This is a genomic window from Micromonospora sp. DT228 (assembly GCF_049841595.1).
In the GTDB taxonomy this organism is placed as follows: Bacteria; Actinomycetota; Actinomycetes; order Mycobacteriales; family Micromonosporaceae; genus Micromonospora.
Window position 1 is genome coordinate 126724 of sequence record NZ_JBNCKO010000014.1, and the last position, 56285, is coordinate 183008.

Here is a 56285-nt window from a genome sequence, read left to right on the forward strand (position 1 = left end):
AGCGCGTCGAGCACCGTGTATTCGACGACGGACAGGTCGTGGTCGGCCTGCAACGCCCGTTCCAGAGAGGTCTCGATCAGCCCGTGCAGGGCGGCGAGGGTGCGCCAGCCCTGCGCGCGGATCTCGACCGCGTCGTCGGCGATGCCCATGCCGGCCCTCCTCGGGGGTGATCTCGACGGCCCCAGGCTACACGCTTGCGCCGGTATCCAGCGCGTGCAACTATCTCGTTGCTGGCGCGTGTAGTTGCACACGCCGCATATCTGCCCCCTCCCCGATGGGAACACCATGTCCGTACGCCAGAAGTCCCTGCCACCCGGCCTGATCGCGCTGGCGATCGGCGCCTTCGGCATCGGGCTCACCGAGTTCGTGATCATGGGGCTGCTGCCCGAGGTGGCCGCCGACTTCGCCGTCACCGAACCGGTCGCCGGCTGGCTGATCTCCGGCTACGCGCTCAGCGTGGCCGTCGGCGGAGTGGCCCTGACCGCGGCGGTCACCCGGCTGCCGCGCAAACCGGTGCTGCTGGGCCTGATGGTGCTCTTCATCGTCGGCAACCTGCTCTCGGCGGTCGCCGGCGACTACGCCGTGATGATGGCCGGCCGGATCGTCGCCGCGCTCTGCCACGGCGCGTTCTTCGGCATCGGCGCCGTGGTCGCCGCCGGCCTGGTGGCACCGGCCCGCCGGGCGGGCGCCATCGCCATGATGTTCGCCGGCCTGACCATCGCGAACGTGCTCGGCGTTCCCTTCGGCACCTTCCTCGGGCAGCACTTCGGCTGGCGGTCGACGTTCTGGGCGATCACCGCCATCGGGGTGGTCGCGCTGATCGGGCTGGCCCTGCTCGTTCCGGCCAGCGACACCGCGAACGCCGACCGGCCGGCCGGTGGGCTGCGTGGCGAGTTGCGAGCCTTCACCCACTCGCAGGTCTGGCTGTCGCTGGTGATCACGGTCCTGGGCTTCGGCGGCATGTTCGGCGCGTTCACCTACATCGCCTACACGCTCACCGAGGTCAGCGGCTTCGCCAGCAGCACCGTGCCATGGCTGCTCGTCCTCTTCGGCGTGGGGCTCTTCGCCGGCAACCTGCTCGGCGGCCGGGCAGCGGACCTGTCGCTGTCGCGCACCCTGGTCACCGTCCTGGCGGTGCTCACCGTGGTGCTCGTCGGTTTCGCGCTGACGGCGTCGAGCCCGGTGCTGACCGTCGTCTCGCTGGTGCTGATGGGCGGGTTCGGGTTCGCCACCGTGCCGCCGCTGCAGATGCGGATCATGCGCTACGCCAGCGAGGCGCCGACCCTGGCGTCCGGGGCGAACATCGCGGCGTTCAACCTCGGCAACGCGCTGGGCGCCTGGATCGGCGGGGTGACCATCGCCGCCGGACTCGGCTACACCTCGCCGATCTGGGCCGGCGCGGCGCTCACCCTGGCCGGCCTGGGTGTCCTGCTGGCAGCGCTGCGGCTGGCCCGCCGTCGGGAGCCGGCGACGGCCGACGCGGCCCTGGTGGACACGGCGGCCTGACCTGCCGGAGACGGACGCCGGGCCGGGCGGAGGCCCGACCCGGCGTCACTCTGATCATCGCTCTGCCATCTTCCCGCAATTGCAAGTTATGTGCAACAAGGTCTGGACAACGCGTCCGGCATGTAACTAGCCTGCTCGCTATGAGTCCTTACCTTTTGGAGCCCTGGGCCTGGCAGGAGAGCTGGGATCGCCAGCAGGAGGCGTACCTGCCGGACCGGGAACAGCGGTTCACCACAATGCTGGACACCGTCGACGCGGTGCGCGACGGTCGGCCGCCACGCGTGCTCGACCTGGCCGGCGGCACCGGCACCATCTCGCTGCGGACACTGGCGCGCTTCCCCGACGCCGAGGTGACCCTGCTGGACCTCGACCCGGCACTGCTGGCCATCGCCGGGGCCACCCTCGCCGACCGGGCCACAATCGTCCCGGCCGACCTCGGCGCCCCCGAGTGGCGCGCCGCGCTCCCCCACCGCGACTACGACGCCGTCCTCACCGCCACCGCCCTGCACTGGCTGCCGGCCGACCGGCTCGGGCGGCTCTACGCCGAACTGCGCGACGTGTTGCGGCCGGGCGGGGTCTTCGTCAACGCCGACCACATGCCCGACGACACCCTGCCGGAGCTGACCAAGCGGCTGCTGGACCGGGCCCGGGACCGGCGCAACGCCCGGTACGCCGCCGGCGCGGTGCTGTCCTGGTCGGACTGGTGGGAGCGGGCCGGGGCCGACCCGGCGCTGGCCCCGCTGGTCACCCAGCGGCAGGACATCTACCCGACCGGGCACAGCCCGGAGTGGAACCCGCCGGTCTCCTGGCACCTGACCGCCCTCACCGCGGCCGGGTTCAGCGAGGTCGGCACGGTGTGGCGCGGCGGCCCGGACGCCGCCGTCGCGGCGGTGCGCTGACGCGACCGTCAACGGCAATGCTGACGCGGCCGTCGCCGCCAGTGCTGACGCGGCCGTCGCCGGCACTACGCTGAGGACCCGTGCCAGAGCCATCCGAGCAGCGTGGCGACCCCGACGTCGACCTGCGCGTCCCCGCCGACCGCCGCGAGCTGACCGCGCGCCCCGCGACGATTCTCGCCACGATCGCGGCCGGCGGGGTGCTCGGCGCGCTGGCCCGAGCCGGCCTGCAGCACGCCGCCCCGCACTCGCCGACCAGCTTTCCCTGGGCGACATTCGGCATCAACCTGTCCGGCTGCCTGCTGATCGGGGTGCTGATGGCGGTGCTCGCCCACCGCGACGGTGGGCACCCCCTGGCCCGCCCGTTCCTCGGGGTCGGGGTGCTCGGCGGGTTCACCACGTTCTCCGCCTACGCGGTCGACATCCAGCAGGCGCTCGTCGCGGGCGCGCCGGGCACCGCGCTGGCGTACCTGGCGGCGACGCTGCTCGGGGCACTCGTCGCGGTCGGGCTGGGCGACGCCGTCACGGCCGCGTTGCTGCGCCGGCGGGCGGCCCGATGACCGTGCTGCTCATCGCCCTGGGGGCGGCCGTCGGCGCGCCGTTGCGGTACCTCACCGACCGCGCGGTCCAGTCCCGGCACGACTCGGCGTTCCCCTGGGGCACGCTCACCGTCAACGTGGTCGGCTCGCTGCTGCTCGGCGCGCTCGTCGGGTGGCCGACCGGCCCGGCGCTCACCGCGCTGCTCGGCACCGGGTTCTGCGGGGCGCTGACCACCTACTCCACCTTCAGCTACGAGACGCTGCGGCTGACGCGGGGCGGTCACCGCCTCCTCGCGCTGGCCAACGTCGTGGGCAGTGTCGCCGCCGGGCTCGCCGCGGCCGCCGCCGGCTACGCCCTGACCCGCGCCCTGCTCGGCTGACCTGCGGAAACCGCGCCCGGATCGGGGAGCACACCGGGGGTATATACGCGAGGTATACCCCCGGTGTAGTCTCCTCTCATGAGCGTGCCACTGACCCTTCTCGGCCTCCTCGAACGAGAGCCCAGCCACGGCTACGACCTGAAGCGCGACTACGACGCCTTCTTCGGCCGGGGCAAGCCACTGCCGTTCGGCCAGGTCTACTCCACCCTCAGCCGCCTGGCCCGGGACGGCAAGGTGGTGATCAGCGACGTCGCTCCCGGCGCCGGCCCGGACCGCAAGCGCTACATCATCACCGACGTCGGCGCGACCGAGGTGGAGCAGTGGCTGACCCAGCCGGTCGACCCGGAGCCACACCTGCAGACGGTGCTCTTCGCCAAGGTCGTGCTCGCGCTGATGCTGGACCGGCCGGCCGACGAATATCTCGACACCCAGCGCAGCGCGCACCTGCACCGGATGCGCGAGCTCACCGAGATCAAGCGCGCCGGCAGCCTCGTCGACGCGCTGCTGGCCGACCACGGCCTCTACCACCTGGAGGCGGACCTCCGGTGGATCGAGATGACAAGCGCCCGGCTGGACGCCCTGCGCAAGGAGGTACGGCCGTGAGCGTCATGATCGAAGCACGTGACGTGCGCTTCTCCTTCGGCCAGACCCCCGCCCTGCGCGGCGCCAGCGTCGCCGTGGAGGCGGGCGAGATCCTCGCCGTCATGGGCCCCAGCGGCTCGGGCAAGTCCACCCTGTTGCACTGCCTGGCCGGCATCCTCGTGCCCGACTCCGGCGAGATCCTCCTCGACGGGGCCCGGATCGACACCATGGCCGAGACCGGGCGCAGCGGCCTGCGCCGGGACCGCTTCGGCTTCGTGTTCCAGTTCGGCCAGCTCGTCCCCGAGCTCACCGCCGTGGAGAACGTCGCCCTGCCGCTCCTGCTCAGCGGCGTACACCGCAAGCAGGCGCTGCCGAAGGCGCAGGCCTGGTTCGCGCGCCTCGGCCTGGACGGTCTGGAGCAGCGCCGCTCCGGTGAGCTGTCCGGCGGGCAGGCGCAACGCGTCGCCCTCGCCCGGGGCCTGGTCGCCGAGCCGCAGGTCCTCTTCGCCGACGAGCCGACCGGCGCGCTCGACTCGCTCACCGGCGAACAGGTGATGGACCTGTTGGTGGGCGCCGCCCGCGAGCAGGGCACCACCGTCATCCTGGTGACCCACGAGCCGAGGATCGCCGCGTACGCCGACCGCGAGGTCATGGTCCGCGACGGGCGCGTCAACGCGCCGGACCGGATCGCCTCGTGATCCGCTTCGGGCTCCGCCTCGCCGTGGCCGGCGGCCGGGAGGCGCTCACCCGCCTGCTCGTCATCGCCGCCGCCGTCGCGATCGGCAGTGGACTGCTGCTGACCACCCTGGCCGGGGTCAACGCGGTCAACGCCCAGCTCACCCGGTACGCCTCGATGTATCCCCAGGCCTCGGCCGGCGACGCCGACCCGCTGTGGTGGTCGACCCGGTTCGACTACTTCCACGGCAAGCAGATCATCCGGATCGACGTCGCCGCTACCGGCGCGACCGCGCCCACCCCGGTCGGTGTCCCCACCACCCCTGGTCCCGGGCAGTTCTACGCCTCGCCCGCGTTGCGCGACCTGCTGGCCGCCCACCCGGCCGACCAACTGGGCGACCGCTACCCGGGGCGTGACCTCGGCACCGTTGGTCCGGCCGCGCTGACCTCACCGGACACCCTGCTCGTCATCGCCGGCGGCACCCCCGACCGGGTCGCCGCACTTCCGAACGCGAAGAAGGTCACAAGCGTCGGCGACACCCCCGCCCTCCCCGAGGCCACGGTGAACCTCATCCTGGGCGTCATCGCCGGCGGGCTGCTCTTCCCGGTGCTGATCTTCATCGGCACGGCCACCCGGCTCAGCGCCGCCCGCCGGGAGCATCGCTTCGCCGCGATGCGCCTGGTTGGCGCGACGCCCCGGCAGATCGCGATGGTCGCCGCGGTGGAGGCGGCCGCCGCCGCCGTCGCCGGCACCGCCGTCGGCTTAGGCCTGTTCTACGCCTTCCGCGGTCCGCTCGCGGCCATCCCGTTCAGCGGCATGCCGTTCTTCCCCAGTGACATGTCGCTGGGCCTGCTGGACGTCCTGCTCGTGGCGCTCGGCGTCCCGGCCGGCGCGGCGGTGGCGGCCCAGGTCTCGCTGCGCCGGGTACGGATCTCGCCGCTGGGCGTCACCCGGCGGGTCACGCCACGGGCACCGCGCGCGTATCGGCTGATCCCGGCCCTGCTCGGCGTCGCGGTGCTGTTCTTCGCCATCGGCTTCAAGCCGGAAACGTCCGACGGCCAGGCCGCTGTGTTCCTGCCCGGACTACTGCTCATCATGGCCGGCCTGGTGCTCGCCGGCCCCTGGCTGACGATGGTCGGCGCCCGCATCCTGGCCCGGTACGCCAACCGCCCGGCCACGCTCATCGCCGCGCGCCGCCTGGCCGACAACCCGAAGGCCGGCTTCCGGGCGATCAGCGGCATCATGCTCGCGCTCTTCGTCACGAGTGTGGCCGTCGGCGTGATCACCACGATCATTGCCAACCGCGGTCCGGCGCCGGTCGGCTCGACCGAGGCGGGGCGGGTGTCTCTCGCCCTTCCCGACGATGCGCCGGCGGCACCTGACTCGCTCTTCACCGGGCTTCGCTCCATCACCGGCGTGCGGTCCGCGACGGCAGTACGCGAGAACCCGGACTGGATGACCGCCAGCGAGCCCGGCCTGATCGCGTGCACCGACATTCCGAGCGCGTACGGCCGGTGTGCCGAGGGCGCCACCGTCGCCGAGGTGGCGACGGGCCTCGTCCCCTTCCGGGAGTCGGCCTCGTCCGCCCGGGTCTGGCCCTCCGCGTCGGTGTCGCTCGGCGATCTTCAACAGCTCCCGGTGCTGTCGATCGTCGTCGACACGGACGGCTCGGCAGCCGCCATCGAACGCTCACGTACCGCCCTCGAGGCCGCCTTCCCGACCTTCTGGGTCGGGCCGAACGTGCCCGGCGACTTCGAGGCGGACTTCGCGAACACGCTGCGCGGCTGGGAGCAACTGGCCAACGTCGTCATCGTGGCCAGCCTCGCGCTGGGCGGGTGCAGCCTCGCGGTCAGCGTCATCGGCGGTCTCACCGAGCGCCGACGCCCGTTCAGCCTGCTGCGTCTCAGCGGCGCGCCGGTGCGGGTGCTGCGCCGGGTGGTCGCGTTGGAGAGCGCGGTGCCGATGCTCGCCGTCGCCGCCGTCGCCATCGGCATGGGCCTGCTCGCCGCGCAGCTGTTCCTGCGGGCACAGATGCACTACACGCTTGTCGCGCCGGAGCCGCGCTTCTACGTGATCGTCGTGGTCGGACTGGTCGCCTGCCTCGGCGTCATCGCCTCCACCCTGCCGCTGCTGGAACGGATCACCGGTCCGGAGACCGCCCGCAGCGAGTGACAGTCAGAGCGTGGGCCCGGTGGTCGACAGCGCGACCACCGGGCCGACGACGAAGACCGCGGGCGGGCGAATCTCCTCCCGAGCGGCCAACGCGCCGATCTCGTCCAGCCGGGCGGGCAGCGACAACTGGTCGGGCTGTCCGGCGTCCTGCACCGCGAGCACCGGGGTCTCCGGGGCGCGGCCGTGCTCGATCAGCACTGACGCGATCTTGGCGATGGTGTCGACGGCCATCAGCAACACCACGGTGCCCCGTGCCCGGGCCAGCGCCGCCCAGTCGACGAGCGAGTCGGGGTGCCCGGGCGGTAGGTGTCCGGACACGACAGTGACGTCGTGCGCCACGCCCCGGTGCGTCACCGGCACGCCGGCGAGGGCCGGCGCGGCGATCGCGCTGCTCACCCCGGGGACCACTGTCACCGGCACACCGGCCGCCGCGCAGGCCTGCACCTCCTCGTGGCCGCGTCCGAAGACGTACGGGTCGCCGCCCTTGAGCCGGACCACCCGCCGGCCGGCGCGAGCGTGCGAGACCAGGGCCTCGTTGATCGCCTCCTGGGCCATCGACGGGCCACGGGGCACCTTTGCGGCGTCCACCACCAGCACGTCGGGGCGCAGCCCGGCGAGCAGCCCCTGCGGGGCCAACCGGTCGACCACCACCACGTCGGCGGCGTCGAGGAGGGCCTTTCCGCGTACCGTGATCAGGTCGTCGGGTCCCGGCCCGCCGCCGACCACGGCGACCGACCCATGGTCGTGGTGATCGTCGTGGTGAGGGCTGTGGTCGTGGCCGTGGTGATGGTGGTGGCCGACCGGGTCGTCGGGGTGGTCGTGCGGGCGTTGCGGGCGGCCCACCTTGTCGGCGAAGCCGGGCATCAGCACCCGGTACGCGCAGGTGTCGCAGTTCATCCGGATGTCCCCGCCCAGCGCCTCGGCGTGGCGTTCCCGGACCAGGTCGGCCAGGGCGTCGCAGTCGCCGATCACCTCGGCGACCCGCACGTCCAGGTCGGGGTGGGCGGCGGCGAACTCCGCCGACTGGGCGACGATCCGGTCCGGCAGCACGCCGGCGAACAGGAAGTACGGGGCCACGACGATCCGCCGCGCGCCGAGCCGACGCAGGCGCTCCAGCACCGCCGGCACCGACGGCTGGGCCAGGGAGACGAAGCCCGGCTCGACGCCCGCGTAGCCGCGCCCCTCCCAGACCAGCCGGGCGACCTTCGCGACCTCGGCGTTGGCGTCCGGGTCGGTGGAGCCCCGCCCGATCAACGCGACCCAGGTGCCGGCCCGGTCGGCCGTGTCCGTCTGAACCGCACCGGCCAGCGCCGTGCCGGCCCGCTCGGCACCCGCCAGCGCCGCGTCGATGCGTTGTTCGAGGGCGTCGTGCAGCAGCGGGTGCGGGCCGAGCGGGCGACCGTAGCGGTAGGTCAGCCCGGGGTGCCGCTCCTGTTCCCGCGCCATCGCGGCGGGGATGTCGCCCTTGCCGTGCCCGGCGGCGGTCAGCACCAGGGGCAGCGCCACAAGCGCCCGGTGCCCGCGCGCGACGAGCGCGCCGACCGCGTCGGTCAGCGGCGGGCGGGACAGCTCGATGAAACCACCCTCGACGTCGCCGACGTCACCGCGACGACGGACCCGCTCGACGAGGGCGGCGAACTGGTCGACCCCGGCCGCGCTGCGCGTACCGTGCCCGACGATGACCAACCCGGTCATGACTTCTCCTCGATGTAGAGCAGGGCGTTGAGGGCGGCGGCGGCGACCGCCGAACCGCCCTTCTCCCCCACGTTCGACACGGCGGGCAGGCCACTGGCCCGCAGCGCCGCCTTCGACTCGGCGGCCCCCACGAAGCCGACCGGCAGGCCGACGACGAGCGCCGGTGCGGCGTCCAGGGTGAGCAGTTCGACAAGCGCGGTCGGCGCGCAGCCGACCACCCAGACCGCGCCCGGACCGACCCGCTGCAGCGCGATCCGCACGGCCGCCGCCGAGCGGGTGATGCCGGCCGAGCGACCCAGCTCGGCGGCGGCCGGCTCGGCCACCGGGCAGACCAACTCCAGGCCGGCGCGGGTGATGCCGGCGGCGACCATCGCCACGTCGGTGACGACGGGAGCCCCGGCGCGCAACGCGCCCAGCCCCGACTCCAGGGCGGCCTCGTCGCAGACCAACTCGTCGACGTACCCGAGGTCGGCGCTGGCGTGCACCACCCGCTCGGTCACCGCCCGGGTCAGCGGCGGCAGGTGCGACAGGTCGACCCGCTCGCGCAGGATGCGGTACGACTCCACCTCGATCGGGTGCACCACCCTGCTCATCGGGCTCCTTCCTGAGGGTCGAGCACGCGGATCGCGTCGACCGGGCAGATCTCCAGGCACTCCAGGCAGCCGGTGCAACGGTCGGCGCGGACCGTGAGGCCGCCGGCGACCGGCCAGATCGCGTGCGTGGGGCAGGTGAGCAGGCACGCGCCGCAGCCCTGGCAGGCGTCGATCGTCACGAGCGCCACCGGTACCCCCGAGGTGTCACCATCCGGCCGGCGACAAGCCTCGTGTCGCTGCTGCCGACCACCACGACGCTGTACATGTCGACGACGGCCGGGTCGAGGGTGGTCAGGGTCGCCAGGTGCACCCGCTCGCCCTGGCGGCTGGCGTTGCGCACCACACCCACCGGGGTGTCCGGTGGCCGGTGCGCGGCGAGGATGCCGAGCGCCTTGCCGAGCTGCCAGTCCCGGGCCCGACTGCGCGGGTTGTAGAACAGCGTCACGAAGTCGCCCTCGGCCGCCGCGGTCACCCGCCGCTCGATGACCTCCCACGGGGTGTGCAGGTCGGACAGGCTCACGTAGGCGTGGTCGTGGCCGAGCGGGGCGCCGAGCAGCGCGCCGGCGGCGAGCGCCGCGGTCACCCCGGGCACACCCACCACGTCGATGCGCTCGTCGGCGTACTCCAGGGCGGGGCTGGCCATCGCGTACACCCCGGCGTCGCCGGACCCGACGAGCGCGACCGCCCGGCCGGCGACGGCCTCGGCGACGGCGGCGCGGGCCCGTGCCTCCTCCGCGCCGAGGCCGCTGGACAGCACCCGGGTGCCCGGCCGGAGCACGTCGCGGACCTGGTCGAGGTACTGGTCCAGGCCGACCACCACGGCCGCGCGACGCAGCTCGGCCACCGCGCGGGGGGTGCGCAGGTCGGCGGCGCCGGGCCCGAGCCCGACCACGGCGAGCCGGCCGCGCGGCGCGTGCCGGGCCACCGCCACGGTGGCCATCGCCGTCGCGGTCTTCCCGACCAGCAACGTCGCGTCGTCGGCCCGGCCGTCCGGTCCGAGCAGGGCCGCGGCCTCCGCCACGCTCGGCGTGCCGACCGCGGCGCGGACCACCTCGCTGGGATGCGGCACGTCGACGGTGGCCAGCCGCGTCGCCGGCCAGGTCACCAGGGGTACGCCGAGCGTGTCCGCGGTGCGCAGGATGCCCGCCTCGTCGGCCTTGATGTCGGCGCTGGCCAGGCAGCGCAGGCTCGCCGGGTCGAGGCCGGCCTCGGCCAGCACCCGGTGCAGCAACTCCGCCACCTCGCCGGCCGGTACGCCCCGACTCGCGCCGACCCCGGCGACAAGCGACGGTGGTCGCAGCACGGCGGTACGCCCGTCCAGCGGCACCACCCGGTCGGTGACCAACAGTCGGTACCCGACACCCACCGCGTCGCCGCTGTCGGCCCCGATGTTCGTGGCGATGGGCTGTGGGTGGACGTTCGGGGGCAGGGCGGGCAGCGGCCAGTCGGCGTCGGCGACGAGCCGGACCGGCTCACCGTCCAGGATGGCCCGGGACACCGCGGCGACCGCGCCCTGCACGGGCCAGCCGAGGGTGTCCAGCCCCGGCAGGCCGACCGTGTCGGTGGCGGTGGTGATCACCGGTCGGGCGTCCAGCAGGGCACCGACCCGCTCGGCGAGGTCGTTGCCGCCGCCGGCGTGTCCGCCGAGCAGCGCCACGGCGTGCCGGGCGGCCTCGTCGACGACCACCACGGCCGGGTCGCTGCGCTTGTCGGCGAGCAGCGGCGCGAGGATCCGCACCACCGCCCCGGTGGCCAGGAACGCGACCACCGCGTCGCACTCCACCCAGGCGGTCCGCAGCGCGTCGGCGACGCTCTCCCCCTGCACCAGCCGGGCGTGCGGCCAGGCGGCGGCGACGGTGTGCGCGTGTCGACGGCCGGCGGCGGTGGCCGCCACCAGACCGATGCGGGCGGGCGGATTCTCGTGGTTCACGGGCGCTCCCCGGTGAGGACGACCACCGGGTTGGTGGCCGCGAGGCGGATCGACCCACCGGGCAGGTCGGCGAGGCGGGCGGCGGAGAGCTGGGCGCCCTCGACCGTGTAGCCGGCGGCGCGCAGCAGACCCACGGCCGGCGCGACCCGGTCCAGGGCGGCCAGGGTGAGCACCACCCGCTCGGGCCGGCGGGCCACCACGGCGGCGAGGACGTCGACCCCGCCACCGCCGACGAAGACCGCGTCCGGCTCGGGCAGGCCGGCCAGCGCCTGCGGGGCACGACCGGAGACGAGCCGGACGTGCACGGCGTGCGCGGTCGCGTTGGCCCGGATGCTCGCGCCGGCTCCGGGGTCCTGTTCGACGGCGAGCACGGCCGCGCCGAGCAGCGCGCACTCGATGCCCACCGAGCCGCTGCCCGCGCCGACGTCCCAGATCAGCCGGCCCAGCCGGGGGCGCAGCCGGGCGACGACGAGGGCGCGCACCTCCGACTTGGTGATCATGGAGTCGCGGTGGGCGTACCGGTCCTCCGGCAGGGCCCAGCCGCCGGCCGGCGCGGCGGCCGGCTGGTTGTCGGCGCGCATCCCACCGGGCCCGACCCGACCACGGGCGGAGTCGGCCGAGTCGGGTGCGGCTTCGGCCGGGTCGGGCGCGGGGTCGGCGCGGCCGGCGGGGGCGGGCGCGGATTCGACAGGCCCGGCGTCGGCGAGGCTGAGCAGGACGTGGGGGTCGGCCCAGGTTGCGGCGGCGGCCTGTTCGGGGGTCGCCGCGCGGATCCGTTCGGCGTCGGTGCCCAGGTGCTCGGCGACCAGCAGGCGGCGGGACCAGCCGATCAGGCCGGCGCCCAGCTCGGCGGCGCCGGCGCCGGGCGCGGTGAGCACCGCGACCAGCGGCAGCGCCCGGCACGCGTTGAGGGCCGGGCGCGGGTCGCGCCCGTGCGCGGTGACGACAGCGGCGCCGTCCCAGGGCAGGCCGGCGCGGGCGAACGCGGCGGCCACACTCGACACCGCCGGCACCACCCGCAGCGGCAGCCCGGCCGCGCGCAGCCGCCGGACGATGCCGAACAGGCCGGGGTCGCCGCTGGCCAGCACCACGGCCGGCACCCCGGCGGCGACGGCCTCGACCAACCGGTGCAGGGCGGGGGCGAGCGGCCCGAGAGCGACGGTGTCCGCGCCGGCCGGTACGGGCACCGCGGCCAGGTGTCGGGCCGCCCCGACGACAAGCCCGGCCCCGGCCAGCGCGGGCGCGAGGGCCGGGTGCGGCGGCGCGCCGACCGCGTCCAGCCCGACCACTGTCACCAGCGCCTCCGGGCCGGCCGCGGCCGCCAGCGCCTCCGGTGCCGCCAGGTTCGCCAGCGGATCCGGGGACGTCCGGCTCATCGGGGCCACCGCCCCGACGAGGCGACCACGTGCGCTCCGGCGAAGTCGACCATCGCCACGTCCACGGTGACCGTCGGCCCGGCGAAGCGTCGCAGCACCTGGCGGACCCGTTGGCAGAGCAGGTCACCGGCCGGGGCGAGCAGCCCGGCGGCCTCCCACAGCTCGTACGCGTGCCGCCCGGTGTTCGCCTCGGTCACGGCGGTGACAAGCGACGGGTCGCCGCCGGCCTCGGCGGTCACCGCGCCGAGCAGGGACAGGTCCACCTTCGAGCGGGTGTAGTGGGTCATCAGGATGCCCGCCGCGAGTTTGGCCAGCTTGCCGGCCATGCCGACGAAGACCACACCTGTCATCTCGTCACCCACGGCGGCGGTGACGGCGGCCCCGGTGAAGTCACCGACCTCGACGAAGCACACCTCGGGCAGGTCGGGCAGGAGCGCGCGGGCGGCCCGCTCGGTACGCCCGCCGGTGCAGAGCACCACGGTCCGCTCGCCCTGGGCGGCCATCACGTGCACGGCCTGCACCACGCTGGCCCGCCACGACGCCGTGGAGAACGGGCGGACGATCCCGGTGGTGCCGAGGATCGAGATGCCCCCGAGGATGCCCAGCCGGCGGTTTGTGGTCTTACGGGCCATGATCTCGCCCCGGGGCACGCTGATCACCACCCGGACGCCCACCTCGCTGAGGTCGACGACCTCGGCCACCGCCTCGCCGATCATCCGGCGGGGAGTGTCGTTGATCGCCGGGCCGCCGACGGCGAGCCCGAGGCCGGGTTTGGTGACCGTGCCGACGCCGGCGCCGCCGGCGAGCCGCAGACCGGGGACGTCGGTCCAGTCCACGGTGGCGGTCAGCTCGGCCCCGTGGGTGACATCCGGGTCGTCGCCGGCGTCCTTGACCACCACCGCCTCGGCGCGCACCGGTGGGGTGCCGGTCAGCTCGCAGCGTTCCACTCCGAAGCGCACCCGCTTGCCGGCGGGAAGGCCGATCTCCACGTCCGGCTGGATCTCGCCGGTGACGAGCGCGGTCACCGCTGCCTTGGCCGCCGCCGTGGCGCACGCGCCGGTCGTCCAGCCGGTCCGCAGCGCGGTGGGGCGTACCTTCGCGGTCCGGGGCAGGTCCGGCTCGCGCAGCGGCGGCTCGGCGTACGTCATGGTGTGTGCCCCGGTGTGGCTGTCCCCCCGGTGCGGGCGCCGGCCTGGCGGCGCAGCTCGGCGCGGGCGGCCGGCTCCGCGCGGCGGAAGGTGTGGAAGTGCCCCGGGTGGTACAGGTGCGAACGGGTGCCCTCGGCGGCCAGTGCCGGCCCCACCAGGAAGAGGGTGTGCTTCCACAGCTTGTGCTGCTTGACGGTCGCCTCCAGGGTGCCCACCGTGCAGCGCACCACCAGCTCGTCGGGCCAGGTCGCCTGGTACGCCACGACGGCCGGGGTGTCCGCCGGGTAGCCGCCGGCCAGCAGCTCGGCCTGTACCTGCCCGGAGCGGGCGGCGGAGAGGAACAGCGCCATCGTGGTGCCGTGCCGGGCGAAGTCGCGGACCCGCTCACCGGGCGGCATCGGGGTCTTGCCGCCTTCGAGGCGGGTGAGGATCACCGACTGGGCCACCTCGGGCACGGTCAGCTCCCGCCCGACGATCGCCGCGACGGCGGTGAACGAGGAGACCCCGGGCACGATCTCGACGGCCAGGCCGAGCGCCCGGCACACGTCCAGTTGCTCCTGCACCGCCCCCCACAGCGCCGGGTCGCCGGAGTGGATCCGCGCCACGGTCAGCCCCTGCGCGGCGGCCCGCTCATACAGTGGCAGCACACCCTCGATGGGCAGCTGCGACGAGTCGACGATCTCCGCGCCGGACCGGGCGTGGCCGAGCACGTCGGCGTGCACCAGGCTGGCCGCCCAGATCACGATGTCCGCCTCGGCGATCACCCGGGCGGCCCGCAGGGTCAGCAGGTCCGCCGCGCCGGGGCCGGCTCCGACGAACCACACCTTGCCGTCGCTTGTCACAGTTTTCCTCCTCGGTGCTCGCGGCGGGCCGGGACCAGCAGCGTCGACAGGTACGGCAGGTCGGGCGCGGTGTCGTCGACCGGGCCGACGCGTTCGCCGGGCAGCCCCAGGCTGCGCCCGAGCACGGCGTCGGCGAGGCGGCCCTGCCGGCGCAGCTCGGCGAGCAGCTCCGGGTGCCGCCGCCAGCCCTTGTAGGCGACCACGGTGCCCGGCCCGGCGAGGGCGTCGGCGAACAGCGCCAGGCCGGCGGTGGCCGGCAGCAGGGTCAGCGGTTCGCGCCCCTCGCAGAGCGGGATGCCGCTGCGCGCCGCCAGCTCCTGCATGGCGGTGACACCGGGCACCGTCGCCACCCGCACCGCCGGGCGCAGGGCGCGGACGCTCTGCGCCAGGTAGCCGAATGTGGAGTAGACGTTGGGGTCGCCGATCGTCGCGAACGCCAGCGACCGCGCGCCCGCGTCGAACGCCTCGACCACCACCCGGGCCGCGTCGTCCCAGGCCGCCGCCCGGCGGGCGGTCACCCCACCCCTGTCGTCCAGGGCGAACGGCAGCCGGCGCAGCCGATCCACCGGGACGTGGGACCGGACGGTCGCCTCGGCCCGCCCGGCGTCCGCACCCGCAGGCGTCGCGGCGGCGGTCGCGGTGGGCTCGACCCGGTCCGCCATCACGGGTACGAAGACCAGATCGGCCTCGCGCAGCACCCGCACCGCCTTGACGGTGAGCAGTTCCGGGTCACCCGGGCCGACCCCCACCCCGGTCAGCGTGGCGTCGGCCGATCCGCCGGCCCGACTGTCGTCGGCGCTCATCGGCACGCCCGCACGAGGCGGCGGGCCGCGTCGGGGTGACCGGCCCAGTGGGTGTGCAGGTAGGAGGCGTGCACCCGACCGCTCACGAAGCCGTGCTCCGCGTCGTCCCAGCGCCACGCCGACGCCTCGCCGTGCCGCGGGTCGGTGGTGGTGCGGTGGAACTCGTGGCCGCGTACCTGTTCGCCGGCGCGGGCCACCGGGGAGTCGGTGGCGGCCAGGGCCTCGCGGTAGCCGAGGGTGAGCCGGCCGGTCATCCGGGCGGTCAGGTCCAGCCGACCGCACATCGGTACGCCGTCCAGGGACCGCCCGAGGTAGAGCAGCCCGGCGCACTCGGCCACGATCGGCCCGTCGAAGTCGGCCAGCTCGGCGCGGAGCGTGGCGTTGCCGGCCAGCGCCTCCGCGTACGCCTCGGGGAACCCGCCGCCGATGACCACCGCGCGGGTGCCGCTGGGCAGAGCCGGATCGTGCAGCGGGTCGACGGTGACCACGTCCGCGCCGGCAGCGGTGAGCAGTTCTGCGGTCTCCGCGTAGGAGAAGGTGAAGGCGGGGCCACCGGCGAGCGCGACGAGTGGTCGTTCGGCGTCGGCCGGCCCACCGACGGCGGCGACCGGGTCCCACGCCGGGCCGGTCAGCGGCGGGGCGGTCCGGGCCAGGTCGAGCACCGCGTCCAGGTCCACGGTGGCCTCGACCAGTTCGGCGAGCGCGGCGACGATCGCCAGGGACTCGGGGGCCCGCTCGGCGACCGGGACCAACCCGAGGTGCCGGGCCGGCGCGGCCACCTCGACGGCGCGGGTGACGGCCCCGAGCACCGGTACGCCCACCTCGGCGAGGGCGTCGCGGAGCAGCGACTCGTGTCGGGGTGAGCCGACCCGGTTGAGGATCACGCCGCCGATGCGTACCGCCGGGTCGAACGCGGCCATGCCCAGCGTCAGGGCGGCGGCGGAACGGCCCTGTGCGGTGGTGTCCAGCACCAGCAGCACGGGTGCGTCGATCAGCCGGGCGACGTGCGCGGTGGACGCGTAGTCGCGGCGGCCGACCGCCCCGTCGTGCAGGCCCATGACGCCCTCGACGACGGCGATGTCGGCGGGTGTCGGGACGCTCGCGCCGTGGCGCAGCAGCGGGGCGATCCGTTCGGCCCCGACCAGGAAGGGGTCGAGGTTGCGCCCTTCTCGCCCGGCGGCGAGGGCGTGGTAGCCGGGGTCGATGTAGTCGGGGCCGACCTTGTGCGGGCTGACCGTCAGGCCGCGACGGCGCAGCGCGGCGAGCAGCCCGGTGGCGACTGTCGTCTTGCCGTGGCCGCTGGCCGGCGCGGCGACCACCAGCCGGGGCAGCGCCCAGGGTGTGCTCACCACTCGATGCCCTTCTGGCCCTTCTGGCCGGCGTCCATCGGGTGCTTGACCTTTGTCAGCTCGGCCACCAGGTCGGCGGCGGCGACCAGGCGCGGGTCGGCGTCCCGGCCGGTGATGACCACGTGTTGGAAGCCGGGGCGGTCGGCCAGGGTGGCGACCACCTCGTCGACGTCCACCCAACCCCACTTCATCGGGTAGGTGAACTCGTCGAGCACGTACAGCCCGTAGCGCGCGGCGGCCAGGTCACGCTGGATCTGCCGCCACCCCTCCAGGGCGTCGGCGGCGTGGTCGGCCTCGCCGCCGCGCTGGATCCACGACCAGCCCTCGCCCATCTTGTGCCAGGCCACCGGCGCGCCCTGGCCGGTGCGCTCGTGCACCTCGCCGAGCGCCCGGAAGGCGTTCTCCTCACCCACCCGCCACTTGGCGCTCTTGACGAACTGGAACACGCCGATCGGTAGACCGGCCGTCCAGGCCCGCAACGCCAGCCCGAAGGCGGCCGTCGACTTCCCCTTCATCTGCCCGGTATGGACGATCAGGAGCGGTCGATGCCGCCGCTGCCGGGTGGTCAACCCGTCAGCGGGCACGTGACTCGGCTGTCCCTGCGGCATCAGCAGTCCCCCCGTCCCGCGGGCATTCCCGCGATCTTGCAGTTTCTGTCGGTCATCTGCGCACTTGATCCCGTTATGCCGCGACAGAAAGTGCAAGATCGCGGGGGTGGGTGACGGCTTCCAGGGTGGTTTTCGGGGCGTTCAGCTGGGTTGCCAGGCGGGTTGCCAGGTTGAGGCGGACCGGGCCGGACTCGCAGTCGACGACCACGCAGGGGGCGGCCGTCGCGGCCAGGACCTTTGCCGCTGTTGCCGCGCGGTCGAGAGGGCGGGTGCCGGCGGTGGCTCTGCCGTCGGTGACGATGAGGACCAGCGGGCGGCGCTTCGGGTCGCGCAGGCGTTCCACCCGCAGCAGATCCGCGGCGGCGAGCAGGCCCTCGGCCAACGGCGTACGCCCGCCGGTGGGCAACTCGGCCAGCCGGGTCGAGGCGGCCAGCACCGACGACGTCGCCGGCAGCAGGGTCCGGGCGCCGCTCCCCCGGAACGCGATCACCGCGACCTTGTCCCGCCGCTGGTACGCGTCGGTGAGCAGGGCGAGGACCGCGTCCTTGACGGCGCTCATCCGCTGCCGGGCGCCCATCGAGCCGCTGGCGTCCACCACGAACAGCACCAGGTTGCCCTCACGCCCCTCGCGGACGGCCTCCCGCACGTCCTCCGGGCGCAACCGCAGCGGGCCGGCCAGCCGTCCCCGCAACGCCTGATGCGGCGCGGCGGCGCGGATCGTGGCCGGCAGGTGCAGCGCGCCGACACGGCCCGCCGGCACCCGGGCGCCGGTAGTCCGACCCCGTCCGGTGCGGGCGCGCGACCGCCGGCCCGGCACCCCGTCACCCACGCCGGGCGCGGTGAGCACGCGCGCCCGCAACCCACCCCGGGGTACGGCCACCGACTGGGACTCCCCGCCACGAGTCGCGTCGTCGTCACCGGTCGCCGAGTCCTGGCCCCCACGCGAGCGCGAGTTCTGGCCGTCGGCGCCTCGGTCGCCCGCCTGGCGCTGCCACCCGTCGTCGCCTCGCTGACGCTGCGGCCCGTCGTCGTCGCCTCGCTGGCGCTGCGGCCAGCCGTCGTCATCGCCCGTCGGGTGCTGCGGCCAGCCGTCGGCACCGTCCGGGCCGTCGGTGCGCCCGTCCGGGCCGCTGCCGTCCCGCGCCGCCGAGTGCCCGGCCGACCCGGGTCCACCCTGGTCGCCGCCGTCACCGCCCTGCGGGCCGCCGCCGTTCGGGCCGCCATTGCCGGCCGGGCCGCCATTGCCGGCCGGGCCGCCATTGCCGGCCGGGCCGCCATTGCCGGCCGGGCCACCGCCCTGCGGGCCGGTGTCGTCGGGGCCACGGTCGTCGGGGCCGCCGTCGTCCGGGTCGTCGGGGTGGGCGTCCTGGGCACGCTGCAACGCCTCGTCGAGACGCTTCTCGTCCAACCCGGGGGTGTCGAACGGGTCGCGGCGGCGGCGGTGCGGCAGGGCCAACCGGGCAGCCACCCGGACGTCGTCGATGCTGACCCGGTCCCGGCCGTGCCAGGCGGCGTGGGCGAGAGCGGCACGGGCGGTGACGATGTCGGCGCGCATACCGTCCACGTCGAACGCGGCGCACACCTCGGCGATCTGCCGCAGCGCGGCGTCCGGAAGGCGTACCCCGGGAAGCCGGCGGCGGGCGGCAGCCACCTGGCCGGCGATCTCCGCGTCGGCGTCGGCCCACCGGGCGGCGAACCCGGCCGGGTCGGCGTCGGCGGCGAGCCGACGGCGGACCACCTCGACCCGGACCTCCGGGTCCCGGCTGGCGCCCACCTCGACGGTGAGCCCGAACCGGTCGAGTAGCTGCGGACGCAGCTCCCCCTCCTCCGGGTTCATGGTGCCCACCAACAGGAACCGGGCCGCGTGGCTGACCGACACGCCCTCCCGCTCGACGTGGCTGCGACCCATCGCCGCCGCGTCCAACAGCAGGTCGACGAGGTGGTCGTGCAGCAGGTTGACCTCGTCGACGTAGAGCACGCCCCGGTGCGCGGCGGCGAGCAGGCCCGGCTCGAAGGCGCGTACCCCCTCGCCGAGGGCCTTCTCCAGGTCCAGCGAACCGACCACCCGGTCCTCGGCGGCGCCGACCGGCAGCTCCACGAGACGGGCCGGACGGGTCTCGGCGGCAGCGTCGGCGGGGTGGGGGCCGTCCGGGCAGGCCGGGTCCGGCTCGGCCGGGTCACACCCGAAGCGGCAGCCGGCGACCCGGCGGACCGGGGGCAGCAGCGCGGCGAGTGCCCGCACCGCTGTGGACTTGGCGGTCCCCTTCTCACCCCGGACCAGCACGCCGCCGATCGCCGGGGACACCGCGTTGAGCAGCAGCGCCAACCGCATGTCGGCCATGCCGAGCACCGCGCTGAACGGATAGGTCGTGGTCGCGGCGACGGTCTCGGTCATGCCCGGTCCTCCAGATCGCCCTCGCTGGCCAGGTACGTGTCGCGCAGCCGGTCCAGGGTGGCCGGCTCGGGTTTGGCCCACAGCCCCCGGTCGGCGGCCTCCAGCAGCCGCTCGGTGATGCCGCGCAGCGCCCACGGGTTGGACTGCTCCAGGAACTCGCGGGTGGTGTCGTCGAACAGGTACGCGGCGGCCAGGTGCTCGTACATCCAGTCGTCCACCACCCCGGCGGTGGCGTCGTAGCCGAACAGGTAGTCCACGGTGGCGGCCAGCTCGAACGCGCCCTTGTAGCCGTGCCGGCGCATCGCGGCGATCCACTTCGGGTTGACCACCCGGGCCCGGAACACCCGCCGGGTCTCCTCGCCCAGCGTGCGGGTCCGCACGTCGTGCGGCATCGCCGAGTCACCCACGTACGCCTGCGGTGACGTCCCGGTGAGGTGGCGGACCATCGCCACCATCCCGCCGTGGTACTGGAAGTAGTCGTCGGAGTCGACGATGTCGTGCTCGCGGGTGTCCTGGTTCTTCACCGCCACCGCGATCCGGGCGAAGGAGCGTTCCATGTCGGCGCGCGCCTCCCGCCCGTCCAGGCCCCGGCCGTAGGCGTAGCCGCCCCACACCGCGTACACCTCGGCCAGGTCGGCGTCGCTGCGCCAGGTCCGGGCGTCGATCAGCGGCAGCAGGCCCGCGCCGTACGCCCCGGGCTTGGAGCCGAAGATCCGGGCGGTGGCCCGCCGCTCGTCGCCGTGCTCGGCGAGGTCCGCGGCGACGTGCGCCCGCAGGTAGTTCTCCTCGTCCGGCTCGTCCAGGGCGGCGACCCGCCGGACGGCGTCGTCGAGCAACGCCACCACGTGCGGAAACGCGTCGCGAAAGAAACCGGAGATCCGCACGGTCACGTCGACGCGGGGCCGACCCAGCTCGGCGGTCGGCACCACCTCGATGCCGGTGACCCGCCGGGACCGCTCGTCCCAGACCGGTCGGCAGCCCAGCAGCGCGAGCACCTCGGCGATGTCGTCGCCCTGCGTGCGCATGGCGCTGGTGCCCCACACGGTCAACCCCACCGAGCGGGGGTACGCCCCGGTGTCGGCGAGGTGCCGGGCCAGCAGCGAGTCGGCGAGGGCCACCCCCACGTCCCAGGCGTTGCGGCTGGGGATGGCCTTGGGGTCGACGGAGTAGAAGTTGCGCCCGGTGGGCAGCACGTTGACCAGGCCCCGGGTGGGTGAGCCAGACGGGCCGGGCGGCACGAACCGTCCGTCGAGCGCGCCGAGGGTGTTCGTCAGCTCGTCGGTGGTGCGGTCCAGTCGGGGCACCAGCTCGGTGGCGGCGAAGTGCAGCACGGCGGCGACGTCCGGGATCGACTGGCCGGTCACCTCCGCGACGACGGCGTCCACGGCCCCGGCGTCCCAGGCCAGCGTCTCCATCCCGACGACCAACCGCCGGGCCAGCGCCTCGATCAGGTCGATCGCGTCGGCGGCGGTGCCGGCCGGCCCGTCCACCACGTCGGTCAACGCCGTGGGCACCGCCAGTCGCTGTCCCGGTGCCGCCAGCAGCTCCTGCTCGTCGAGGGAGTACGCGACGGCGAGCGCCTGCCGCAGGCCGGGCAGGGCGCGGGCGCCGCCCCAGATCTGCGGGGCGCGCAGCACCGCGAGGACCAGGTTGACCCGGGGCTCACCGGTGGGCGCGTCGGCGAGGATGTGCAGCCCGTCGCGGATCTGCACGTCCTTGACCTCGCAGAGGTACCCGTCGAGGTGCAGCACGAACTCGTCGAAGTCGTCCGCGTCGGGCATCGCCTCGGCGTGCAGGTCGTGGTGCAGCTCCGCCGCGCGTACGAGGTCCCAGATCTGCGCCCGCACGGTGGGCACCTTCGCCGGGTCGAGGGCCTGCACGGTGGCGTACTCGTCGAGCAGTTGCTCCAGCTTGGCCAGGTCGCCGTAGGTCTCGGCGCGGGCCATCGGCGGCACCAGGTGGTCGATCACCACGGCGTGCGCCCGGCGCTTGGCCTGGGTGCCCTCGCCCGGGTCGTTGACGATGAACGGGTAGACCAGCGGCAGGTCACCGAGGACCGCGTCGGGGGCGCAGTCGGCGGCCAGGCCGAGGCCCTTGCCGGGCAGCCATTCGAGGGTGCCGTGCTTGCCCAGGTGCACCACGGCGTCCGCGCCGAAGCCGCCGTCCGCGACGGGCGCGGTCAACCAGCGGTACGCGGCCAGGTAGTGGTGACTGGGCGGCAGGTCCGGGTCGTGGTAGATGGCGATCGGGTTCTCCCCGAAGCCGCGCGGCGGCTGGATCAGCAGCACCACGTTGCCGAAGCGCAGCCCGGCGAGGACGATGTCCCCGCTCTCGGTATAGAGCTGGCCGGGCGGCTCACCCCAGTGCTCCCGCATCCGCTCACGCAGCTCGGCGGGGACCTGGTCGAACCACCGCCGGTACGTCGGCCCCGGTATCCGGGCCTCGGCGGCGGCCAACTGCTCCGGGGTGAGCCACTCCACGTCGTGACCACCGGCGGCGATCAGCGCGTGGATCAGCGCGTCGCCGTCGTCGGGCGGTGGCCCGTCACCCAGGTCGTAGCCGGCCTCGGCCAGCGCGGCGAACAGCCGGACCGCCGAGACCGGGGTGTCCAGCCCGACGGCGTTACCGACCCGGGAGTGCTTGGTGGGGTACGAGCTGAGCACCACGGCGACCCGCTTGTCGGCGGCGGGCACGTACCGCAGTCGGGCGTGGCGCACGGCGATCCCGGCCACCCGGGCGGCCCGGTCGGCGTCGGCCGCGTAGACCGACAGCCCGTCGGCGTCGATCTGCTTGAACGAGAACGGCACGCTGACGATCCGGCCGTCGAACTCGGGGATGGCCACCTGCATGGCCGCGTCCAACGGGGACAGCCCGGCGTCGCTGCCGGCCCACTGCTCGCGGGTGCTGGTCAGGCAGAGCGCCTGGATGATCGGCACGTCCAGGGCGGCCAGGGCGCCGACGTCCCAGGCGTCCTCGTCGCCTCCCCCGGAGGCGTCCGCGGCGACCGCGCCACCGGCCGCGAGCACGGTGACCAGCAGCGCGTCGCAGCGGGCGAAGAGCCCGAGCGGGCCCGCGCCGGTGGTCAGGCCCCGCAGCGAGCCGCAGAAGATCGGCAGCGGGTTGCCGCCGGCTCTGTGGACGGCGTCCGCGAGGACGTCGACGAACCCGGTGTTGCCGGCGAGGGCGTGCGCCCGGTAGAAGACGATCCCCACGGTGGGCCGCCGCGGGTCGGTCGGGTGCTCGCCGTGCACGCCGTACGCCGGGGTCGGCGCGGGTGGGGCGAACCCCTCGCCGGTGAGCAGCACCGTGTCGGAGAGGAACCGGGCCAACTGCGCCAGGTTGTCCGGCCCGCCCTCGACCAGGTACGCCAGCGCCTGGGTGACAACCCCGGACGGCACGGTCGAGATGGCCATCAGCTCCGCGTCGGGCAGCGCCTCGCCGCCGAGCACCACCGTCGGCACACCCGTGGCGAGCACCGCGGCGAGACCGTCCGGCCACGCCTGCCGACCGCCGAGCAGGCGTACGACGACGAGGGCGACCCCGTCGAGCAGGGCGGGCACCTCGTCGGCGGCGACCCGCGCGGGGTTGGCGAGCCGGTAGTCGGCGCCGCTGGCGCGGGCGGCCAGCAGGTCGGTGTCGGCGGTGGAGAGCAGCAGGATGCGCACGGCAGGCTCCGGAGAGTGACGTCCTGGCCGCCACGGAGGCGGCCCGGACGAAGCGGGTGGGTACGGCGTCAGCCGGTACGACGGCCCCGGGTGGACGGCACGCCGACGCGGACGTCGGGGCCGGTCAGCGCCGAGCGCTCGACTCAGCGGTACCGGAAGCCAACGGCCTGGCGTACGCCGCGGCGGCCGGCCCGAGACGTGCCGGCGCGGCCGGCCGTGGGCGCGGCGCAGCGCCCGCGATGCGGGTCATGACGATAATCGTCGATGAATGAGACGCTGTGCGTCATCAGGTCCTCCTCGGGTGTCCACGCCCTGGGGCACATCCCGACGGCCGAAGTATCCTGGCTTCCGGATCGACGCTCTCCCCCGGCCTTCCAGCCGCAGACACACGGCCGTGACTCACGAGGGGGGATCGCTCCCCGGTGACAGTGGCGGGACCGCGTCGGAATCGCACCGACTTCCTTCACTGCCGTCAGGCCGCGAATGCTGCCACACCGCCGCGCCGCCGGTCAACGCCGACCCCGGCGTCGCCCGGCCACGCTCACCACATTGACCTGCGGAAATATCGGCGCGCGGGGTGGCCTGACGCACGAGACGGCGAGCTGACTGGCCGGTGGCGGAGGGCGCCCGCGCAAGGGGGCCGAGTGTCGGTGTGACTTCGTTGGAGCTGATGCCGTAGGCGACTCGGCACCGGCGCGCTCCGCCCTACGTCACTCGTGCTCGAAGCGGCGTGGCCGCCGGGCCAGCGACAGCCAGCCGAGAAAACGGGCGTGCATGTTGGCCAGGTCGGGGCGACCGCCGAGACTGTACAAGTCGTGAATCGCCTCGTTCAGGCAAGACGTCAGGTAGAGGGCCAGCGCCAGCGAGTGGCCGTAGAACTCGGCGACGAGATCGAGTTGGGCGCGGGGGCACGGCCACGGGGCGGCACAGTTGCGGCACAACCAGGCGGGGCGCATGGGCAGGTGTGGGCGGGACCGGGAACGCACACCACGACCCTGCGCACCGCAACCGCCGCCATCCATCACAGTGGACGATTTTTCGGCGGATAACTTTCTTCCGCCCTCCGGATGTCCTTCGGCGCGGCCATCCGACGACTGGATAGGCTGACCCTCAGCCCTTGAGCAGGAACGGAGCCATTCGTGAGCGTCCGGACGACTGCCGCGCTTAGCATCTCCGACCTGATGTGGGACACCACCGACATGCTCGATGCCTTGGCGGCTCGCGATGTCGCTCAGGTGTTCCGGCTCGTCCAGCGGGCCACCCACGCCAGCCAAACCACGGTCGGTGTCGCCACCGGTCTCAGCCAGGCGCAGGTCAGCGAGATCACCAGTGGTGCCCGCCGGGTCAGTAGCATCGACGTTCTCACCCGCATCTGCACCGGCTTGTCCATGCCACGCCATGCACGCATGACGCTCCTCCTCGGCGAACGCGAGCCGGCCCTGGACCTCGCCGGTCAACAGGCCGACGAGGCTGTGCGGGACCGGTGCGCTGATGTCACCGCGATCTATTCCAGCCGGTCAGATTTCGTGGCGGAGATGCCGCCGCACGTCCTCTTCGACCGTGCCACGGACATCCGGGCGTCCGGCCTGTCACTCAACCTCATCTGTCAGCAGTACGCGGACAACCGTCTTCTGAAGCTCCTCGCCGCCGGCACCCGCCTCCGTTGCCTGTTCCTCGACCCGGCCGGCCAGGCGATCAGGCGATCAGGCGACAGGAGCGTGAGGACGACTATCCGGACGGACACCTGAGCGCTCTCACCGAACTCAACATTCAGAACCTCGCCCGCCGCATTCGGGACCGACTCCCCGCAGGTGCCCGAGACCACCTCACCATCGGCGTCTACGACGAGTCCATCCGCGCCAACGTGCTTCTGGTCGATGACCGACTCTGCGTTGTTCAGCACTACCTACCACGGATGCGAGGCGTCGACTGTCCGACGATGGTCATCGAGCGCAGCGCGGGCCCTTCCGGCCTCTACCCGATATTCGACGAGATGTTCACCTCACTGTGGGATCGCAGCCGCCAGCTATGACCGACTACGCCCGCCTCCTGCCCCTCGCACAGCAGGCCGTCGACCTGGCGCACGACCTGATGCGGACACTCCAGCCCGGTGCGCTGACCTTCAAGGGTGACCGCGACATGGCTTCCGAGGTGGACTACGCCATCGAGCGGCAGGTTCGCACGCATCTGGCCGCCAAGGCGCCCGACATCGGTTTCCTCGGCGAGGAGTACGGCAGCAGCGACGACGCCAGCGCACTGACCTGGGCACTCGATCCCGTCGACGGCACTGTCAACTTCGTCCACGGCTCACCCCTGTGCGCGATCTCCCTCGGCCTCCTGCACGGCGCGGACGCCGTCCTCGGCGTCATCGACCTGCCGTTCCTCGGCACCCGCTACCACGCCGCCAAGGGACACGGGGCCTACGCCAACAACCGCCGCATCCACGCCAGCCGGGTCACCGACCTCACCGACGCCGTCGTCGCCATCGGCGACTACGCGGTCGGCACCGGGGCCAGCCGGAAGAACGCCGAACGACTCGCCATCACCGAGCAGCTCACCCGGCACGTCCAACGGATCCGCATGCACGGGTCCGCCGCGATCGACCTCGCCTGGTTGGCGCACGGCAAGATCGACGCGTTCATCATGCTCAACAACAAACCCTGGGACACCGTCGCGGGCGTCGCGGTCGCCCGAGAGGCGGGCGCCCTGGTCGTCGATGTCGACGGCACGCCGCACAGCGCGCACGCTGTCGCCACGATCGGCGGCAACGAGCTGCTCCTACCGCCCGTCCTCACGCTCGTCCAGCGATCACTCGAACGTGCGGCGCCCGGCTAGGAGCGCGGGTCGGTAACGGGCAAGGTGTCGGGTGATCGTGACGGGCCGGAGCCTGTCGTGGTCGCGCGGTTCGGATGACGGTGCCCACTCCGACGGGGCTGTGGCACTTGCGATCCGCTCTGCCAAAACGCGAGGTCCGATTGCCGCCAGCGCCTTTCGCTGGGTTCACCGATAGTTGATCACGGCTCGCGCTGCGCACGGCGAGTCGGTTCAGCTCACATCCTGCGAAAGGCAACGACATGCATGTGGTCCCCGGGCTCAAGGTGCTGTACTTCGGAACCCCGGTGGTGCTGATCAGCACCCGCAACGAGCCGTTCGAGCCAGTGACACGGCCACCGAGGCCTCCCGATTCCGGCGGCGCCACCTGGACGCCTTGGCCGAGGACGCCCGCTTCGGGGCAGGCGGCAAGGACATCGGCCTGCGGCCGAACTGGACCGGCGGGACAAACGCCTGACCCGTCTGCAGGCCGCCCGCGCGCAGATCGAGGCTGATGCCGCCGAGAAGGCACGAGTCCACGCTCAGGACAAGGAGAAGGCTGCGACATCACGCTCTGGCGTACCGACCCGCGGTGGTCGCATCGAGGTGGTGGACCGCCGCGTCGATGCTGGTGGCGGCGGCTGGCAGCAGCGGCAGCCGTACTCTCGGGTTCGGGATGCGGCCCTGCGCGTGCAGGACTCCCTTGATCACGGCGGGGTTGGGCTCGGCGAACAGGGCGGCGGCCAGTCGCCTGAGCTGGTTTCCTAGCCGCCGCGCCTGATCCGCCTGCCCTGCGTGGAAGGCTGCGGCCAGCGCGAGGAACTGTGCGGTGGCCACGTGTGCCGAGGCGAGGATGGCGCCGTGCGCACCGAGTGCCAGCATCGGCGCCAGCAACTCGTCCGTGCCGGCCAGGACCGTGAACCCCTGGGGTGGGTCGGTGAGCAGATCGACGGCGTCGCCGTCGATGGCGCCCGGCGCGTACTTGATACCGATCACCGCGTCGATCGCCGCCAGCCGCCGTACCGCACGTGTCGACAAGTCCTGTCCGGTGCGGTGCGGCACGTGGTAGACCACGAGCGGCACCGGGCTGGCCGCCGCGAGGGCCGCGAAGTACGCCACGACGCCGTCCTCGCCGGGGCGCACGAACGGTGGCACCAGACACAGCGCGGCGACCACCGATCGGCGTGCGGCCAGCGCCTGCAGTTCCTCGGCGGTGTTGGCGCCGACCAGGAGCGCGGCACCTCGCCGCCCGCAGACCCCGGTCAGCACCTCCACCACCTGGCTACGCTCGGCGGCGCTCAGTGTGGTGACTTCGGCGGTGGTACCCAGGGCCACCAGACCGGCAGCGCCGGCGGTCAGCACTTGGTGCGCGAGTTCTTCCAGTACGCCCAGGTCCACCGCCCCGGCCTCGTCGAAGGGAGTGATCAGGGGAACGTGCACGCCGTTCAACGTCATGAACGCAGCCTGGCTGACGGCACTCGTAAGATCCAGTTCCGATTACTGTCCTGATCCGTAAGGTGAGCTGATGCTCGATGGACGCCGGTTGCGGCTTCTCAGTGACCTGGATCGGCTCGGCACCATCGCCGCCGTCGCCGCCGTCCACGCGTACACACCGTCGGCAGTCTCCCAGCAGCTGGCCGTCCTGGAACGCGAAGCGGGTGTCGCGCTGCTGAGGCGCAGCGGCCGCCGGGTGGAGCTCACCGCCGCTGGTCGGGTGCTCGTGCGTCATGCCGCGACGGTGCTCACCGCGCTGGAGGAGGCCGCCGCCGCGGTCGCCGCCGTACGCTTCGAACCCGCCGGGCCGATCCGCATCGGCGCTCATCCCACCGCCGTACGCACGGTGCTGCCGGCGGCGCTGGTCTCACTCGGCCGCGACCATCCGGGGCTGGAACTGTCGGTCAGCGAACTCGACCCGGTCACGGTGCCCGACGCCCTGCGTGACCGCCGGCTCGACGTGGGCCTGCTCCATGACTACGACGTCGTGCCGGCCGTCCCGGACCCGTCGCTGGAATCGGTCCCACTGCTACACGAGGCCGTGTACCTCGCCGTGGCGGCGGACGCGCCGGTCGCCACGCTCGCGGATGCCCACGACACCGCGTGGATCCTGGCCAGCCCTGGCACGTTGTGCCATGGCGTGGCGCTGCGGGTGTGCCAGGGCGCCGGCTTCACGCCTCGCGCACGGCACCACATCGACGACTTCGCCGCTGTGCTTTCCCTGGTCCGGGCCGGGCAGGGGGTCGCACTGGTGCCTGAACTAGCAGTGCTCGCGCCGGAGACGGGAGTACGGCTGATCGCCGCGCCGACTCGACGACGCACCCGGATCGGGTACCGCCGTGGCGCGGCCGAGATGCCGGCAGTCGCAGCCGTCGTCACCGCGTTACACGCCTCGGCACGTATGTTCGCCGCCGGCAAGCCCGCCCAATCGAGCGCATGAAGCACCACGCCTCGTCAACACCACTCACCCCCGGAGCAGGACGGCGGTCTTCCCGCGGGCGTGGCCGGTGTCGATCCGGCGGTGCGCGTCGGCGATCCGGTCCAGGGGGAACGTCTCCGAGACGGTGAGTGTCAGCCGGCCGGTGCGGTGCAGGTCGGTGATCGCCTGGAGCCGCTGGGCTGAGCGCTGGCTGCGCAGGAGGCGTACGCCGAGCTTGTTCGCCCGGGCGAAGTCCACGAGTGTGCCGATCCGGTCCCGGTCGGCGACCAGATCGAGGCAGGCGTCCAGGGCCGCGCCGCCCGCGGCGTCCAGGGCGACGTCGACACCGCCCGGCGCCAAGGCTCGCACGCGGTCGGTCAGTCCGTCGCCGTAGGTGGTCGGTATGGCGCCCAGCGAGCGCAGGTAGTCCTGGTTCGCCGGGCTGGCCGTGCCGATCACTGTCGCACCCACGGCCAGGGCCAGTTGCACCGCGACGGTGCCGACGCCGCCGGAGGCGCCCTGGATCAGCAGGGTGTCACCGACGCTGACCTTCAGCTCTTCCAGCGCGGTGTGCGCGGTCTGCGCCGACGCCGACAGACTGCCCGCCTGCGGCCAGGACATCCCGGCCGGCTTGGCCACGACCTGCCCGGCGGGGACGACGACGTACTCGGCGCAGCTGGCGAGCACGGCCCAGCCGAGCACCTCGTCGCCGGCCCGGACGTCAGTGACGCCGTCGCCGGTCTGGTCGACGACACCGGCGAAGTCGTTGCCGACGATCTGCGGGAACCGCACAGTCTGACCCGGCGGTGTCCAGCCGGACCGGACCGCCGAGTCGTACGCCTGCACGCCCGCGGCCTCGACGCGGACCCGAACCTCTCCCGGCCCGGCCACGGGCGTGGCCACCTCGACAACCCGCAGCACCTCCGGACCACCGAAGGTGTCAAACGCCGCTGCCCTCATGGATTTCCTCTCGCCTGGCACGCCGTCGCCGGCCAGCAGGCCGGCGACCGTCAGGACCCAGCCTGCAAGCTCAAGCACGCTTGAGGTCAAGCTCCGCACGGGACGACCGGTTCACAATCTCGGGCTCGCGGCGGCGGCTCGCGGCCCGGTTACCTAGGATCGACGATCACTGGACCAAGGTCCGCGATCGATTCCGGAGGTCGATCACCATCGTCGCCATGCGATTTCACAGGCTCGCCGGCCGGGTCTGGCTCTGCCCGGGCGACCCGGACCCGGACGCGGTCCAGGCCGGCGTCGCAGTCGTCGCCGACGAACGCGGCAGTGTGCTGATCGACGCCGGGCAGAGCCCCGCGCACGCCCGCGAGATCCAGGCCGCGCTGACGGCCGCCGGGCTACCTCAGCCCCGCTGGCTCGTCTACACCCACCACCACTGGGACCACGTCTGGGGCGCCTGCGCCTGGCCGGGAGTCGAGATCGTCGGACACGAGGCGGCCGTGCCGCTGCTGCGCGCCGAAGCCGCCCGACCGTGGAGTCACCACTACCTGGACGAGCAGGTACGCCACAACCCCCGCCTCGGCCCGAGCTTCCGGGCTCGGGCACGCGCCGTGGACTCCTGGACGGACTTCGCCGTCCTGCCGCCCACCCGGGTCTTCGCCGACGTGGACGAGCTGCCGGTCGGGGTCGAGCTACGTCACGTCGGCGGCAGGCACGCACCGGACTCGACAGTCGTGCTGGTGCCCGACTCGGGCGTCATGCTGCTGGGCGACTGCTTCTACCCACCGCCGGCGCACCTGCGCCAACCCGAGGACGGCCTCGACCTGGCCATGGTCCGGCGACTGCTCGACGAGGACTACACGTGGTACGTGTCCAGCCACGCCGAGCCGATGACGCGTGAGCAGGCCCGCTCAGCCGGCACGACCGACTGAGCGGACGAGCCTGAGCCGGGGACGCACCTGAGCCGGGGACGCACCTGCGCGGACGCGCTCAGCGGGCGTGGCGTTCCGGGTGGGCGCGGCTCCACACCCGCATCCGTTCCGGATAGCCGGTGCGGCCCGCCTCGTACAGCGGCACCGCGTGTTTACGGGCGATGGACCCCGCCGCCCGTGGCGTGCCGGTGCGGCGCCGGATCCACTCCCCGTCGTGGGCGATCGCCACCACCGTGGTATCCGTCGCGGTGGTCTCCGGCTCCAGGTAGAACTCCACCCCGCGCCGGCTCGTGACGAACGCCTCCAGCGCGGCGAGGTCGTCCCGGGTCGCCTCCCGGTCCAGCTTCGTCGGGGTCGCCTCGGCACCCCGTGACCGGCGACTGAACCAGCTCATGCCCCACCCCTTCCCTCGACGCCCCTTCAGTGCAGCACCGAATCCTGGCAATACGCTGCACGTCGGGTGGGAGACAGCTGACCCGACGGGGGCTGGAACCCGCCGAGCGTGGGCGGTGTCATGAGTGTGACCCCGAACGGAGGTTCCCCTGGACGACGACGCGCTCGTCACCCGCGCCCGCTCCGGCGACCTGGCGGCGTACGACCTGCTGGTCGCTCGGCACACCGCGTCCGCGTACCGGACGGCGGTGCTGCTCGGCGCGGGCTCGGACTCCGAGGACGTCACCCAGGAGGCGTTTGTGAAGGCGTACCGCAAGTTGTCCCGTTACCGGGGTGAGTCGTCCTTCCGGTCCTGGTTGCTCGCGATCGTCGCCAACGAGACCCGCAACCTGCACCGGTCGCGCGGCCGGCGCGACGGGCTCGTCCTGCGCGCCGCGGCGGCGGACCCGGCGTCGGAGATCGCCGAGGACGGCGCGGTGGGTGCGGTCCTCGCCGGGGAGCGCCGCGCCGCGCTGGTGCGGGCCCTGCGGCAACTTCCGGTACGCGACCGCGAGGTGATCGTCTGCCGGTTCTTCCTCGACCTCAGCGAGGAGGAGACGGTGGCGGCGCTGGGCTGGCCCCGGGGCACGGTGAAGTCGCGCACGTCCCGGGCCCTGGCGAAGCTTCGCGGCCTCCTCGACCGGGAGGAGGTCCGGCATGGGTGACCTCGAACGGGAACTGCGTGACCTGTCCACCTGGCTGGAGACGCCCGAGCCGCCCGACGTGCGCGCCCAGGTCCGCGAACGGCTCCACCGGCCGGCGCGGCGGTGGCGTCCGCTCGCCGCGGCGGCGCTGGCCGCCGTGCTGGTGGCGGTGTTGCCGCCGACCCGTGCCGCCGTCGCCGACGTGGTGTCCGGGCTGCTGCGCTTCGCCGGCGTCAGCATCGCCGTCTCGCCCGAGCAGACGACGCCCAGCGGCGTCGCGTCGCCGCTGCCCGGGCAGCGGGTCGCCGGTCTGGACGAGGCACAACGAGCGGTACGGTTCCCGATCCGCCTGCCGGCGAAGCTGGGTCCGCCCGAGCGGGTGCTCGTCGCCGACCCCGACCCCACGGGCGCCTGCCGGGTGGCGACGTTGCTCTACGACGGTGGCGCGCTGCGCGTCGACGCGTTCGACGGTCGTCTCAACCTGTCCTTCCACAAGGAGGTCATCCCGCCGGGAGCGGAGTGGGTCGAGGTCAACGGCGACTTCGCGGTGTGGGTCGACGGCCCGCACGTGCTGTCGTACGTGGACCGGGCGGGCACGGTCCACAAGGAGAGCGCCCGGCTGGCCGCCTCGACCCTGATCTGGCAGGACGCCGACGTGAGCTACCGGCTCGAGGGCGCCCGCACCCAGGCCGAGGCGATCGAGATCGCCCGTTCGCTGCGCTAGGAACCGGACGGGCGCGACAGGTGTCCTCAAGATACGAGTCGCCGACGCGGTACGGAGGGATCGGAATGGGTTCATGGGGCAGGTCGCTGCTGGCGGCATCCGTGGTGCTGCTGGCGGGGTGCACGACCACGGCCAGCGGCGGGTCGGCCGCACCGTCCGCCACCACCACCACGGCGGGCGCGGCGAGCGCCGCGACGGGCTGCCATTCGCCTGTCGAGATGGAGTCGCTGCCCGACTGGGCGGACGCCGGGTTCCACGGGACCAGCCGGGGCCCGCACGTCTTCGGCGCGAAGGGTGACATCGTGGCGGTGCTGTTCGCTCATCCGCTGCGCCAGGTCCGCGAGGACGGGTCGACCAACAAGATCCTGTGGGTGGCCCGCGCCTCCACGACCTCGCCCGACCCGACCGCGCCGTCGACCCTGGTGATCACCGCGACGCTTGACGGCACCGCCACCCGGGTGACCCGGGAGGTCGCCGGCGGGCCTGGGCCGTCGGGCATCGACATGCCGCAGGCCGGGTGCTGGCATCTCGACCTGCGCTGGTCCGGGCACACCGACACGATGGACCTGGTCTACGCCCCCTGAGCTACGTACCGTGGCGGCCATGGTGACTCTGCTCGACGACCTCACGCCGCTGTACGTGGCGGCGGACATCCACGGCCACCGGTCGGAGTTCCGGGAGTCGCTCCACGAGGCCGGGCTCGTCGACCACACCGGCCACTGGGCCGGGGGTGGCGCGCGGTTGTGGCTGCTCGGCGACTACGTCGATCGCGGCCCGGACGGTGTCGGTGTCATCGACGACATCCGGCGGCTCGCCGACTCCGCACGGGCGGCGGGCGGCCACGTCGGGGTGCTGTTGGGCAACCACGAGGCGCAGTTGCTCGCCGCGCACCGGTTCGGCACCACGCCCGTTGCCGGGTGGGACGAGCCCGGCGGGTTTCGGGGCGGCTGGGCCCGGTTCGGCGGACGGGAGGAGGACCTGCGCCGGCTGACGGCCCGGCATGTCGAGTGGATGGTGCGGCTGCCCGCGGTCGCGGTCGTCGACGGGTTCCTGCTCGTGCACTCCGACACCGCCCGGTACCTCGAAATGGGGTCCAGTGTGGCCACCGTGAACGCGGCGGTCAGCGTGGCTCTCGCCTCCGACGACCCCACGGCCTGGCTGGACTTCTGTGGTCGGATGAGCGATCGGGGCGCCTTTCGCGACGCGGTGCCGGCGAACCCCGACGACCGGGTGTCGATGATGCTGCGCACGCTCGGGGGCACCGTGCTCGTCCACGGCCACAGCACCCTCACCAAGCACTTCGGTGTGGCGCCGCAGGACGTCGCGGTCGCGCTGCGGTACGCCGACGACAGAGTCATCGCCATCGACGGCGGCGTCTACGAGGGCGGCCGGATCCTGCTCACCCGACTCCGCTGACCCTGACTAGGCTTCCCGACGTGCTGGACGACGCGCGAGTGGTGGCGGCCCGCGACAACGCCGAATGGTGCGACATCGTCTGCGCCAGCCACGGGCTGGCCGGCCGCAGCGACGCCGACGCCTGGTCGGTCCCCCACCGCTCGCCACAGTGGTACCCGGACGCGGTCACCAGGCGGCCGGGCGTCGACGCCGTGGCTCTGCTGGCCCGGATCGACGCGGGGCCCGGCGCGTCGGTGAAGGACAGCTTCGCCGACCTCGACCTGTCCGGGTACGGGTTCCGGGTGCTCTTCGACGCGCAGTGGATCCTTCGGCAACCGGCGGTGCCACCGGCCGACGACGTACCCCTCACCCCGGTCGTCACCACCGACGACCTGGCGGCCTGGGCGGCGGCCCACGGCGGTGGGGAGCTGTTCCGCCCCGCGCTCCTGGCCGACCCACGGGTACGAGTGCTCGCCCGCCACGACGATTCGGGTGCGGTCACCGGCGGAGCGGTGCTCAGCGGTGACGGCCCGTACGGCGTCTCCAACCTGTTCTCCCGCACCGAGCGCCCCCGCGAGATCTGGCGCGCGGTGTGCGCCACCGTGCCCGACGCGGCGCTTGTCGGCTACGAAACCACGGCCGACCTGGCCCCCGCCCTGGAAACCGGCTTCACCCCCACCGGCCCGCTGCGCGTCTGGCTGCGCGCCTAGGGCTCCGCGCCGGCACCGCCCTTGGCGCCGCGTGCGGACGGCTATGCTGGACGGCATCGGCACCGATCCGGCCATCACCGGGGAGCCTCCGGAAGAACGGGCAGCTCGCTGCCCCAGTAGACCCGGACGCAGCGGCACGTCACGTCGCGAAATCAAGCGGCGCCCGCACGGTCGGGGCGCAAGCGGGGTGGTACCGCGGAGTCCTGGCCAGACGCCAGACACTTCGTCCCCGCGTGGGCAGTGAGCTGATGCCCGCGCGAGCGGATGTGGAGTGTAGGGAGAGCGTCGGTGCCGGACGGTCCGTCGAAGTCGCCATTCGTGCCACTGCCCACCAAGATCGACCTTGGTGGGATGGACCGTGCGGTCATCGAGTGGTGGCAGGCCAACAACGTGTTCGACAGGAGCCTGGAACAGACGGCCGACGGTCCGCCGTGGGTGTTCTACGAGGGGCCGCCGACCGCCAACGGCACGCCGGGCACCCACCACATCGAGGCCAGGGTCTTCAAGGACCTCTTCCCCCGGTACCGGACCATGCGGGGCTTCTCGGTGCCGCGCCGCGCCGGATGGGACTGCCACGGCCTGCCGGTCGAGCTGGCGGTGGAGAAGGAGCTGGGGCTGGGCGGCAAGCCCGACATCGAGAAGATGGGCATCGCCGAGTTCAACGCCAGGTGCCGTACCTCGGTGCTGCGGCACGTGGACGAGTTCGTCCAGCTCAGCCAGCGGATGGGTTACTGGATCGACCTGGAGCACCCGTACCAGACGATGTCACCGGAGTACGTGGACAGCGTCTGGTGGTCACTGAAGCAGATCCACGACGGCGGGCGACTGGTGGAGGACTTCCGGGTCGCGCCGTACTGCACCCGCGACGGCACGACCCTGTCCGACCACGAGGTGGCGCAGGGCTACGAGACCGTCACCGACCCGTCCGTGTACGTGCGGTTCCCCGTCCGCGGGGACGTGGCCGGCCACAGCGGTGTCGAGCTGCTGATCTGGACCACCACCCCGTGGACCCTGGTGTCCAACACCGCCGTCGCCGTCCACCCCACCGTGACGTACGCCCTCGCCCGCACCGAGCGGGGCACGTTCGTCGTCGCCGAACCGCTGGCCCGGCGGGTGCTCGGTGACGAGGCGGAGATCCTGGCGACCGTAGCGGGGTCGGCCCTGGAGGGGGTGCGGTACGAGCGGCCGTTCGACCTGGTGGACATCCCGGACGCGCACCTGGTGGTCCTCGCCGACTACGTCACGACCGAGGACGGCACCGGCCTGGTGCACCAGGCGCCGGCCTTCGGCGCGGACGACCTCGCCGTCTGCCGCGCCTACGGGTTGCCGCTGGTCAACCCGGTCGCCCCGAACGGACGGTTCCACGACGGCATCGACCTGGTCGGCGGGGTGTTCTTCAAGGACGCCGACGCGTTGCTCATCGACCACCTCCGGACCTCCGGTCGGTTGTTCCGGCACGAGCCGTTCGCGCACCCCTACCCGCACTGCTGGCGGTGCCACACCCCGTTGATGTACTACGCGCAGCCGTCCTGGTACATCCGGACCACCGAGGTACGCGACGAGCTGACCCGGGAGAACGAGCACACCAACTGGTTCCCGGAGCACATCAAACACGGCCGGTACGGCGACTGGCTGAAGAACAACATCGACTGGGCGGTGTCCCGCTCCCGGTACTGGGGCACCCCGCTGCCGCTGTGGCGCTGCCCGGACAACCACGTGAGAGCCGTCGGTTCCCGTGCGGAGCTCGGAGAGCTGGCCGGCGCCGATCTGTCCGAGTTGGATCCGCACCGCCCGTACGTCGACGAGATCACCTTCGCCTGCCCGGCCTGCGGCCGCACCGCCACCCGGGTGCCCGAGGTGATCGATGCCTGGTACGACTCCGGGGCGATGCCGTTCGCGTCGTTGGGCTACCCGCACGTGCCGGGCAGCAGGGAGATCTTCGAGCGCACCTACCCGGCCCAGTACATCTGCGAGGCGATCGATCAGACCCGGGGGTGGTTCTACACGCTGATGGCGGTGGGCACCCTGGTCTTCGACAGGTCCCCGTACGAGAACGTCGTCTGCCTCGGGCACATCCTGGCCGAGGACGGCCGCAAGATGAGCAAACACCTGGGCAACATCCTGCTGCCGATCCCGTTGATGGACACGCACGGCGCCGACGCGGTGCGCTGGTTCATGGCCTGCTCCGGCTCACCGTGGTCGCCGCGCCGGATCGGGCCCGGTCCCCTCGACGAGATCGTCCGCAAGGTGTTGATGACCTACTGGAACACCGCGGCGTTCTTCTCCCTCTACGCGGCGAACTCGACCTGGGCGCCGCAGGTGGCGCAGCCGGTCGCCGAACGGCAGGTGCTGGACCGGTGGATCGTCGGCGAGGTCCACGCCCTCGCCGCCGCCGTCGACGAACGACTCCAGAACTACGACACGGCCCGCGCCGGCCGACTGCTCGCCGACTTCGTCGACGACCTGTCGAACTGGTACGTGCGGCGCTCGCGGCAGCGTTTCTGGGAGGGCGACCCGGACGCCCTCACCACCCTGTACGAGTGCCTCGACATCCTCACCCGGCTCCTCGCGCCGTTCATTCCCTTCCTCACCGAGGAGGTGTGGCAGCAGGTCATCAGGCGTGGCGCCGGGTCGGCCCCGGAGTCGGTGCACCTGGCGACCTGGCCCACGCCCGACACCACGCTGATCAGCGCCGAGTTGTCGGCCCAGGTGGCCATGGCGCGGGCGTTGGCCGAGGCGGGCCGGTCCGCGCGTAAGGCGAGCAACCTGCGGATCCGGCAGCCGTTGAGCCGCGCGCTCGTGGGACTACCGGCCGGCACGGTGCTCCCGCAGGCGTTGCTCGACGACATCGGCGACGAGTTGAACGTCAAGATCCTCCAGCCGCTCGACTCCCAGAGCGGGGTCATCGACGTGCGGATCAAGGCGAACTTCCGGACCCTGGGCCGCCGGTTCGGCAACCGCACCCAGCACGTCGCGAAGGCCATCGCCGCCGTGGCCGCGCGGGAGCTGGTCGACGGTGTCCGGGCGAACGGGACCTTCCCGCTGACGGTCGACGGCACCCAGGTCGAGGTGGGCCCGGACGACATCCTGATCACGGAGGTGCCGCGGACCGGCTGGGTCGTGGAGTCCCAGCGCGGAGTGACGATCGCGCTGGACACCGCGATCACCCCCGAACTGGCGGCCGAGGGTGTCGCACGCGACGTCGTCCGCATCGTCCAGCAGGCCCGCCGCGACGCCGACTTCGAGGTCGCCGACCGGATCACTGTGGCGATCGCCGCGCCCGCCGACGTCGCGGCGGCGATCGCCACGCATCAGTCGCTTATCGCGCACGAGACCCTCGCGCGCACGCTGACGATGGTCAGCGCGTTGTCGGAGGGCTTCGCCGGCACCGTGGGCGACGGCCAGGAGATCGTGGTGCACGTCGTGCGGGCCTGATCGGGCGGAAGGTCGGACGCCCGCCGTGCGCCTCGGCACGGTGGGCGCTCAACCGAGCTGGGTCAGGTCCTCCGGGGTCAGGCGGAGGGCGCCGGCCGCCACGTTCTGCGCCAGGTGGTCCGGGTTCGCGGTGCCGGGGATGGCGAGCACGTGCGGGCCCTGGTGCAGCGTCCAGGCCAGGCGTACCTGCTGCGGGGTGACGCCGTGGGCGCGGGCGACGGCCTCGACGGCCTCGCTCTGCGCGGCGCTCGCGCCCGCCTCCCGACCGGTGCCGGCCAAGGCGAAGAACGGCACGAAGGCGATGCCCCGCTCCCCGCAGAGCCGCACGAACGCGTCCTGCTCCCGGTAGGCGTCCACCCCGTAGTTGTTCTGCACGCAGACCACCGGCGCGATGCCGGCCACCTCGTCCAGGTGCTCCGGCCGGGCGTTGGAGAGCCCGAGGTGTCGGATCAGCCCGGCGGCCCGCAATTCGGCGAGCGCGCCGAACCGGTCGGCGAGCGGCACCGCGCCCGGCCCCCGGCCGAGGCGCAGGTTCACCACGTCGAGCTGGTCGCGGCCGAGCCGGCGCAGGTTCTCCTCGACCTGGGCGCGCAACTGCGCCGGGGTGAGCGCCTCGGTGAAGCCCGCCTCCGGGTCGTACCCGAAGCCGACCTTTGTGACGATCACCAGATCGTCCGGGTACGGGGCGAGCGCCGCGCGGATCAACTCGGTGGCGTAGCGGGGCGGCCCGGTGCCGACCCGCAGGGCGCCGCCGGGCGAGACGTAGAACGCGGCTGTGTCGATGTGGTTGACGCCCAGCTCCACGGCGCGGCGCAGCAGGGCGACGGCGCGGTCGCGGTCGGGGTTCGCGGTGATCCGCATGGAGCCGAAGCCCATCCGGCGCACGGTGCGGTCGCCCAGGGTCCAGGTGCCCGCCGCGGCGGCGGTGATCTCGTCGGTTGGCATTCGGCGACCCTAGCCAGGGCGGGTACGCGGCGCAGTCGGCCGCGCACCCGATACCGCCCGGCGACGAACTGGGTTAGTTTTTGTGGGCTGACGGAGCAGTTTCCGCGGGGTGCGGCGGGCGCAGCACCCGCACCAACAGCAGGGTCGGCAGCAGCAACAGCGGCACCACAAGCAGCGCGCGCAGGGTGCCGACCCCGTCGCCGAGCAGCCCCAGCAGCGGTGGCCCACCCAGGAACGCGGTGTAGCCGATCACCGCGACCACACTCACCCGCACCGCCGCGTGCGCCTCCTCGTCGGCGGCCGCGCTCATCCCGACCGGGAAGCCCAACGACGCGCCGAGGCCCCACAGTGCGACGCCGATGATGGCCACCGGCCCGGAGCCCGCCAACACGGCCAGGCCGGCGCCGACCACGGCGAGCCCGATGGTGCCGCTGAGCACCGGCACCCGACCCCAGCGGTCCAGGGCGACAGTTCCCGCGGTACGCCCGATGGTCATGCCCACGACGAAGACACCGAAGACCGCCGCGCCGGCGGCCTCGCTCAGGTCCCGACCGTCGACGAACGCGACGGCCAGCCAGTCGTTGGCGGCACCCTCGGTGAACGCCGCCACCAGCACGAACAGCCCGATCAGCAGGGTGCGCGGCTCCCGCCAGGCGGCGAGCTGCGCCCGACGGCGGGCCGCCGGGGTCGCGTTCGCCGGGTCGCCGGTGTGATCGACGACGACGGGCAGGAACGTCCGGGCGGCCAGCGCAGTGCCGGTCAACACGACCACCGCGACCGCGACGAGGTGTGCGCCGACCGGCACGTCGAACCGGGCAGCCGCGGCGCCGAGCCCCGCTCCGGCCACCGAACCGAGGCTCCACCCCGCGTGGAAGCGGGGCATGATCGTTCGACCCAGTCGTCGCTCCACCGAGGCGCCCTCGACGTTCATCGCCACATCGCAGGCGCCGGAGCCGTAGCCGAGGGCGACCAACCCCAGGGCCACGATGGCGAACGACCCGGTCATCGTCGCGCCCAGCCCTGCCACGCTCAGGCCGATCGCGACAAGCACGGTGGCCATCGTGACGGTGCGGGCCGCGCCGAACCGCTGGGCGAGCAGGCCCGAGGTGGGCATGGCGAGCAGCGCGCCGACACTCATCGCCAGCAGCAGCAGCCCGAGCCGGCCGGCGGAGAGGCCCAACGCGTCGCGGACCGCCGGAACCCGGGAGAACCAGCTACCGACGGCCAGCCCGTTGAGGGTGAAGGTGACAGCGACGCCATTGCGGGCCAGCAGCACAGCGCGCGACGGCGGTGGTGCGGTGTCCGGGGCAACGGGTCGACTGGTGGGGGCGCTCACGGGGCAGGTCCTCTTCCTCGGGGTGATCTCCTGGCACGATCGCACACCTGAGAGCGCTACCACCACAACCGGCCACCGCCCCTTACCGGCGACGCACAGGCCAGGGCATGATGTGAAACAGGCGTTTGTCCGACCGGACGGGCCGGCTCGGGGAGGCGACGATGACGACAGCGGCACAGCGAGCGGCCACCCTCGAGGACGTCGCCCGGATGGCCGGGGTGTCGCGGTCCACCGCGTCGCGGGTGATCGCCGGCACGGGGTTCGCGTCGCCGGCAGCTCGGCAACAGGTCACGGCAGCCGTCGACCAGCTCGGTTACGTGCCGAACCCGGCCGCCCGGGCGCTGGTCCGCGGCGGCGGCGGCGTACGACTGGTCGTGGCCGCCCAGGGGGCCAGCCCGGCGGTGCTGGACGACCCGTACGTCCACCAGGTGGTCGGCTCGGCCGCCCGGGTGTGCACACCTGCCGGTGTCGGGGTGGCGTTGCACTGGTTGCCGCTCGGCGACCCCCGCGGCCTGCACCAGCTCGCCGGGGACCGCACCGTGTGCGGGGTGATCCTGGTCAACACCACCGAGGACCTGCTGGCGGCGGTGCCCGGGTCGCTACGCGACCGGGTGGTCTCGATCGGAGTCGGCTCGGCGACCGTGCCGTCGTTCGACGTCGACAACGCCGCCGGCTCGGACGCGGTGCTGCGCCACCTGTACGCCGCGGGTCGCCGCCGGATCGCCATGGTGACCGGCCCCCGCTGGCTGCCCTGCGCGCAACGCCCCGTGCAGACGTACCGCCGACTGATGCACCAGGCCGGCCTGCCGGAGTGGGAGATCACCGGGGACTTCACGGCGGCGCGCGGCCGGGCGGCGGCCGGCGAGGCGCTGAGCCGCTGGGCGGACGTCGACGCCATCTACGCGATCAGCGACGACACCGCGCTCGGCGTGATCGCGGGGCTGCGCGACGCCGGTGTACGGGTGCCCGGCGACGTCGCGGTGGCCGGCTTCGACGACATCCCGCTGGCCGGGATGACCGCCCCGGCGCTGACCACGGCGAGTCACCCGGTCGGGCGGATCGCCGTCGCCGCGGCCACCGCCCTGCTGGACGGTCGCCCGGCCGCCCGGGTGACTCTCTTCCCGTCCACCCTGGTGGCCCGCTCCAGCGCCTGAGCGTCCGCGCTTTTCCGGCCCGAGGCCGACGGTTAAGCCCTGGCCGCCCGGGTAACCGCGTCGCACGTTGCGTCGATCGCGAGGAGCGCAGGCCGTGTCCGACTCCGCGCAGCCGCCCCCGGACTACCGGCACGGGCGGTTGACCGCGCGCCCCCACCCGCCGGTGGCGCCGGGGCCCGCCGGCCTGCTGCGGTTGACCGGCCCCGACGGGGAGCGGCGGGCGCTGGCGTACGTTCCGGATCCGGCAACCGACGGTTCGGCGTACCGGTTGGTGCTGCTCCTGCACGGCGCGGGTGGCTCCGCGCGACAGGGGCTGGACCTGCTGTCGCCGGTGGCGGACGCGCAGCACCTGCTGCTTGTCGCCCCGGAGTCGTCGGCGGCCAGTTGGGACCTGATCGCCGGCGGTTTCGGGGCGGACGTCAGGCGTGTCGACGGGCTGTTGAGGACCGTCTTCGACGGCTATCCGGTGCGGGACGTGACGTTCGGCGGTTTCTCCGACGGCGCCTCGTACGCGCTCTCGCTGGGCCTGGCCAACGGGGAACTGGTCGACGCGGTGCTGGCCTTCTCCCCCGGTTTCGCCGCGCCACCGACCACCCACGGTCGGCCACGGATCTTCGTCTCGCACGGTGTCGACGACCGGGTGCTGCCCATCGACGTGTGCAGCCGCCGCCTCGTTCCCCACCTGCGCGGGCTCGGCTACGACGTCACCTACGAGGAGTTTCCCGGCGGCCACGAGGTCCCCGCCCCGATCCGCGACTCCGCCACCAGGTGGCGCACCAGCACATCCGGCGGCCCGCGCACTCCCCTGGAGACGTCAGACGGCGGGCAGGCCGAGGGCTTCGTCAACGCGGGCGAGGACGGCGGTGTCGTCCTCCGGGTTGACACCGCGCAGCAGGTCGATGGCCGTGGCCCGGACCTGACCGATGATCATGGCTAGGGGGAGGGTAGGCGTGGCGCCGAAGAGCTGCCCGGCGGTGTGCACGGCGGCCAACGCGGACTCGTCGGCCCGGCTGCCGTGCCGTTCGGCGGTCTCGTCCCGGCCGTCGAGGTCGGCGGCGAGCGCGGCACCGGCCTGGCGGACGGCCTCGGCAAGCGATCGCAGGGCGGCGCCCAGTTCCGGTGGCACCGGGGTGTGCAGCCGGCTCAGCGTCACGCCGGCGCGGGCCAGCACCCGGACGTTGCGGACCGCGTAGTCGATCTGCCGGATCGACTCGTCCACCGACCGCAGCCGACCGATGTGCCGGCGTCGCCGGACGTTGAGCCGCAGTGCCTCACCGGCGGCCAGCACCCCGTCCCGCAGCCCGTCCACCCGGGCGTCCATCCCCCGGGCCTGCGTCAGCGCCGCGAACGCGGCGGCCTCGTCGCCGCGGTCCAGCGCGTCGGCGATCCCGCCCAGCAGCCCGGCCAGCTCGTCGAAGGTCCGCCGCACCTCGGCGACCAGCGGCGCGAGGGGGTGCCGGGCGTCGACGAGCAGGCTGGCCGCGAGCGCGACCGCGCCGCCGACGAGGGCGTCGACGAACCGGTTCGGCACCAACGACCCGTCCGGCGGTGCGACCACCACCAGGTAGAGCGCGGAGACCGCGGCCTGCACAAGCGTCACGCCGGTGGCGCCGAAGGCCACCGCGAGAAGGACGGTGAGCAGGATGACGGTGCCGACGGTCCAGGTGCTGCCGGGGCCGAGTGCCTGCACCACCAGGTCCGCGACGAGCACCCCGGCGGCGACCCCGAGCACGACCTCGACGGCCCGGCGAATACGTTGACCGCGGGTCTGACCGAGCACGATAAGCGCCGCGGCCGGCGCGAAGAAGGGCTGCGGGTGCCCGAGCAACCGGGTGGCCAGCAGCCACGCCACGGTCGCCGCGACGGTCGCCTCCAGCACGGGCCGCCAGCCGTGCCGCAGCCGCCGGCCGGCCGTCCGCAGGCCACTGAACCGCACCATCGCCACCCTCTGCTCACGCGCCGTCAACCCACGGCAGCCCGAGGCGATCGTCTCCCATTCCGTGACGGCCCTGCTCACCGGGGCAGCTCCGCGCCGCGCCCGAGGTATCGAGATGCCGTGGACACGATCGCCGACCGGGTCACGTGCCGGTGAGGGCGGCGACCTCCGGCTGGCTAGGGCCTGCCCTAAGCAGACTCGGCGGGCGTCGGGCCGGCGAACGCGGCGGTGTCGTCGGGTGCGGCGAGAAACCGGGTCAGCACCTCGACGGTGCCCGGCGTCCAAGGACGCCCGTTGAGCACCTCGTCACCGGGCACGAAGACCATCGCCGCGCCCTCACCGAGCACCACATCCTCCTGTCGGGCCCGGGTGCGGCCCAGGAAGTAGTGCATCTCCCGGCCCAGCTCGGGACGCGGCTGCACGGCGATCAGGCGCAGCGGCCCGTCGGCGCGCAGGCCGGTCTCCTCCCACAGCTCCCGCTCGGCGGTCTGCTCCGGCGTCTCCCCCGCCTCCGCGTGGCCGCCGGGCAGCCCCCACACGTCCGGGTGGTGCATCGCTTCGGTGTCCCGCAGTTGCAGCAGCAGCCGCCCGTCGGGATCCACCAGCAGCACACACGCGACGACAATCACCGGCTCACTTTAGGCGGGTGCGCCGCCCCCGTACGCCTGCTCCCCCACCGACACCAGCCGCGCGTGGTCGGCGGCGTCCCCGAGCATGCCGCGCAGGCCGGCGGCGTAGGCGGTCGCGGGGGTCACCCCGAGGTGGGCGGCGAACGCGTACTCGTCGGCCAGGGTGATGTCGAAGATGGCCGGGTCGTCGGTGGACACCGAGCAGGCGACCCCGGCGTCGGTCAGCACGGTCAACGGATGGGGGAGGTCCTCGCGGGCCACGCCGAGGCGCAGGTTGGAGGTGGGCGTCACGTCCAACACGACGCCCCGCGCGGCCAACTCGGCGACCAGCTCCGGGTCCTCCACGGCCCGCACCCCGTGCCGGACCCGGACCGCGCCCATCGCCAGCACCTCGCGGACCGCCTCCGGCCCGGCCGCCTCGCCCGCGTGCGGCACGAACGGCAGGCCGCCGTCGCGGGCCAGCTCCACCATCCGGCGGTACGGCGTGGTCGGGTGCCGCCCCTCGGCGCCGGACAACCCGAAGCCGACCACGCCCCGCCCGGCGAACCGGGTGGCGATGCGGGCCGCGCTCTCGGTGAAGTCGACGTCGTGCCCCCGGCAGACCTGCGGGGTCAGCCCGATCGACACCCCGTACGACTCGCGGGCCTCGGCCGCCGCGTCGACAAGCGCGGCGAGCAGGTTCGCCCAGCCGTCCAACCCGAGCCGCTCCTCGGCGTCCACGATCGGTTCCAGGTGGACCGCGCCGTCGCGGGCGGCCTCCGCGGCGTAGGCCAGCAGTGCCCGCTGGTAGTCCTGTGGCGTCCGCAGCACAGTCGTCATCGCGTTCCAGGTGGCGATGAAGTCGTACAGGTCGTCGAACCTTCCGGACGTCTCGGCCGGCACCGGGAGGCGATGGCCGCGGGCCAGCTCGGCGAGCAGCGCCGGGCGGACCGTTCCCTCCAGGTGGACGTGCAGTTCGATCTTCGGGGTGTGGCGCTGAGCCGGTGTCATCGCTGTCCTCGGGGGTGGTCGAACGGGTGGGTCCAGCCTGCCGCACCCCGGTCCGGGCCGACCTCCCCCAGGCGGGGGATCACCACCGGAAAACTGTTCCTGACCCCAAAGCTCCAGAGTAGTCAATAGCGGCCCGATCCACCTCGGTCACATATGACAGTGCGTCGGTACAATCGGCGACTGCCTTGTGACTGATCGCTGACTGCCGATGGTGAAATGGATCACACACACTGAGCCCATGAACAGGAGAGTGAACCGCGGTAAGGCACTCCGCGTCGCGGTGTGCCTCCTTCTGGTCGCCGTGTTGGGCGGCTGCATGCAACTCAACATGGGGCTCACCGTCAACGCCGACGACACCGTCGACGGGCAGTTGCTGCTGACCGCCGAGAAGTCCCTGCTGACCTCACGAAACAAGAACATCCCGGCGGCCTTCGCGGAGCTGCGGCAAAACATTCCCGCCCTGCCGGCGGGGGAAGAGACCCGGTACGAGGACGACAAACTCTTCGGCGCCCAGATCAGTTATCGCAAAGCGCCGCTGGCGGGTTTCGACACGGAGAGCGTAAAACTGGTCCGGGACGGCGACTTGTACCGTTTCACGTTGCCCCTCGATCCGTCTAAATACGGCGGAAAGGTGGCGCAGCAGAATCCGCAGCAACAGCAGGCGTTCCTCAAGCTGATGTCGTTCGAGATCTCGGTGACATTTCCCGGCCGAGTGATCGACAGCAACGGCACCGTCAACGGCCGGTCGGTGAGCTGGAAGGTCGACTCCAACCAGGACAAGCCGACCGAGCTACGCGCCGTCGCCGAGGCGCCACCCCGACCGTCCACCTCGCCGGCCGCCGCCGGTGCTGACGACGGCGGCATCGGATGGCCGCTGATCGTCGGCGGCGCGCTCCTCCTCCTGCTGCTGCTCGCCGCGGTCGGCGTACTCCTGCTGCGACGCCGGCAGCCCACGACGCCGGCCACCCCCGGCCCGACCTCGCCCGGACCGACCTCGCCCGGACCGACACCGCCGGGCCCGCCCGCCGGCGCCCCGGGGCCCGGTTGATCCACCCGGTGGCCGGCTGAGCCGGCCACGCCCGGCCCCGGCCGCCCCCGAGACGACGGCGACCGGCCCCGGCGCTGCCACCCGGCGGCACCGGACCTCACCACCACCACATCCCGGTCGCACCATCGCAGAAAAGGGGGATCGTCATGAACGATCTCTTCACCTGGGCAGCCCTGGGGACCATCGCCGGCGCGAGCGCCGCCACCCTGCTGGCCACAAACGTCATCGGGGGGCTGATCGGCCCCAGCGGCGACAAGCTCCGCAAGTGGATCGCCATTGTCATCGCGCTGCTGCTGTCCTACCTCACCGCGGCATTCGCGGACGAGGTCGGTGGCGAGAAGTGGATCATCGCGTTCTTCAACGCGCTTGTCATCTTCTCCGCCGCGCTCGGCGTCAGCCAGTTCCCGCCCGGCAACCGGCAGGCGACGCCGACCCAACTCGCGAGCGGTCGCGAGCCCAAAATCTTCCGCTCCTGGGTCTGAGGGGGATGACGTCATGGTCTTCGGAGTTCTCAGCGCGGCGGTCCAGGTCATCCTCGGCGCCCTGTTCGGCTTCCTCGCCGGCGGCCCGATCGGGCTTCTGGTCGGCGCCGTCGTGGGCCTGCTCGTCGGCGCGGTCTTCGGCTGGGCGGTGGCCTCCGCCGGGGTGTACGCGGCGGACGCCCGCGGCATCTTCCTCTTCGTCGTCGACCACACCTGGAGCCTGCTCAACACGGTCGTCGGCGCCATCTACCTGGCCGTGCACCTGATCTTCGGGCATTCGCTGGACCGGCCCACCTCGGCCGGCAGCGGCCGGGTCAGCGTGGTGGAGGGGGTCTCGCCCCGCTACGCCACCACCATCGGCACCGTCTGCGCCGGCTCCAGCTCGGGCATCCAGCGGCACGAGGACGTGCACATCTTCCAGGGTCGACTGCTCGGTCCGCTCTACATCCCGCTGGTGCTGGCGAACTACGTCCTGTTCACCATCGCCCCGGTGTGGCTGCTCTACCACGACCACACGAACGCCCCGATCAACCGGTTCACCCGGTACTTCGAGATCGGCGTCTACCCGCACGTCTGGAACGAGGCCATCGCGTACCGGATCCAGGGGACGCCGCCGCGATGACCACCGACGGGCGCGGACCGATCGAGACGGCCACCGCCGAGCTGGCCGCCTGGCTGACCAGCGCGGCGGGGGAACCCGTCCCGGTCGGCCCGCCCCGTACCGACGGCGACGCCGCCGGGCTCACCCTGTGGCCGATGGAGCTGCGCCCGGCCCGGCAGACCCGCTCCAGCGGCGCGGTCCGCGAACCGTACCGGTTCACGGTCCGCTACCTGCTCTGCGTGACCGGGCCGGCCGGGTTGCCCCGGCTGGACCGGGTGCTCACCACCGCCACCAGCGAGGGCAGCTACGCGGTCGTGCTGGAGGCGGGTGACGCGCCACTGTGGGCGGCGTTCGGGGCCGCGCCGCGCCCGGCGCTGCTGATCGACGTACCCGCCCAGGTCGACCACCCGACCCCGGCCGCACCGCCGGTGCTGCGACCGCTGCGGCTGCGGCAACTGGAGGTACGCACACTCATCGGCCGGGTGGTCGGCCCCGAGGACCAACCGCTCGCCGCGATGCGGGTCGAGCTGTCGGCCACCGGATCCGCCACCCGCACCGACTCCGACGGTCGGTTCCGGCTCGTCGGCGTCCCGCACGACCCCGAGCACCCGTTCCCGGCCCGGCTGCGACTGACCGGGCGTGGGCTCGTCCTCACCGCCGACGTCGACCCCGGCGAACCCGACCTCGTCATCGTCTGCGCGCCACCGACCCACTGACGCCCACCCGCACAGGAGGACCGATGCCCAGCTACTTCTCCCCCGGCATCTATGTCGAGGAGGTCCCCAGCGGCGCCCGACCGATCGGCCCGGCGAGCACCAGCATCGCCGCCTTCGTCGGAATCGCCCCGAACCGCGACGCCCAACTGGGCCGGGCGGTGCCGGTCAACAACTGGACGGAGTTCCTGCGGCTCTTCGCCGACGGAGAACGGGTGGAGAGCACCCCGCTGGCCCGAGCGGTCTTCGGCTTCCTCGACAACGGGGGTGCCCGCTGCTGGGTGGTGAACGTCGGCGAGGGCGGCGCGATCACCGGCACCGGGCAGCGGCGCGGTGGCCTGCAACTGCTGGAGGCCATCGACGAGATCTCCATCATCGCCGCACCCGGCTTCCACGACGTGGTGTCGCACGAGGCGCTGCTCAGCATGGCCGAGCGGACCCGCACCATGGTCGCGATCTGCGACCCGGCGCCGGACATCGACGACATCGCCGCGCTGACCCGGGTCGCCACCCCGTCCTCTGGCAAACCCCCCAAGCCCGCCGAGGGTACGGCCGGCGGCTCGGCCGGTACCGGCGGCGGCTCGGCCGGTCCTGGCGGCTCGGGTGGGCACGAGGGGGCGGCGTACCGGCCCCGGCAGTCCGAGTTCGGCGCCTTCTACTACCCGTGGCTACGGGTCCGCGACCCGATCAGCGGCGAGTTGGAGCTGACTCCGCCGAGCGGGCACCTGGCCGGCATCTGGGCCCGCACCGACGCCCTGCGCGGCGTGCACAAGGCCCCGGCCAACGAACCCGTCCGCGGGGCCGTGGACCTGGGCTACCTGGTCACCCGGCCGGAACACGACGTGCTCAACCCCAAGGGCGTCAACGTGATCCGCTACTTCGCCGGTGAGGGCATCCGGGTCTGGGGCGCCCGTACGCTCGCCGCCGAGGCCAGCGAGTGGCGCTACCTCAACGTCCGGCGACTCAGCATCGCCATCGAACAGGCCATCGCCAACGGCACCCGGTGGATGGTGTTCGAGCCCAACGACTTCACCCTCTGGCGCTCGATCCGGCGCGACATCGGGGCGTTCCTCACCCGGGTGTGGCGCGACGGCGCGCTGCTCGGGCGCAGCCCCGAGGAGGCGTTCTTCGTCAAGTGCGACGAGGAGACCAACCCGGCGGACGTCCGCGACGCGGGCATGGTGATCGCCCACATCGGCATCGCCGTCGTCAAGCCCGCCGAATTCGTGGTGTTCAAGCTGAGCCAGTGGGCCGGCGGCACCGAGACCGAGACGATCGGAGGCTGACATGCCCACCACAGCCACCCCGCAGCCCGGCGCCCCGGTCGACCCGTACCGGGCGTACAACTTCCGGCTGCTCATCAACGGCGTCACCAACGGCCACTTCACCGAGATGACCGGGCTGGAGGTGAACATCCCCGGGCAGCCGTACCGGGAGCACGGCCTGGGCCGGATGCGGATGGTGCCCGGCCAGGCCGAGTACGAGCCGGTGACGCTGCACTTCGGCCTCACCGCCTCCCGCGAGCTGTGGGACTGGGTGAACGCCACCGCGCAGGGCACCCTCAACCGCCGCAACGTCTCCGTGGTGCTGCTCGACTCGGTCGGGACCGCCGAGGTGCTGCGCTGGAACCTGATCGACGCCTGGCCCACCAGGTGGCGTGGCGCGCACCTCAACACGCTCAGCCACGAGATCGCCATCGCCGCGTTGACCCTGCGCTACGAGGGTCTGGAGTTGGAGACCGGCGGTGCCACCGCGCCGACACCCGCGTAGCTGGCTGGCCGGTCGGCTGCGCTCGACGGCCGGGGCGGTGCAGCGCCTCGCTGGGCGGATCGAGCCAGGCGAACACCGCACACCCCCCGAACACCGTGCGCCCGCCGCACACCATGGTCCGCAGCCGCCGCCGGAGACGCCCGGGGCGACACCGCGCCGCTTCGGGGAACCCCCGCAGCACTGGCTGGACCTGGTCACCGCCCACGCGCCAGGTCTGCTGCACGACCTGGACCTCGACCGGCCCGCCGCGGCACCGCCGCGGGGGCGCGATGACCACGCCAGCGACTCCGACTCCGGCTCCGGCTCCGGTGATCGGCACGATCAGGACGGACCGGATCGGTGGGCCGCGGCGACCCGACCAGCTCGGCCCGCCGGGGAGGGTGCCGGGCTTCCTGCCGACTCGGTGAGCCGTGATGCCCCCGGCACGGTGGGTCGTCGTGCCCCCGGCACGGTGGGTCGTCGTCCCCCCGGCACGGGTGGTGGGCCCGGCGGCGCAACCAGCATGAGCGGCCCGGACACGGATGCGCACTCCTACGGGCGTGGCCGCCCGGCGTCCGCCACCGACGGCACGCTGGGTGACGACGGCACGGGCGGTCACGACGGGACGGTGGACGCGTCCTACGGCGTCGACGGGCCGGTGGCGGTGCGCGGGGTCGGAGGGCCGGACGGGTCGCGTTCGACAGGCGCAATCCGACGGTCGCAGCACGCGTCGAGGGCAGTCGACCGGTCCGGGGGTCCAGGGATGGGCGGCGCCAGCCCACGGGGCAGCGGCGCCGCCGACATCGCGGTGACCGGCGGGGTGCCCCGCGGACCGGATGCGGGCCGACGTTCACCGAGCCGGCTGCTGGGCGGCTGGCGTCTGCGCGCATCCCGACGGGGCGCGGCGACAGGCCCGGCGCAGGACGACACCCTGGCCACCGACACGAGAGAGCGGCCCCGAAGCGAAGCGCCAACCGCCCCGGCCAACTTTCCCCTCCGCACCCCTCCCGCCGAGATCTTGGAAGATTTCGGCCCCTCCGGGGGCACTTACCTTCCAAGATCTACAACTGACTCCGCCGGCGGGGGCGGCGGGGGCGGCGGGGGCGGCGGGGGCGGCGGGGGCGGCGACTCCGCCGACGTCGGCGGGGCTAGGCCGGGCCGGGCGGCAGCTCGGGACGGGCGATCCGCTGGCGGCCACCCCGCGGCTGGCGGGGCGGCTGGCCGCGAGGCGACTGGGGGCAGGGAGGCGGCCGGGGGCAGAGAAGCTGGGGGCGGGGCGGCGGCTGGGGGCGGGTTGTGGCCGGCGCTGCCGGGCGAGCGGGCACGGCCGGGGCAGCAGGGTGGCGAGTCGGTCGGACCGCACGCCGCACTGCGGGACGGTCCGGCCGCGGGGGCCGCAGGTTTCGGCTGGATCGGCTCGGCGCACCGCGATCCGGGCGGCCGGCGAGGCCCGGGCCAGCCCGACGCGGCGGCCGACAGGTGGCCGGCGCTGCCCGATGACAGCGCGCTGTGGTCGGTCGCCGGTGCGGCGCTGGACACCGCCCACCTGACCCGGATGGACCGGGAACAGGCGGGTGGCTGATGGAACGCGTCGCCTTCCTCATCGACTCCACAGGCGTTCGGGTGGACTGCCTGCTCAATCCGGAGACCGTGCAGGTGACCCGGCTCGCCGGCGTACGCCATCGGGGTGCCGGCGACGGGCAGCTCACCGGGTCCGGGCTGGCCGACGACCCGCTTGTCTTCACCGGCGGCGGCCGGACCGAGCTGGTGCTCGACCTGCTCTTCGACGTCGAGTTCGTCCAGGCGCAGGTCCGTCCGGCCGATGTGCGGGTGCTCACCCGTCCGCTGTGGATGCTCGCGGAGAACTCGGCCGCCGAGCATGGCTGGCTGCGCCCGCCGCTGGTCCGGTTGGTGTGGGGAAAGACCTGGAACGTACCCGGCGTGATCATCGCGGTGGCGGAGCGGTTCGACGCGTTCACCGGCACCGGCTCACCCCGGCGCTCCTGGCTGCGGCTGAAGCTGGTCCGCGCCGCGGAGACGGCCGACCAGGCCGAGGCGGGGTTCGCCGAGGAGCTGGCCGCGGCGAGCACCCCGACCGCCGCCCCGGGCAGCGCGGTGATCGCCGCGGGTGACGGCGCGGCGGAGCCGGGCCGTTCCGGTGTGCGGTTCGACCTGCTGGCCAACGACGCGCTCGGCTCGCCGCTGCGCTGGCGTCTGCTCGCCGAACACAACCGGATCACCGACCCCCTCGCCGTGCCGGCCGGCACCACCCTGGCCGTGCCACCACCAGGTGCGCCAGGCGGTGGCGGATCGGTGGTGGGCGCGGTGACCGGAGTCGCGCGGGCGCTCGCCGGCGGGGTGGGTGCCGGCGCGTCGTTCGTCGGAGCCTCGATCGCCACCGCGCCCGCCGCCTGGGGCCCGACCGGCACCAACCCCACCCCCGGGGGTACGCCGTGACAAGCGTCGCGCCCCGGGCCTTGATCGTCGTGCTCGACGGCGTCGAGCTGACCGGCGCGGTTCGTCAGCGGATCCGCTCGCTGCGGGTGGCGGCACGGCTGGACCAGCCCACGCAGGCGGAGCTCGTGCTCGCCACCTCCGTCGGCGTCGGCGCGTTCGACCCGGCGGTACGCCCCGGCACGACGCTCGACGTCCGGCTCGCCGACCACGCCGACGCCCTGTTCAACGGGGAGGTCACCGCCGTGGAGGTCGAGTACGCCGGCGACGGGGCTGCGGTGCTGCGGCTGCGGGCGTACGACCCACTGCACCGGCTGCGGAAACGTCAGGGGTTGCGGGTGTTCACGTCGGTGACCGCCGTGGAGTTGGCCCGGGAGCTGTGCGGCGCGGTGGGGCTGGAGGTGAGCGCGGAGGTCGACGGGCCCCGGCTGGACCGGCTGTCGCAGCACCGGCACAGTGATCTGGAGCTGCTGTGCGAGGTGGCCGGTCGGGCCGGGCTGCACCTGGCCGCCGACGACGGTACGGTCCGGCTGGTCACCCTCGCGGGCTACGGGGAGCCGGTCGCGTTGACCCTCGGCGCGGGCGTGCACAGCCTGCGCCTGTCCACGAACGCCGACCAGGCCAGCGGTGCCAGCGCCGCGTTGGGCTGGCACCCGCAGCGGGCCGAGGTGATCAGCCAACAGGCCGACGAGGCGCGGTGTGGCCGCCCGGCGTTCGACCGACCGGACCCGGCCGACGTGGGGGCCGACGGGGTCCGCACCGCCGTCGACCAGCCGGGCCGCAGCGACGACGAGTTGGCGGCGCTGGCCCAGGCGCGGCTGGACACCCGGGCGGCGGCGCTCGTCACCGCCGAGGGGGTGGCCGAGGGCGATCCGGCGCTGCGGCCGGGCCGGCGGGTCGACCTGAGCGGTGTGCCCGAGCCGGTGGCCGGGGCGTACGTGCTGACCGAGGTGGTGCACACCGTGGACGGCAACGGGCACCTGACACGCTTCTCCACCGTCCCGCCGGTGGCTCCACCGACCCCGGTCGGCGGCGCGGTGGTCACCCTCGGCACCGTCACCGACGTCGCCGACCCCGACGGGCTGGGCCGGGTCCGGCTGACCCTGCCGGCGTACGGGGACCTGGACGCCGGCTGGCTGGCGGTGCTCTGCCCCGGCGCGGGGCGGGGCAAGGGTCTGGTGGCGCTGCCCGATCCGGACGACAGCGTGCTTGTGGTGCTGCCCGCTGGCGAGCCGGCCTCGGGCGTCGTGCTCGGTTCGCTGTTCGGCGCCGTCGAGCCGTACGACGCGGGCATCGACGACGGCCGGGCGCGGCGCTGGACGATGCGTACCGCCGGCGGGCAGTCGATAGTCGTCGACGACGTGCGGCGCAGCCTGCGGCTGGCCACCGAGGGTGGCAGCTTCCTGGAACTGACCCCGGACCTGGCCACCCTGCACGCGGCGTCCGACCTGGTGATCTCCGCACCCGGGCGGGCCATTGTGGTCCGCGCCCGCAGCGTGGACTTCCTGCGCGCCGAGTCGACCGAGGACCCGACCACCGCGGCGCGGCAGGCCCTTTCGCTGGCCCGCGCCCATCACGAAGGAGGCGGCTGATGCGCTGGATCCACAGTGACTCCGTGATCACCTGCGATCACGACGGCCGGGTCGAGAACCGACCCTCGCAGCAGTGGGTGACCGTCACCGGCGTACCCGTGCTCGTCGACGACGACCCGGAGGGGCGCGACATCAAGGCCTGCCCGAACTACGGCCCGACCATCAAGCCCTGCGGCAAGACCCTGAACGTCCGAGTCGGCTACAGCGACTGGCTGCGGGTCGACGGGCAGCGGGTGGTGCTGTCGCACCTGGAGGGGTTCACCGACGGCACCCCACCGGGGCTGGTCCACCACACGGTGCGCGACCCCCGCCAGCCGTTGCTGGGGGCCGACCGGTGAGGGCCTTCCGTTTCGTCGGGGCCGGCTTCGACGCCGGACGCGGCGGCGGCCCGGCACTGACCGCGGCCGGCGGCCTGGCGATGACCGAGGGCGACGAGAGCGTACGGCAGGCGCTGTTCCTGCTCCTGTCGACGACGCCGGGCGAGCGGCTGATGCGACCCGGGTACGGCTCCCGGCTGCACCGACTCGTCTTCGCGCCCAACGACGACACCACGGCCGGCCTGGCCATCCACTACGTCCGGCAGGCCATCGCCCGGTGGGAGCCACGGGTCGAGGTGATCGACACCGACGCCGGTCCGGATCCGGACGACGCGTGGCGGTTGGTGATCCGGTTGGACTACCGGGTGCGCGCCAGCCTGACACCCGGGCAACTGGTCTTCTCCGTGGACCTGCTCCCCGCCGACGAGCCCGCGCAGGGAGGACCGTCATGACGCTGCCCGTGCCGCACCTGGACGATCGCGGGTTCCTCGACCTCGTCACCGAGGCCCGGGAACGGATCCGGCAGTCCTGCCCGGCGTGGACCGACCTGTCGGCGCACGACCCCGGGATGGCGCTCGTGGAGGCGTTCGCGCACCTGACCGAAGTGATGATCTACCGGCTGAACCAGTTGCCGGAGAAGGCGTACGTCTCGTTTCTGAACCTGCTCGGGGTCACCCGGCACGCGCCCACCGCGGCCTGGGCGGACGTCCGGTTCACCCGCAGCGGCGGCGACCGGGCCGCGATTTGGATCCCGGCCGGGCTGCGGGTCGCGGCGGCGCGCGGCGCGGATCCCCGGCCGGTCGTCTTCGTGACCACCGAGCCCACAATGCTGGCCGCCGGCGAGACGTCGGTGACGGTACGGATGCACCACTGCGAACTCGTCGAGGCCGAACTGCTCGGCGTGGGTACCGGCCAGCCGGGGCAGGTGCTGCGGGCCGCCCACGCCCCGCTGGCGCACACCGCCGAGGCGCTGGACCTGCTGCTCGGCGTGGAGGTGCCGGCCGGCACCGTGGAGCTGGGCGCGGCGGCCCGGGAGCACGACGGCCGCACGTACGAGATCTGGCGGCCGGTGGACAGCTTCGCCGGGCTCGGCCCACAGGCCAAGGCGTACCTGGTGGACCGCTGCTCGGGCACCGTCACCTTCGCCCCGGCCCTGGACCTGCGACCGCCGACCCGGCCCGGCGATCCCGCGCCACCCGGCCCGGCGCCGGTGACCGTGGCGGCGGTGCCGCCGGCCGGTCGGCAGGTCCGGCTCTGGTACCGCGCCGGTGGCGGGCCCACCGGCAACGTGGCCGCGGGCACGCTCACCAGCCTGCGCGACCCGCTACCCGGGGTACGCGTGGACAACCCCGCCCCGGCGGCCGGCGGCCGGGAGGTGGAGGCGTTGGAATCAGTGCTGCTGCGCGGCCCGTACGAGTTCTTCGCCCAGCAACGGGCGGTCACCGCCCGCGACTTCGAGGTCCTCGCCACCAGCTCCGGGGCGGTGGCACGGGCGCGGGCGTTCACCCGCGCGGCGGTGTACAGCTTCGCCCGACCCGGTGAGGTCGAGGTGGTGCTGGTGCCGTACGTGCCGCCGACGGCCCGCCCCGGTGGCCGGCTGCCGGTGGCGGTGCTGCGCGAGCACGAGGTGCCCGAGGCGCGTCGCCGGGTGGAGGCGGACCTGGAGGAACGGCGGATGGTCGGCATCCGGTCCCGGGCCACCTGGGCCCGGTTCAAGGCGGTGTCGGTCCGGGCCCGGGTGGTGGTCCGCCGGGAGGAGGACGTGGACGCGGTACGCCGCCGGATCCACGACCGGCTGCACCAGACGTTGAGCCCGCTGCCGACCGCGCTCAACCCGACCGGTTGGCCGTTCGGCGAGCCACTGCGGGCGTCGAACGTGTACCGGCTGTTGGAGCACGCCGAGCCGGGTGTGCGCTACGTCGAGTCGGTCCGGTTCGTGGTCGACGAGGCCCCCGACGCGGAGGTACGCGCCCTCGCCGTCGACAAGTACCAGCCGCGCACCTGGTACGCCGGGCGCGGCCCGGTGCTGTTCCGCTCCAGCAACGGCGGCGCGGGGTGGGAGCCGGCCGGCCGGTTCGACGACGAGACGGTGCTGCGCATCGCGCCCGCGCCCGCGCCGGTGCGGCCGGGAATCGTCGCGCGCCCCGGCTCGGTGGCCGTGGTGACGCTGCGGTCCTCCGGCGGCTCCCGGGTGCACCTGAGCACCGACCTGGGTGAGACCTGGTCGCTGCTGACCGACCTGGACGCGCGGATCTCCGACGTGGCCTGGCTGGACCGCGACGGCGCGGGCGCGCTGCTGGTGGCCACCGACACCGGCCTGTACGAGGTGTCGTTGCTGCCCGGGGCGGTGCCGTTGCAGATCCTGGTCGACCCGTCCGACGCCGACCGGGGGTTCTACGCGGTGCGCGCGTTCGTCTCGGAGCGGGGCGCGCCGGGGGTGGCGGTGGCCGCGCAGGCCGGCTTCGGGGTGTACCTGTCCACCGCCGCCGGCCGACCGGGCAGCTTCGTGCACGTGGGCCTGGCGAACGTGGACAACCGGGTGCTCGCCGTGCAGTACGACGGCCCGGCGACGCTGCTGTGGAGCGGCGCCGGCGAGCCGGACCCGAAGAAGCCGGGACAGGGTTGCCACCGCACCCGGTTGTTCGAGTCCGACGTGAAGTGGCAGCCGGTGCAACTCGGCTGGGTCGGCGGCACGTGCCGCGACCTGGCGTTCGCCGGCCAGCTCGCGGTGGCG

At 73.7% G+C, this 56285-nt stretch carries 53 protein-coding genes, 1 pseudogene and 1 riboswitch (2 of these 55 only partly in view); of the genes and pseudogenes, 32 read left to right on the forward strand and 22 right to left on the reverse strand.

The window, feature by feature from the left end; all coding sequences use genetic code 11:
- Window positions 1–149, reverse strand: the start of a protein-coding gene (locus tag ACLQ29_RS25290) for a MarR family winged helix-turn-helix transcriptional regulator (protein ID WP_425773949.1). The gene continues 301 nt to the left of window position 1, outside the view; the window shows 149 of its 450 coding nt (coding positions 1–149); its start codon is at window positions 147–149; its stop codon lies beyond the left edge, outside the window.
- Window positions 150–285: 136 nt separating this feature from the next.
- Between ACLQ29_RS25290 and ACLQ29_RS25295 the strand changes: the two genes are divergently transcribed.
- The 7 genes from ACLQ29_RS25295 to ACLQ29_RS25325 all read left to right on the forward strand — a co-directional run bounded on the left by ACLQ29_RS25295 (window position 286) and on the right by ACLQ29_RS25325 (window position 6751).
- Window positions 286–1506 carry an MFS transporter gene (locus tag ACLQ29_RS25295; RefSeq protein ID WP_425773950.1) on the forward strand — a complete coding sequence of 407 codons (1221 nt, stop codon included), beginning with the start codon at window positions 286–288 and terminating at the stop codon, window positions 1504–1506.
- 140 nt (window positions 1507–1646) lie between these two features.
- Window positions 1647–2405, forward strand: coding sequence for a class I SAM-dependent methyltransferase (locus ACLQ29_RS25300; protein WP_425773951.1), 759 nt, complete (start codon window positions 1647–1649; stop codon window positions 2403–2405).
- An 80-nt stretch (window positions 2406–2485) separates the two neighbouring features.
- Window positions 2486–2962, forward strand: coding sequence for a fluoride efflux transporter FluC (locus ACLQ29_RS25305; protein WP_425773952.1), 477 nt, complete (start codon window positions 2486–2488; stop codon window positions 2960–2962).
- Window positions 2959–3321 carry a fluoride efflux transporter CrcB gene (gene crcB / locus ACLQ29_RS25310; RefSeq protein ID WP_425773953.1) on the forward strand — a complete coding sequence of 121 codons (363 nt, stop codon included), beginning with the start codon at window positions 2959–2961 and terminating at the stop codon, window positions 3319–3321. Before ACLQ29_RS25305 ends, crcB begins: the two co-directional genes overlap by 4 nt.
- Window positions 3322–3399: 78 nt before the next feature.
- Entirely contained in the window at window positions 3400–3924 is a 525-nt protein-coding gene (locus ACLQ29_RS25315; protein ID WP_425773954.1) for a PadR family transcriptional regulator, read from the forward strand.
- Entirely contained in the window at window positions 3921–4601 is a 681-nt protein-coding gene (locus tag ACLQ29_RS25320; protein ID WP_425773955.1) for an ABC transporter ATP-binding protein, read from the forward strand. The genes ACLQ29_RS25315 and ACLQ29_RS25320 overlap by 4 nt, the downstream gene beginning before the upstream one ends.
- On the forward strand, window positions 4598–6751 hold the full coding sequence (locus tag ACLQ29_RS25325) for an FtsX-like permease family protein (RefSeq protein WP_425773956.1): 2154 nt from the start codon (window positions 4598–4600) through the stop codon (window positions 6749–6751). The genes ACLQ29_RS25320 and ACLQ29_RS25325 overlap by 4 nt, the downstream gene beginning before the upstream one ends.
- A gap of 3 nt (window positions 6752–6754) precedes the next feature.
- Here ACLQ29_RS25325 and cobA read toward each other — a convergent pair whose 3' ends face one another.
- The 13 genes from cobA to ACLQ29_RS25390 form a co-directional block, all read right to left on the reverse strand.
- Complete coding sequence (gene cobA / locus ACLQ29_RS25330; protein ID WP_425773957.1) at window positions 6755–8446, reverse strand: uroporphyrinogen-III C-methyltransferase; 1692 nt, start codon at window positions 8444–8446, stop codon at window positions 6755–6757.
- Window positions 8443–9039 (reverse strand): precorrin-8X methylmutase, encoded by a 597-nt coding sequence (locus tag ACLQ29_RS25335; RefSeq protein ID WP_425773958.1) that lies wholly within the window; start codon window positions 9037–9039, stop codon window positions 8443–8445. The genes cobA and ACLQ29_RS25335 overlap by 4 nt, the downstream gene beginning before the upstream one ends.
- Window positions 9036–9227 carry a 4Fe-4S binding protein gene (locus ACLQ29_RS25340; protein ID WP_393370817.1) on the reverse strand — a complete coding sequence of 64 codons (192 nt, stop codon included), beginning with the start codon at window positions 9225–9227 and terminating at the stop codon, window positions 9036–9038. Before ACLQ29_RS25340 ends, ACLQ29_RS25335 begins: the two co-directional genes overlap by 4 nt.
- Window positions 9215–10969: a precorrin-3B C(17)-methyltransferase gene (cobJ, locus tag ACLQ29_RS25345; RefSeq protein WP_425773959.1), complete on the reverse strand. Its 1755-nt coding sequence runs from the start codon at window positions 10967–10969 to the stop codon at window positions 9215–9217. The genes ACLQ29_RS25340 and cobJ overlap by 13 nt, the downstream gene beginning before the upstream one ends.
- Window positions 10966–12345: a precorrin-6y C5,15-methyltransferase (decarboxylating) subunit CbiE gene (gene cbiE, locus ACLQ29_RS25350; protein WP_425773960.1), complete on the reverse strand. Its 1380-nt coding sequence runs from the start codon at window positions 12343–12345 to the stop codon at window positions 10966–10968. The genes cobJ and cbiE overlap by 4 nt, the downstream gene beginning before the upstream one ends.
- A complete protein-coding gene (locus tag ACLQ29_RS25355) occupies window positions 12342–13493 on the reverse strand; it encodes a cobalt-precorrin-5B (C(1))-methyltransferase (protein WP_425773961.1) in 1152 nt (383 codons plus the stop codon). Before ACLQ29_RS25355 ends, cbiE begins: the two co-directional genes overlap by 4 nt.
- Window positions 13490–14335, reverse strand: coding sequence for a precorrin-4 C(11)-methyltransferase (gene cobM / locus ACLQ29_RS25360; protein ID WP_425773962.1), 846 nt, complete (start codon window positions 14333–14335; stop codon window positions 13490–13492). The genes ACLQ29_RS25355 and cobM overlap by 4 nt, the downstream gene beginning before the upstream one ends.
- Window positions 14332–15138: a precorrin-2 C(20)-methyltransferase gene (gene cobI, locus ACLQ29_RS25365; RefSeq protein WP_425773963.1), complete on the reverse strand. Its 807-nt coding sequence runs from the start codon at window positions 15136–15138 to the stop codon at window positions 14332–14334. Before cobI ends, cobM begins: the two co-directional genes overlap by 4 nt.
- Window positions 15135–16490, reverse strand: coding sequence for a cobyrinate a,c-diamide synthase (locus ACLQ29_RS25370; RefSeq protein ID WP_425773964.1), 1356 nt, complete (start codon window positions 16488–16490; stop codon window positions 15135–15137). Before ACLQ29_RS25370 ends, cobI begins: the two co-directional genes overlap by 4 nt.
- Window positions 16484–17095, reverse strand: a complete 612-nt coding sequence (gene cobO / locus ACLQ29_RS25375) for a cob(I)yrinic acid a,c-diamide adenosyltransferase (protein WP_425773965.1) — start codon at window positions 17093–17095, stop codon at window positions 16484–16486. The genes ACLQ29_RS25370 and cobO overlap by 7 nt, the downstream gene beginning before the upstream one ends.
- Before the next feature lie 73 nt (window positions 17096–17168).
- Window positions 17169–19490, reverse strand: coding sequence for a VWA domain-containing protein (locus ACLQ29_RS25380; RefSeq protein WP_425773966.1), 2322 nt, complete (start codon window positions 19488–19490; stop codon window positions 17169–17171).
- On the reverse strand, window positions 19487–23155 hold the full coding sequence (cobN, locus tag ACLQ29_RS25385; protein ID WP_425773967.1) for a cobaltochelatase subunit CobN: 3669 nt from the start codon (window positions 23153–23155) through the stop codon (window positions 19487–19489). The genes ACLQ29_RS25380 and cobN overlap by 4 nt, the downstream gene beginning before the upstream one ends.
- Window positions 23156–23467: 312 nt before the next feature.
- Window positions 23468–23644, reverse strand: a riboswitch (cobalamin riboswitch).
- 221 nt (window positions 23645–23865) lie between these two features.
- Window positions 23866–24141, reverse strand: a complete 276-nt coding sequence (locus tag ACLQ29_RS25390; protein ID WP_425773968.1) for a hypothetical protein — start codon at window positions 24139–24141, stop codon at window positions 23866–23868.
- A 195-nt stretch (window positions 24142–24336) separates the two neighbouring features.
- On the opposite strand from ACLQ29_RS25390, the gene ACLQ29_RS25395 reads away from it, so the two are divergent.
- Genes ACLQ29_RS25395 through ACLQ29_RS25405 form a run of 3 tightly spaced genes read left to right on the forward strand, consistent with a single transcriptional unit; the run spans window position 24337 to window position 25990 of the window.
- The gene (locus tag ACLQ29_RS25395; RefSeq protein WP_425773969.1) at window positions 24337–24903 is read left to right on the forward strand and encodes a DUF5919 domain-containing protein; all 567 of its coding nucleotides are present in this window, start codon (window positions 24337–24339) and stop codon (window positions 24901–24903) included.
- A complete protein-coding gene (locus ACLQ29_RS25400; protein ID WP_425773970.1) occupies window positions 24819–25187 on the forward strand; it encodes a DUF5919 domain-containing protein in 369 nt (122 codons plus the stop codon). Before ACLQ29_RS25395 ends, ACLQ29_RS25400 begins: the two co-directional genes overlap by 85 nt.
- The gene (locus ACLQ29_RS25405) at window positions 25184–25990 is read left to right on the forward strand and encodes an inositol monophosphatase family protein (RefSeq protein ID WP_425773971.1); all 807 of its coding nucleotides are present in this window, start codon (window positions 25184–25186) and stop codon (window positions 25988–25990) included. The genes ACLQ29_RS25400 and ACLQ29_RS25405 overlap by 4 nt, the downstream gene beginning before the upstream one ends.
- A 543-nt stretch (window positions 25991–26533) precedes the next feature.
- Here the strand turns inward: ACLQ29_RS25405 and ACLQ29_RS25410 are convergent.
- Entirely contained in the window at window positions 26534–27421 is an 888-nt protein-coding gene (locus ACLQ29_RS25410) for a dihydrodipicolinate synthase family protein (protein WP_425773972.1), read from the reverse strand.
- A 70-nt stretch (window positions 27422–27491) separates the two neighbouring features.
- Here ACLQ29_RS25410 and ACLQ29_RS25415 point away from each other — a divergent pair, with 70 nt between their 5' ends.
- Window positions 27492–28400 carry a LysR substrate-binding domain-containing protein gene (locus tag ACLQ29_RS25415; RefSeq protein ID WP_425773973.1) on the forward strand — a complete coding sequence of 303 codons (909 nt, stop codon included), beginning with the start codon at window positions 27492–27494 and terminating at the stop codon, window positions 28398–28400.
- 24 nt (window positions 28401–28424) lie between these two features.
- Here the strand turns inward: ACLQ29_RS25415 and ACLQ29_RS25420 are convergent, their stop codons facing one another.
- Window positions 28425–29339, reverse strand: coding sequence for an NADP-dependent oxidoreductase (locus ACLQ29_RS25420; protein WP_425773974.1), 915 nt, complete (start codon window positions 29337–29339; stop codon window positions 28425–28427).
- A 218-nt stretch (window positions 29340–29557) separates the two neighbouring features.
- Here ACLQ29_RS25420 and ACLQ29_RS25425 point away from each other — a divergent pair, with 218 nt between their 5' ends.
- Window positions 29558–30265, forward strand: coding sequence for an MBL fold metallo-hydrolase (locus ACLQ29_RS25425; protein WP_425773975.1), 708 nt, complete (start codon window positions 29558–29560; stop codon window positions 30263–30265).
- A gap of 58 nt (window positions 30266–30323) precedes the next feature.
- Here the strand turns inward: ACLQ29_RS25425 and ACLQ29_RS25430 are convergent, their stop codons facing one another.
- Window positions 30324–30659: a hypothetical protein gene (locus ACLQ29_RS25430; protein ID WP_393370840.1), complete on the reverse strand. Its 336-nt coding sequence runs from the start codon at window positions 30657–30659 to the stop codon at window positions 30324–30326.
- Between the two features lie 247 nt (window positions 30660–30906).
- On the opposite strand from ACLQ29_RS25430, the gene ACLQ29_RS25435 reads away from it, so the two are divergent.
- The 6 genes from ACLQ29_RS25435 (at window position 30907) to ileS (ending at window position 37605) form a co-directional block, all read left to right on the forward strand.
- Window positions 30907–31362, forward strand: a complete 456-nt coding sequence (locus ACLQ29_RS25435) for an RNA polymerase sigma factor (RefSeq protein ID WP_425773976.1) — start codon at window positions 30907–30909, stop codon at window positions 31360–31362.
- Window positions 31355–32065 carry a hypothetical protein gene (locus tag ACLQ29_RS25440; protein WP_425773977.1) on the forward strand — a complete coding sequence of 237 codons (711 nt, stop codon included), beginning with the start codon at window positions 31355–31357 and terminating at the stop codon, window positions 32063–32065. Before ACLQ29_RS25435 ends, ACLQ29_RS25440 begins: the two co-directional genes overlap by 8 nt.
- Before the next feature lie 65 nt (window positions 32066–32130).
- Window positions 32131–32649, forward strand: a complete 519-nt coding sequence (locus tag ACLQ29_RS25445) for a hypothetical protein (protein WP_425773978.1) — start codon at window positions 32131–32133, stop codon at window positions 32647–32649.
- Between the two features lie 19 nt (window positions 32650–32668).
- Window positions 32669–33481 (forward strand): metallophosphoesterase, encoded by an 813-nt coding sequence (locus ACLQ29_RS25450; protein ID WP_425773979.1) that lies wholly within the window; start codon window positions 32669–32671, stop codon window positions 33479–33481.
- Between the two features lie 20 nt (window positions 33482–33501).
- A complete protein-coding gene (locus ACLQ29_RS25455) occupies window positions 33502–34170 on the forward strand; it encodes a hypothetical protein (protein ID WP_425773980.1) in 669 nt (222 codons plus the stop codon).
- Window positions 34171–34458: 288 nt separating this feature from the next.
- Entirely contained in the window at window positions 34459–37605 is a 3147-nt protein-coding gene (gene ileS, locus ACLQ29_RS25460) for an isoleucine--tRNA ligase (RefSeq protein ID WP_425773981.1), read from the forward strand.
- Window positions 37606–37653: 48 nt separating this feature from the next.
- Here the strand turns inward: ileS and ACLQ29_RS25465 are convergent, their stop codons facing one another.
- Both ACLQ29_RS25465 and ACLQ29_RS25470 read right to left on the reverse strand, forming a co-directional pair.
- Window positions 37654–38550, reverse strand: coding sequence for an aldo/keto reductase (locus ACLQ29_RS25465; RefSeq protein ID WP_425773982.1), 897 nt, complete (start codon window positions 38548–38550; stop codon window positions 37654–37656).
- A 73-nt stretch (window positions 38551–38623) separates the two neighbouring features.
- Entirely contained in the window at window positions 38624–39886 is a 1263-nt protein-coding gene (locus ACLQ29_RS25470; protein ID WP_425773983.1) for an MFS transporter, read from the reverse strand.
- Between the two features lie 161 nt (window positions 39887–40047).
- Between ACLQ29_RS25470 and ACLQ29_RS25475 the strand changes: the two genes are divergently transcribed.
- Together ACLQ29_RS25475 and ACLQ29_RS25480 are read left to right on the forward strand one after the other, a co-directional pair.
- Entirely contained in the window at window positions 40048–41040 is a 993-nt protein-coding gene (locus tag ACLQ29_RS25475) for a LacI family DNA-binding transcriptional regulator (RefSeq protein ID WP_425773984.1), read from the forward strand.
- A gap of 466 nt (window positions 41041–41506) precedes the next feature.
- Window positions 41507–41764: pseudogene (locus ACLQ29_RS25480) on the forward strand (alpha/beta hydrolase); the annotation flags it as partial.
- A gap of 90 nt (window positions 41765–41854) precedes the next feature.
- Here ACLQ29_RS25480 and ACLQ29_RS25485 read toward each other — a convergent pair.
- The 3 genes from ACLQ29_RS25485 to ACLQ29_RS25495 form a co-directional block, all read right to left on the reverse strand.
- Entirely contained in the window at window positions 41855–43057 is a 1203-nt protein-coding gene (locus tag ACLQ29_RS25485) for an FUSC family protein (RefSeq protein ID WP_425773985.1), read from the reverse strand.
- Between the two features lie 107 nt (window positions 43058–43164).
- Complete coding sequence (locus ACLQ29_RS25490; RefSeq protein WP_425773986.1) at window positions 43165–43605, reverse strand: NUDIX domain-containing protein; 441 nt, start codon at window positions 43603–43605, stop codon at window positions 43165–43167.
- A gap of 9 nt (window positions 43606–43614) precedes the next feature.
- Window positions 43615–44595, reverse strand: coding sequence for an adenosine deaminase family protein (locus tag ACLQ29_RS25495; RefSeq protein WP_425773987.1), 981 nt, complete (start codon window positions 44593–44595; stop codon window positions 43615–43617).
- 238 nt (window positions 44596–44833) lie between these two features.
- On the opposite strand from ACLQ29_RS25495, the gene ACLQ29_RS25500 reads away from it, so the two are divergent.
- From ACLQ29_RS25500 to ACLQ29_RS25555, 12 genes are all read left to right on the forward strand, one after another.
- Entirely contained in the window at window positions 44834–45643 is an 810-nt protein-coding gene (locus ACLQ29_RS25500) for an LppM family (lipo)protein (RefSeq protein WP_425773988.1), read from the forward strand.
- Between the two features lie 146 nt (window positions 45644–45789).
- Entirely contained in the window at window positions 45790–46125 is a 336-nt protein-coding gene (locus ACLQ29_RS25505) for a hypothetical protein (RefSeq protein ID WP_110568237.1), read from the forward strand.
- 13 nt (window positions 46126–46138) lie between these two features.
- Complete coding sequence (locus ACLQ29_RS25510; RefSeq protein ID WP_425773989.1) at window positions 46139–46747, forward strand: glycine zipper family protein; 609 nt, start codon at window positions 46139–46141, stop codon at window positions 46745–46747.
- A complete protein-coding gene (locus ACLQ29_RS25515) occupies window positions 46744–47442 on the forward strand; it encodes a carboxypeptidase-like regulatory domain-containing protein (protein ID WP_425773990.1) in 699 nt (232 codons plus the stop codon). Before ACLQ29_RS25510 ends, ACLQ29_RS25515 begins: the two co-directional genes overlap by 4 nt.
- 23 nt (window positions 47443–47465) lie before the next feature.
- Window positions 47466–48725 carry a phage tail sheath family protein gene (locus tag ACLQ29_RS25520; RefSeq protein WP_425773991.1) on the forward strand — a complete coding sequence of 420 codons (1260 nt, stop codon included), beginning with the start codon at window positions 47466–47468 and terminating at the stop codon, window positions 48723–48725.
- A 1-nt stretch (window position 48726) separates the two neighbouring features.
- Window positions 48727–49209 carry a phage tail protein gene (locus tag ACLQ29_RS25525; RefSeq protein WP_355028749.1) on the forward strand — a complete coding sequence of 161 codons (483 nt, stop codon included), beginning with the start codon at window positions 48727–48729 and terminating at the stop codon, window positions 49207–49209.
- Window positions 49210–50482: 1273 nt separating this feature from the next.
- On the forward strand, window positions 50483–50770 hold the full coding sequence (locus tag ACLQ29_RS25530; protein WP_425773992.1) for a hypothetical protein: 288 nt from the start codon (window positions 50483–50485) through the stop codon (window positions 50768–50770).
- The gene (locus ACLQ29_RS25535) at window positions 50770–51645 is read left to right on the forward strand and encodes a hypothetical protein (RefSeq protein WP_425773993.1); all 876 of its coding nucleotides are present in this window, start codon (window positions 50770–50772) and stop codon (window positions 51643–51645) included. The genes ACLQ29_RS25530 and ACLQ29_RS25535 overlap by 1 nt, the downstream gene beginning before the upstream one ends.
- On the forward strand, window positions 51642–53234 hold the full coding sequence (locus ACLQ29_RS25540) for a contractile injection system protein, VgrG/Pvc8 family (protein WP_425773994.1): 1593 nt from the start codon (window positions 51642–51644) through the stop codon (window positions 53232–53234). Before ACLQ29_RS25535 ends, ACLQ29_RS25540 begins: the two co-directional genes overlap by 4 nt.
- Window positions 53234–53572: a hypothetical protein gene (locus ACLQ29_RS25545; protein ID WP_425773995.1), complete on the forward strand. Its 339-nt coding sequence runs from the start codon at window positions 53234–53236 to the stop codon at window positions 53570–53572. The genes ACLQ29_RS25540 and ACLQ29_RS25545 overlap by 1 nt, the downstream gene beginning before the upstream one ends.
- Window positions 53569–54003: a GPW/gp25 family protein gene (locus ACLQ29_RS25550; RefSeq protein WP_393249322.1), complete on the forward strand. Its 435-nt coding sequence runs from the start codon at window positions 53569–53571 to the stop codon at window positions 54001–54003. Before ACLQ29_RS25545 ends, ACLQ29_RS25550 begins: the two co-directional genes overlap by 4 nt.
- Window positions 54000–56285, forward strand: partial view of a putative baseplate assembly protein gene (locus ACLQ29_RS25555; protein ID WP_425773996.1) — the 5' portion only. Its footprint extends 423 nt past the window's final position; the window shows 2286 of its 2709 coding nt (coding positions 1–2286); its start codon is at window positions 54000–54002; its stop codon lies off the right edge, out of view. Before ACLQ29_RS25550 ends, ACLQ29_RS25555 begins: the two co-directional genes overlap by 4 nt.

What these genes read in the sequence shown, in the direction of transcription:
- ACLQ29_RS25295 (WP_425773950.1), top strand. Translation starts at nt 286, where the DNA reads ATGTCCGTACGCCAGAAGTCCCTGCCACCCGGCCTGATCGCGCTGGCG.
- ACLQ29_RS25300 (WP_425773951.1), top strand. Translation starts at nt 1,647, where the DNA reads ATGAGTCCTTACCTTTTGGAGCCCTGGGCCTGGCAGGAGAGCTGGGAT.
- crcB (WP_425773953.1), top strand. Translation starts at nt 2,959, where the DNA reads ATGACCGTGCTGCTCATCGCCCTGGGGGCGGCCGTCGGCGCGCCGTTG.
- ACLQ29_RS25315 (WP_425773954.1), top strand. Translation starts at nt 3,400, where the DNA reads ATGAGCGTGCCACTGACCCTTCTCGGCCTCCTCGAACGAGAGCCCAGC.
- cobA (WP_425773957.1), bottom strand. Translation starts at nt 8,446, where the DNA reads ATGACCGGGTTGGTCATCGTCGGGCACGGTACGCGCAGCGCGGCCGGG.
- ACLQ29_RS25335 (WP_425773958.1), bottom strand. Translation starts at nt 9,039, where the DNA reads ATGAGCAGGGTGGTGCACCCGATCGAGGTGGAGTCGTACCGCATCCTG.
- cbiE (WP_425773960.1), bottom strand. Translation starts at nt 12,345, where the DNA reads ATGAGCCGGACGTCCCCGGATCCGCTGGCGAACCTGGCGGCACCGGAG.
- ACLQ29_RS25355 (WP_425773961.1), bottom strand. Translation starts at nt 13,493, where the DNA reads ATGACGTACGCCGAGCCGCCGCTGCGCGAGCCGGACCTGCCCCGGACC.
- cobI (WP_425773963.1), bottom strand. Translation starts at nt 15,138, where the DNA reads ATGAGCGCCGACGACAGTCGGGCCGGCGGATCGGCCGACGCCACGCTG.
- cobO (WP_425773965.1), bottom strand. Translation starts at nt 17,095, where the DNA reads ATGCCGCAGGGACAGCCGAGTCACGTGCCCGCTGACGGGTTGACCACC.
- ACLQ29_RS25380 (WP_425773966.1), bottom strand. Translation starts at nt 19,490, where the DNA reads ATGACCGAGACCGTCGCCGCGACCACGACCTATCCGTTCAGCGCGGTG.
- ACLQ29_RS25395 (WP_425773969.1), top strand. Translation starts at nt 24,337, where the DNA reads ATGTGGGACACCACCGACATGCTCGATGCCTTGGCGGCTCGCGATGTC.
- ACLQ29_RS25405 (WP_425773971.1), top strand. Translation starts at nt 25,184, where the DNA reads ATGACCGACTACGCCCGCCTCCTGCCCCTCGCACAGCAGGCCGTCGAC.
- ACLQ29_RS25410 (WP_425773972.1), bottom strand. Translation starts at nt 27,421, where the DNA reads ATGACGTTGAACGGCGTGCACGTTCCCCTGATCACTCCCTTCGACGAG.
- ACLQ29_RS25415 (WP_425773973.1), top strand. Translation starts at nt 27,492, where the DNA reads ATGCTCGATGGACGCCGGTTGCGGCTTCTCAGTGACCTGGATCGGCTC.
- ACLQ29_RS25420 (WP_425773974.1), bottom strand. Translation starts at nt 29,339, where the DNA reads ATGAGGGCAGCGGCGTTTGACACCTTCGGTGGTCCGGAGGTGCTGCGG.
- ACLQ29_RS25425 (WP_425773975.1), top strand. Translation starts at nt 29,558, where the DNA reads ATGCGATTTCACAGGCTCGCCGGCCGGGTCTGGCTCTGCCCGGGCGAC.
- ACLQ29_RS25430 (WP_393370840.1), bottom strand. Translation starts at nt 30,659, where the DNA reads ATGAGCTGGTTCAGTCGCCGGTCACGGGGTGCCGAGGCGACCCCGACG.
- ACLQ29_RS25440 (WP_425773977.1), top strand. Translation starts at nt 31,355, where the DNA reads ATGGGTGACCTCGAACGGGAACTGCGTGACCTGTCCACCTGGCTGGAG.
- ACLQ29_RS25445 (WP_425773978.1), top strand. Translation starts at nt 32,131, where the DNA reads ATGGGTTCATGGGGCAGGTCGCTGCTGGCGGCATCCGTGGTGCTGCTG.
- ACLQ29_RS25450 (WP_425773979.1), top strand. Translation starts at nt 32,669, where the DNA reads ATGGTGACTCTGCTCGACGACCTCACGCCGCTGTACGTGGCGGCGGAC.
- ACLQ29_RS25465 (WP_425773982.1), bottom strand. Translation starts at nt 38,550, where the DNA reads ATGCCAACCGACGAGATCACCGCCGCCGCGGCGGGCACCTGGACCCTG.
- ACLQ29_RS25475 (WP_425773984.1), top strand. Translation starts at nt 40,048, where the DNA reads ATGACGACAGCGGCACAGCGAGCGGCCACCCTCGAGGACGTCGCCCGG.
- ACLQ29_RS25495 (WP_425773987.1), bottom strand. Translation starts at nt 44,595, where the DNA reads ATGACACCGGCTCAGCGCCACACCCCGAAGATCGAACTGCACGTCCAC.
- ACLQ29_RS25500 (WP_425773988.1), top strand. Translation starts at nt 44,834, where the DNA reads ATGAACAGGAGAGTGAACCGCGGTAAGGCACTCCGCGTCGCGGTGTGC.
- ACLQ29_RS25505 (WP_110568237.1), top strand. Translation starts at nt 45,790, where the DNA reads ATGAACGATCTCTTCACCTGGGCAGCCCTGGGGACCATCGCCGGCGCG.
- ACLQ29_RS25510 (WP_425773989.1), top strand. Translation starts at nt 46,139, where the DNA reads ATGGTCTTCGGAGTTCTCAGCGCGGCGGTCCAGGTCATCCTCGGCGCC.
- ACLQ29_RS25515 (WP_425773990.1), top strand. Translation starts at nt 46,744, where the DNA reads ATGACCACCGACGGGCGCGGACCGATCGAGACGGCCACCGCCGAGCTG.
- ACLQ29_RS25520 (WP_425773991.1), top strand. Translation starts at nt 47,466, where the DNA reads ATGCCCAGCTACTTCTCCCCCGGCATCTATGTCGAGGAGGTCCCCAGC.
- ACLQ29_RS25525 (WP_355028749.1), top strand. Translation starts at nt 48,727, where the DNA reads ATGCCCACCACAGCCACCCCGCAGCCCGGCGCCCCGGTCGACCCGTAC.
- ACLQ29_RS25535 (WP_425773993.1), top strand. Translation starts at nt 50,770, where the DNA reads ATGGAACGCGTCGCCTTCCTCATCGACTCCACAGGCGTTCGGGTGGAC.
- ACLQ29_RS25545 (WP_425773995.1), top strand. Translation starts at nt 53,234, where the DNA reads ATGCGCTGGATCCACAGTGACTCCGTGATCACCTGCGATCACGACGGC.